The organism is Ancylothrix sp. D3o, assembly GCF_025370775.1.
GTDB lineage: Bacteria > Cyanobacteriota > Cyanobacteriia > Cyanobacteriales > Oscillatoriaceae > Ancylothrix.
The window spans coordinates 230,685-287,993 of record NZ_JAMXEX010000002.1 but is presented as its reverse complement, the minus strand read 5'-3'; the positions used below and the strand labels follow the sequence as shown (position 1 = coordinate 287,993).

Annotated in this window: 63 protein-coding genes and 1 pseudogene (2 of these 64 running past the window's edge); 16 read left to right on the top strand and 48 right to left on the bottom strand. The window is 44.8% G+C overall.

The window, feature by feature from the left end:
* Positions 1-529: the 3' portion of a response regulator transcription factor gene (locus tag NG798_RS05470; RefSeq protein WP_261220891.1), read on the top strand. The gene continues 182 nt to the left of window position 1, outside the view; 529 of the gene's 711 nt are visible here — the last part of the coding sequence; its start codon lies off the left edge, out of view; it ends in the stop codon at positions 527-529.
* A gap of 38 nt (positions 530-567) precedes the next feature.
* Here NG798_RS05470 and NG798_RS05465 read toward each other — a convergent pair whose 3' ends face one another.
* Both NG798_RS05465 and NG798_RS05460 read right to left on the bottom strand, forming a co-directional pair.
* Positions 568-1,050, bottom strand: coding sequence for a low molecular weight protein-tyrosine-phosphatase (locus NG798_RS05465; protein WP_261220889.1), 483 nt, complete (start codon positions 1,048-1,050; stop codon positions 568-570).
* A 178-nt stretch (positions 1,051-1,228) separates the two neighbouring features.
* Positions 1,229-1,573 carry a YbaB/EbfC family nucleoid-associated protein gene (locus NG798_RS05460; protein ID WP_261220887.1) on the bottom strand — a complete coding sequence of 115 codons (345 nt, stop codon included), beginning with the start codon at positions 1,571-1,573 and terminating at the stop codon, positions 1,229-1,231.
* Between the two features lie 101 nt (positions 1,574-1,674).
* On the opposite strand from NG798_RS05460, the gene NG798_RS05455 reads away from it, so the two are divergent.
* Complete coding sequence (locus NG798_RS05455) at positions 1,675-1,830, top strand: hypothetical protein (protein ID WP_261220885.1); 156 nt, start codon at positions 1,675-1,677, stop codon at positions 1,828-1,830.
* On the opposite strand, the gene murB is transcribed toward NG798_RS05455, so the two are convergent.
* From murB to arsM, 5 genes are all read right to left on the bottom strand, one after another.
* Positions 1,827-2,762: a UDP-N-acetylmuramate dehydrogenase gene (murB, locus tag NG798_RS05450; RefSeq protein ID WP_261221537.1), complete on the bottom strand. Its 936-nt coding sequence runs from the start codon at positions 2,760-2,762 to the stop codon at positions 1,827-1,829. The two genes, NG798_RS05455 and murB, sit on opposite strands and share 4 nt — an antisense overlap.
* Positions 2,763-2,984: 222 nt before the next feature.
* Positions 2,985-4,499, bottom strand: a complete 1,515-nt coding sequence (murC, locus tag NG798_RS05445; protein WP_261220883.1) for a UDP-N-acetylmuramate--L-alanine ligase — start codon at positions 4,497-4,499, stop codon at positions 2,985-2,987.
* Between the two features lie 922 nt (positions 4,500-5,421).
* On the bottom strand, positions 5,422-7,833 hold the full coding sequence (locus NG798_RS05440) for a GH116 family glycosyl hydrolase (protein WP_261220881.1): 2,412 nt from the start codon (positions 7,831-7,833) through the stop codon (positions 5,422-5,424).
* Between the two features lie 188 nt (positions 7,834-8,021).
* Positions 8,022-8,987, bottom strand: coding sequence for a transposase (locus NG798_RS05435; RefSeq protein WP_261220879.1), 966 nt, complete (start codon positions 8,985-8,987; stop codon positions 8,022-8,024).
* Between the two features lie 101 nt (positions 8,988-9,088).
* On the bottom strand, positions 9,089-10,057 hold the full coding sequence (gene arsM / locus NG798_RS05430; protein ID WP_261220877.1) for an arsenosugar biosynthesis arsenite methyltransferase ArsM: 969 nt from the start codon (positions 10,055-10,057) through the stop codon (positions 9,089-9,091).
* Between the two features lie 191 nt (positions 10,058-10,248).
* On the opposite strand from arsM, the gene NG798_RS05425 reads away from it, so the two are divergent.
* The 3 genes from NG798_RS05425 to NG798_RS05415 all read left to right on the top strand — a co-directional run bounded on the left by NG798_RS05425 (position 10,249) and on the right by NG798_RS05415 (position 12,363).
* On the top strand, positions 10,249-11,190 hold the full coding sequence (locus NG798_RS05425; RefSeq protein WP_261220876.1) for a glutathione S-transferase family protein: 942 nt from the start codon (positions 10,249-10,251) through the stop codon (positions 11,188-11,190).
* Positions 11,191-11,417: 227 nt separating this feature from the next.
* Complete coding sequence (locus NG798_RS05420; protein ID WP_261220875.1) at positions 11,418-11,636, top strand: hypothetical protein; 219 nt, start codon at positions 11,418-11,420, stop codon at positions 11,634-11,636.
* 187 nt (positions 11,637-11,823) lie between these two features.
* Positions 11,824-12,363, top strand: coding sequence for a GIY-YIG nuclease family protein (locus NG798_RS05415; RefSeq protein ID WP_261220873.1), 540 nt, complete (start codon positions 11,824-11,826; stop codon positions 12,361-12,363).
* A 344-nt stretch (positions 12,364-12,707) separates the two neighbouring features.
* Here NG798_RS05415 and prfA read toward each other — a convergent pair whose 3' ends face one another.
* From prfA to NG798_RS05250, 33 genes are all read right to left on the bottom strand, one after another.
* On the bottom strand, positions 12,708-13,814 hold the full coding sequence (gene prfA, locus NG798_RS05410; RefSeq protein WP_261221535.1) for a peptide chain release factor 1: 1,107 nt from the start codon (positions 13,812-13,814) through the stop codon (positions 12,708-12,710).
* Positions 13,815-14,035: 221 nt separating this feature from the next.
* On the bottom strand, positions 14,036-14,263 hold the full coding sequence (gene rpmE / locus NG798_RS05405; RefSeq protein WP_261220871.1) for a 50S ribosomal protein L31: 228 nt from the start codon (positions 14,261-14,263) through the stop codon (positions 14,036-14,038).
* Positions 14,264-14,368: 105 nt separating this feature from the next.
* Positions 14,369-14,782: a 30S ribosomal protein S9 gene (gene rpsI, locus NG798_RS05400; protein WP_261220869.1), complete on the bottom strand. Its 414-nt coding sequence runs from the start codon at positions 14,780-14,782 to the stop codon at positions 14,369-14,371.
* On the bottom strand, positions 14,782-15,243 hold the full coding sequence (gene rplM / locus NG798_RS05395; protein ID WP_261220868.1) for a 50S ribosomal protein L13: 462 nt from the start codon (positions 15,241-15,243) through the stop codon (positions 14,782-14,784). The genes rpsI and rplM overlap by 1 nt, the downstream gene beginning before the upstream one ends.
* A gap of 72 nt (positions 15,244-15,315) precedes the next feature.
* Positions 15,316-16,149 (bottom strand): tRNA pseudouridine(38-40) synthase TruA, encoded by an 834-nt coding sequence (gene truA, locus NG798_RS05390; RefSeq protein WP_261220866.1) that lies wholly within the window; start codon positions 16,147-16,149, stop codon positions 15,316-15,318.
* Between the two features lie 68 nt (positions 16,150-16,217).
* Positions 16,218-16,568, bottom strand: a complete 351-nt coding sequence (gene rplQ, locus NG798_RS05385) for a 50S ribosomal protein L17 (RefSeq protein WP_261220864.1) — start codon at positions 16,566-16,568, stop codon at positions 16,218-16,220.
* 99 nt (positions 16,569-16,667) lie between these two features.
* Positions 16,668-17,615, bottom strand: coding sequence for a DNA-directed RNA polymerase subunit alpha (locus NG798_RS05380; RefSeq protein ID WP_261220862.1), 948 nt, complete (start codon positions 17,613-17,615; stop codon positions 16,668-16,670).
* A gap of 119 nt (positions 17,616-17,734) precedes the next feature.
* On the bottom strand, positions 17,735-18,130 hold the full coding sequence (gene rpsK, locus NG798_RS05375; protein ID WP_261220860.1) for a 30S ribosomal protein S11: 396 nt from the start codon (positions 18,128-18,130) through the stop codon (positions 17,735-17,737).
* A 55-nt stretch (positions 18,131-18,185) separates the two neighbouring features.
* Complete coding sequence (gene rpsM, locus NG798_RS05370) at positions 18,186-18,569, bottom strand: 30S ribosomal protein S13 (protein WP_261220858.1); 384 nt, start codon at positions 18,567-18,569, stop codon at positions 18,186-18,188.
* A 96-nt stretch (positions 18,570-18,665) separates the two neighbouring features.
* Positions 18,666-18,779, bottom strand: coding sequence for a 50S ribosomal protein L36 (gene rpmJ / locus NG798_RS05365; protein WP_006618079.1), 114 nt, complete (start codon positions 18,777-18,779; stop codon positions 18,666-18,668).
* A gap of 110 nt (positions 18,780-18,889) precedes the next feature.
* The gene (gene infA, locus NG798_RS05360; protein WP_006276978.1) at positions 18,890-19,114 is read right to left on the bottom strand and encodes a translation initiation factor IF-1; all 225 of its coding nucleotides are present in this window, start codon (positions 19,112-19,114) and stop codon (positions 18,890-18,892) included.
* Positions 19,115-19,359: 245 nt separating this feature from the next.
* Complete coding sequence (locus tag NG798_RS05355; RefSeq protein WP_261220832.1) at positions 19,360-19,926, bottom strand: adenylate kinase; 567 nt, start codon at positions 19,924-19,926, stop codon at positions 19,360-19,362.
* A complete protein-coding gene (gene secY, locus NG798_RS05350) occupies positions 19,926-21,251 on the bottom strand; it encodes a preprotein translocase subunit SecY (protein ID WP_261220830.1) in 1,326 nt (441 codons plus the stop codon). Before secY ends, NG798_RS05355 begins: the two co-directional genes overlap by 1 nt.
* Positions 21,252-21,498: 247 nt before the next feature.
* Positions 21,499-21,957 carry a 50S ribosomal protein L15 gene (gene rplO, locus NG798_RS05345; protein ID WP_261220828.1) on the bottom strand — a complete coding sequence of 153 codons (459 nt, stop codon included), beginning with the start codon at positions 21,955-21,957 and terminating at the stop codon, positions 21,499-21,501.
* 65 nt (positions 21,958-22,022) lie between these two features.
* Entirely contained in the window at positions 22,023-22,571 is a 549-nt protein-coding gene (gene rpsE, locus NG798_RS05340) for a 30S ribosomal protein S5 (RefSeq protein ID WP_261220826.1), read from the bottom strand.
* A 174-nt stretch (positions 22,572-22,745) separates the two neighbouring features.
* Entirely contained in the window at positions 22,746-23,108 is a 363-nt protein-coding gene (gene rplR, locus NG798_RS05335) for a 50S ribosomal protein L18 (protein ID WP_261220824.1), read from the bottom strand.
* Entirely contained in the window at positions 23,105-23,653 is a 549-nt protein-coding gene (gene rplF / locus NG798_RS05330) for a 50S ribosomal protein L6 (protein WP_261220822.1), read from the bottom strand. Before rplF ends, rplR begins: the two co-directional genes overlap by 4 nt.
* 150 nt (positions 23,654-23,803) lie before the next feature.
* Entirely contained in the window at positions 23,804-24,205 is a 402-nt protein-coding gene (rpsH, locus tag NG798_RS05325; RefSeq protein WP_261220820.1) for a 30S ribosomal protein S8, read from the bottom strand.
* Positions 24,206-24,227: 22 nt separating this feature from the next.
* Complete coding sequence (gene rplE, locus NG798_RS05320) at positions 24,228-24,773, bottom strand: 50S ribosomal protein L5 (RefSeq protein WP_261220818.1); 546 nt, start codon at positions 24,771-24,773, stop codon at positions 24,228-24,230.
* Between the two features lie 159 nt (positions 24,774-24,932).
* Positions 24,933-25,286: a 50S ribosomal protein L24 gene (rplX, locus tag NG798_RS05315; RefSeq protein WP_261220816.1), complete on the bottom strand. Its 354-nt coding sequence runs from the start codon at positions 25,284-25,286 to the stop codon at positions 24,933-24,935.
* Entirely contained in the window at positions 25,286-25,651 is a 366-nt protein-coding gene (gene rplN, locus NG798_RS05310) for a 50S ribosomal protein L14 (protein WP_261220814.1), read from the bottom strand. Before rplN ends, rplX begins: the two co-directional genes overlap by 1 nt.
* Positions 25,652-25,696: 45 nt before the next feature.
* Positions 25,697-25,948, bottom strand: a complete 252-nt coding sequence (gene rpsQ, locus NG798_RS05305; protein ID WP_261220813.1) for a 30S ribosomal protein S17 — start codon at positions 25,946-25,948, stop codon at positions 25,697-25,699.
* Positions 25,949-25,968: 20 nt separating this feature from the next.
* Positions 25,969-26,184, bottom strand: a complete 216-nt coding sequence (gene rpmC / locus NG798_RS05300) for a 50S ribosomal protein L29 (protein ID WP_261220811.1) — start codon at positions 26,182-26,184, stop codon at positions 25,969-25,971.
* Positions 26,185-26,188: 4 nt separating this feature from the next.
* Positions 26,189-26,608 carry a 50S ribosomal protein L16 gene (gene rplP, locus NG798_RS05295; protein WP_261220809.1) on the bottom strand — a complete coding sequence of 140 codons (420 nt, stop codon included), beginning with the start codon at positions 26,606-26,608 and terminating at the stop codon, positions 26,189-26,191.
* A 113-nt stretch (positions 26,609-26,721) separates the two neighbouring features.
* A complete protein-coding gene (gene rpsC, locus NG798_RS05290; RefSeq protein WP_261220808.1) occupies positions 26,722-27,453 on the bottom strand; it encodes a 30S ribosomal protein S3 in 732 nt (243 codons plus the stop codon).
* 111 nt (positions 27,454-27,564) lie between these two features.
* Positions 27,565-27,924, bottom strand: a complete 360-nt coding sequence (gene rplV, locus NG798_RS05285) for a 50S ribosomal protein L22 (protein ID WP_261220806.1) — start codon at positions 27,922-27,924, stop codon at positions 27,565-27,567.
* A 112-nt stretch (positions 27,925-28,036) separates the two neighbouring features.
* Positions 28,037-28,318 (bottom strand): 30S ribosomal protein S19, encoded by a 282-nt coding sequence (rpsS, locus tag NG798_RS05280; RefSeq protein ID WP_261220805.1) that lies wholly within the window; start codon positions 28,316-28,318, stop codon positions 28,037-28,039.
* 229 nt (positions 28,319-28,547) lie between these two features.
* Positions 28,548-29,411 (bottom strand): 50S ribosomal protein L2, encoded by an 864-nt coding sequence (gene rplB / locus NG798_RS05275; RefSeq protein WP_261220804.1) that lies wholly within the window; start codon positions 29,409-29,411, stop codon positions 28,548-28,550.
* A 57-nt stretch (positions 29,412-29,468) separates the two neighbouring features.
* Positions 29,469-29,771 (bottom strand): 50S ribosomal protein L23, encoded by a 303-nt coding sequence (locus NG798_RS05270; protein WP_261220803.1) that lies wholly within the window; start codon positions 29,769-29,771, stop codon positions 29,469-29,471.
* On the bottom strand, positions 29,764-30,396 hold the full coding sequence (gene rplD, locus NG798_RS05265) for a 50S ribosomal protein L4 (RefSeq protein WP_261220801.1): 633 nt from the start codon (positions 30,394-30,396) through the stop codon (positions 29,764-29,766). Before rplD ends, NG798_RS05270 begins: the two co-directional genes overlap by 8 nt.
* A 93-nt stretch (positions 30,397-30,489) precedes the next feature.
* Positions 30,490-31,128 carry a 50S ribosomal protein L3 gene (gene rplC / locus NG798_RS05260; protein ID WP_261220800.1) on the bottom strand — a complete coding sequence of 213 codons (639 nt, stop codon included), beginning with the start codon at positions 31,126-31,128 and terminating at the stop codon, positions 30,490-30,492.
* A gap of 865 nt (positions 31,129-31,993) precedes the next feature.
* Entirely contained in the window at positions 31,994-32,917 is a 924-nt protein-coding gene (locus tag NG798_RS05255; RefSeq protein ID WP_261220798.1) for an XcyI family restriction endonuclease, read from the bottom strand.
* Positions 32,914-34,398: a site-specific DNA-methyltransferase gene (locus NG798_RS05250; protein WP_261220796.1), complete on the bottom strand. Its 1,485-nt coding sequence runs from the start codon at positions 34,396-34,398 to the stop codon at positions 32,914-32,916. The genes NG798_RS05255 and NG798_RS05250 overlap by 4 nt, the downstream gene beginning before the upstream one ends.
* A 494-nt stretch (positions 34,399-34,892) precedes the next feature.
* Between NG798_RS05250 and NG798_RS05245 the strand changes: the two genes are divergently transcribed.
* The 8 genes and pseudogenes from NG798_RS05245 to NG798_RS05210 all read left to right on the top strand — a co-directional run bounded on the left by NG798_RS05245 (position 34,893) and on the right by NG798_RS05210 (position 42,556).
* The gene (locus NG798_RS05245; protein WP_261220795.1) at positions 34,893-35,369 is read left to right on the top strand and encodes an NAD(P)H-quinone oxidoreductase subunit N; all 477 of its coding nucleotides are present in this window, start codon (positions 34,893-34,895) and stop codon (positions 35,367-35,369) included.
* A gap of 291 nt (positions 35,370-35,660) precedes the next feature.
* Complete coding sequence (locus NG798_RS05240; protein WP_261221533.1) at positions 35,661-36,266, top strand: VWA domain-containing protein; 606 nt, start codon at positions 35,661-35,663, stop codon at positions 36,264-36,266.
* Positions 36,267-36,398: 132 nt separating this feature from the next.
* Positions 36,399-36,884 (top strand): annotated as a pseudogene (locus tag NG798_RS05235) (VWA domain-containing protein); the annotation flags it as partial.
* Between the two features lie 123 nt (positions 36,885-37,007).
* Positions 37,008-37,637: a VWA domain-containing protein gene (locus NG798_RS05230; protein WP_261221531.1), complete on the top strand. Its 630-nt coding sequence runs from the start codon at positions 37,008-37,010 to the stop codon at positions 37,635-37,637.
* A gap of 139 nt (positions 37,638-37,776) precedes the next feature.
* Positions 37,777-38,196 (top strand): salt stress protein, Slr1339 family, encoded by a 420-nt coding sequence (locus NG798_RS05225; RefSeq protein WP_261220793.1) that lies wholly within the window; start codon positions 37,777-37,779, stop codon positions 38,194-38,196.
* 90 nt (positions 38,197-38,286) lie between these two features.
* On the top strand, positions 38,287-38,907 hold the full coding sequence (locus NG798_RS05220; protein ID WP_261220791.1) for a VWA domain-containing protein: 621 nt from the start codon (positions 38,287-38,289) through the stop codon (positions 38,905-38,907).
* A 396-nt stretch (positions 38,908-39,303) separates the two neighbouring features.
* Positions 39,304-40,503 (top strand): LdpA C-terminal domain-containing domain, encoded by a 1,200-nt coding sequence (locus NG798_RS05215; RefSeq protein WP_261220790.1) that lies wholly within the window; start codon positions 39,304-39,306, stop codon positions 40,501-40,503.
* A 316-nt stretch (positions 40,504-40,819) separates the two neighbouring features.
* Positions 40,820-42,556 (top strand): R3H domain-containing nucleic acid-binding protein, encoded by a 1,737-nt coding sequence (locus NG798_RS05210; protein ID WP_261221529.1) that lies wholly within the window; start codon positions 40,820-40,822, stop codon positions 42,554-42,556.
* Positions 42,557-42,763: 207 nt separating this feature from the next.
* On the opposite strand, the gene NG798_RS05205 is transcribed toward NG798_RS05210, so the two are convergent.
* Positions 42,764-43,168, bottom strand: a complete 405-nt coding sequence (locus tag NG798_RS05205; protein WP_261220788.1) for a PleD family two-component system response regulator — start codon at positions 43,166-43,168, stop codon at positions 42,764-42,766.
* A gap of 514 nt (positions 43,169-43,682) precedes the next feature.
* Between NG798_RS05205 and NG798_RS05200 the strand changes: the two genes are divergently transcribed.
* Genes NG798_RS05200 through NG798_RS05190 form a run of 3 tightly spaced genes read left to right on the top strand, consistent with a single transcriptional unit; the run spans position 43,683 to position 48,399 of the window.
* Positions 43,683-45,677 carry a GAF domain-containing protein gene (locus NG798_RS05200; protein ID WP_261220786.1) on the top strand — a complete coding sequence of 665 codons (1,995 nt, stop codon included), beginning with the start codon at positions 43,683-43,685 and terminating at the stop codon, positions 45,675-45,677.
* A 13-nt stretch (positions 45,678-45,690) separates the two neighbouring features.
* Positions 45,691-47,313 carry a CheR family methyltransferase gene (locus NG798_RS05195; protein ID WP_261220784.1) on the top strand — a complete coding sequence of 541 codons (1,623 nt, stop codon included), beginning with the start codon at positions 45,691-45,693 and terminating at the stop codon, positions 47,311-47,313.
* Positions 47,314-47,340: 27 nt separating this feature from the next.
* On the top strand, positions 47,341-48,399 hold the full coding sequence (locus NG798_RS05190) for a chemotaxis protein CheW (protein WP_261220783.1): 1,059 nt from the start codon (positions 47,341-47,343) through the stop codon (positions 48,397-48,399).
* Between the two features lie 89 nt (positions 48,400-48,488).
* On the opposite strand, the gene hpsN is transcribed toward NG798_RS05190, so the two are convergent.
* The 7 genes from hpsN to NG798_RS05155 form a co-directional block, all read right to left on the bottom strand.
* Positions 48,489-49,457, bottom strand: coding sequence for a hormogonium polysaccharide biosynthesis glycosyltransferase HpsN (gene hpsN / locus NG798_RS05185; RefSeq protein ID WP_261220781.1), 969 nt, complete (start codon positions 49,455-49,457; stop codon positions 48,489-48,491).
* Positions 49,454-51,130, bottom strand: a complete 1,677-nt coding sequence (gene hpsL, locus NG798_RS05180) for a hormogonium polysaccharide biosynthesis protein HpsL (RefSeq protein WP_261220780.1) — start codon at positions 51,128-51,130, stop codon at positions 49,454-49,456. The genes hpsN and hpsL overlap by 4 nt, the downstream gene beginning before the upstream one ends.
* A 73-nt stretch (positions 51,131-51,203) precedes the next feature.
* Positions 51,204-52,655: a phosphoglucosamine mutase gene (gene glmM, locus NG798_RS05175; protein ID WP_261220778.1), complete on the bottom strand. Its 1,452-nt coding sequence runs from the start codon at positions 52,653-52,655 to the stop codon at positions 51,204-51,206.
* 200 nt (positions 52,656-52,855) lie between these two features.
* Positions 52,856-53,929 carry a glycosyltransferase family 1 protein gene (locus NG798_RS05170; protein WP_261220777.1) on the bottom strand — a complete coding sequence of 358 codons (1,074 nt, stop codon included), beginning with the start codon at positions 53,927-53,929 and terminating at the stop codon, positions 52,856-52,858.
* Between the two features lie 2 nt (positions 53,930-53,931).
* Positions 53,932-56,052 (bottom strand): glycosyltransferase, encoded by a 2,121-nt coding sequence (locus tag NG798_RS05165; protein ID WP_261220775.1) that lies wholly within the window; start codon positions 56,050-56,052, stop codon positions 53,932-53,934.
* 145 nt (positions 56,053-56,197) lie between these two features.
* Positions 56,198-56,581 (bottom strand): hypothetical protein, encoded by a 384-nt coding sequence (locus NG798_RS05160; protein ID WP_261220773.1) that lies wholly within the window; start codon positions 56,579-56,581, stop codon positions 56,198-56,200.
* A 17-nt stretch (positions 56,582-56,598) separates the two neighbouring features.
* Positions 56,599-57,309 carry the 3' portion of a glucose-1-phosphate thymidylyltransferase gene (locus NG798_RS05155; protein WP_261220771.1) on the bottom strand. Its footprint extends 363 nt past the window's final position, so 711 of the gene's 1,074 nt are visible here — the last part of the coding sequence; its start codon lies off the right edge, out of view; its stop codon occupies positions 56,599-56,601.

The following is a 57,309-nucleotide window of genomic DNA, read 5'->3' as shown; positions in this document are numbered from 1 at the left end:
TTACGAATTAGTGCGGCAAATTCGTAAAAAACCGGCCTTTCGTTTATTGCCGGTAGTTTTTTTGAGCGCTCGTAACAAGACGGAAGAAAGAATTAAAGGTTATCAGTTAGGCTGTGATATATATTTGCCAAAACCCTTTGAGTTAGAAGAATTAGGAGCCGTAATTCGTAATCTGTTGGAAAGGATACAAATGTTGCAATCCGAGTTTATGTTTACGTTTCCAGAAAATTTGCGGGGGGGGGAAGATAAGCCGGTTATAAACACCACTGATAAACCCCATTACCCTGCACCAGAAGAAGCTAAAACTACCACACCCCCTCATTTTGATTTATCTTTTCCCCTTACAGAACGTGAAAGAGAAGTATTAGATTTACTAACAGTTGGGCTGTCTAACTCACAAATAGGAGATTGTTTACATTTAAGTCCGCGAACTGTCGAAAAATATGTCAGTAGTTTACTCCGCAAAACCGCTACAAACAATCGCGCTGAATTAGTGCGTTTTGCAATGGAACATCACTTAGTTGAATAAGGTTCGTCTGCGCTAAAGAATTTGTAATACTTATCGCTTTAACTCAAATTTTCCTTATTTTTAACATACTCCAATAAGCCGCCACAAGCATCTTTCAGCAACTCTATCACCTTATTAAAACCTTCGGGCCCGCCATAATAAGGATCAGGAACTTCTTTAAGAGTGTGGCGAGTGCAAAAATCGCACATCATCTTAACTTTATCGCCATAGATACCTTTGCGATCCAAAGAAAGAATATCGCGGTAATTTTCTCGATCCATCGCCAGAATCAAATCAAAATCCTCAAAATCTTTAGGTTGAAACTGACGCCCCTCACCGATAAAATTCATACCTTTTTTTGCCGCCGCCGCTACCATACGCCCATCAGGAGGACTACCAATATGGTAACTACTGGTGCCGGCAGAATCACAGATAACTTTATCTTGTAAATTTGCTTCTTCCAGTAAATAATTCATTATATTTTCGGCTGCCGGCGACCGGCAAATATTGCCCAAACAAACAAATAAAAGTTTATAAGACATCTTCAGATTTGAGATTTTAAAACAATTGGAATTTTAGATCTGGATGAGAATTTTGATTTAAAAAAACCTTCATCCCGACGCTGAAAATTGTAAATTCCGTCTGAACTGAAAAATTATTATCACAAAAAGCCGAAGATGTCAAGCCCCTCCCGTAAAATCAGGAGAGGCGAGAAAAAACTTACAAACCTGGGAGATTAAGACCGCCGGTGAGTTCTTCCATACGCTCACGCATGGTTGTAGTGGACTTGTAATAAGCATCCTGGGTAGCTTCCAAAACCAAAGCAGAAAGCACATCTGCCGGCTCACCCATAACATCCGGTGAAATCACCACCCGACGAGGTTCTTGGTTTCCGCTCATGTAAACCTTCACCAAACCGTTAGCAGCTTGACCTTCTAACTCCATTTGGTCGAGTTCTTCTTGCAGCCTTTTAGCACCTTCTTGGACTTGCTGCGCTTTTTTAAAAGCTTCGGTTAGCTCTTTCATTTTGCCAAGTCCGAAGCCAAACCCCTGTGATTTTGACATAATTTTCTAACTCTTTAAAGATGGCGTAAATTCAACAAACAGCCGCTAATTGGGTGTCATCAGCAGAGCGTGTACTGCTGAAAGACAGGTGAGGGCGTGATTTGACTCAACAGAAAACTCAAGAGCAAACATCCCTCGGTGGAGATAACCGGCCTCCTAAGAGCATAGATTCGCTGGCTATCAACCCAGCATCTATCTTAGGCCAAGAACTTGCTTTGCGGCGAACAAACTTCCTAAAACCTCATACTAAAATTTAAATCGGTTGAAACTCACCAATGATCTTAACTTCTGGTTCTAAACAAAGCGACCAGCGTTCCTCGACGCGGTGTTGAACATAGCGGATGAGGTGTAAAATTTCGCTGGCTTTGGCTCCGCCACAGTTGAGAATAAAATTCGCGTGACGTTGAGCAACTTGGGCACCGCCGATCTGGTATCCCTTGAGGCCGGTTTGTTCAATCAACCAAGCCGCTTTATGGGGATTAGGATTACGAAAAACACTGCCACAACTCGGTAGATTATAAGGCTGGGTAGAATGACGCTGTTTTAACATCGCCGCTGTGGTTGCCATCAACTGCTTTGGATCATGGCCTGGTTGAAGTTGGAAAGTTGCTTGCGTCACCCAACGCTGCCCATTTTGCAAATTGGATGTCCGATAGTTGTAACCCAAATCTTGGGGAGTCGCAACAGAAATGTCTCCAATTTTTGACAAAATTTGAGCATTGAGCAAAATATCTGCCGTGCAACCATTATGAGCACCGGCATTCATCACCACCGCACCGCCAACAGTCCCCGGTATCCCCACCGCCCATTCTAGCCCTGACCAACCACGCTCTGCCGCTTGCCAAGCCAAACGCACAATAGGTTCTCCCGCCGCCGCCGTTACTGTGGCGGTTTGGTCATCAAAAACAGCCGAGCGCAAGTGTCGGGTGCAAATTGTTAAACCAGGTAAACCCTCATCACTAATCAGTAAATTCGAGCCGGCGCCTAAAAGCGTCACCGGCAGACCTTCAGAATTTGCCCATAGTAAACCGGCCTGCAAATCTTCTATAGAACGAGGCGCAAGATACCATTCAGCCGGCCCGCCAACGCGGAACGACGTAAAAGGGGCCAAAGACACTTGGGATTTAACTACACAATTGGTTCCCGGTAAAGACAATACGGGGGCCGGTGGACTATCAAGTTGCAACATTTTGGCTGTTTCTGGCGTGCGTGAGGAGTGGTTAGGAGTTACGGCGCTGGCGATCTTGGCGCTGTCGTGCCACGCTGAACTATCGAAAGTCAGAGTCATAAGTTAGGAGTGGTTCGTCCAAAAGACTTACGCGATCTAAGAGTTGGTACAAATTTAAACAAGCACAACCCCGTTTTACCAGTGCGTAAAGATAGAAAACTTTTGATTTGTACTTTAACGCCTTTATGCGGGATGGCGCAGTTGGGCCGCTCCTTCAGAGGCCGGCTCGTAAAAGGCCATCACTTCTGGGATCGTCTGGTTTAAGTTTCCCGCGCCCAAAAATAAAGCAATGTCTCCGGGTAACAAACTTTCGGTTAAAAACCCGACAACAGACTTGAGGGCCGGTTGATAGTAAACTTGAGGGTGATAATTTTCGATAGCTGCCGCGACTTTTGCGCCGTTGATAGCGGGGGTTTCTGGTTCGCCGGCGCTATAAATATCTGCCAGCACTACTACATCGGCATCCTCAAAAGCCTGTGCAAAGTCTTCTAAAAAAGTTAGTGTCCGGCTGTAGCGATGCGGTTGAAAAATCGCTACCACTCGCCCGTTTGCTTTTGTTGACTGTAGTTTTGACTTGCCACTCGGTTCTTTGTCTTGGACTCGCAGTCGCGCCGCCGCCAAAGTAGCTCGTATTTCGCTGGGGTGGTGAGCGTAGTCATCCACAAACAAAATGCCTTTGTGCTCTCCGCGCACTTCAAAGCGCCGCCTTGCGCCTTCAAACGTGGCAAGAGCACCTGCAATTACTTCAAAGCTTATTCCCACCCTTCTGCCTACTGCTACTGCGGCTAGGGCGTTGCTGAGGTTATGCTGGCCTAATAGTTTTATGTTTAACTGACCGAGAATTTCGCCTTTTTCCCAAACTCGTGCTGTCGTCCCGTCACTGCGATAACTGATACAGTCGGCTGTATAGTCTGCGTTGCGGGAAATATCTAGGCTATAAGTGATGGCCGGTTTGAGTTGTTCTCGGACAATCTCGCAGTCAATGCAGCCTATGATGGTTTTGCAATTGCCTTTAAAGGTTTGGAATATCTCGGTGACTTGCTCAACACTTGCGTAATGATCTGGATGATCAAGTTCGATATTCGTCACAATGCCTAGTTCGGCAGAAAGTTTAACTAGCGATCCGTCGGATTCGTCAGCCTCAGCTACGAGATAGGGCCCAGAACCTTGACGAGCGTTTCCTTCCCAGGCGTTGACTTCTCCGCCGACGACGATTGTGGGGTCTAAACCGGCCTTCAACAGCATATATCCAATTAAGCTGCTGGTGGTGGTTTTGCCGTGTGTACCTGCCACCGCAATGCTTTGGTAATCGTCGATCAAGGCTGCCAATAAGTCTGAGCGGTGAAAAATCGGACAGCCCAACTCTAGCGCTGCTTTATACTCTGCGTTGGCCGTTTGAATGGCTGTTGAGCAAATTACTTGCGGCAATTCGCTATTTTTCTGGTAGCCTAAATCCGCCGTCTGGTTGTACTCACCAACAGAGTTTGTTGAGAAAAATTCAATATTGCTTGCATCTTGACGCCAAAAAATATGAGCGCCGTTTTCTTGCAAGCGTTTTGTAATGTGGCTGGCTTTAATATCCGAACCATATACCGGCAACTGCCGCTTCGCTAAAATGTAGGCCAGGGCTGACATTCCAATGCCGCCTATTCCGATGAAATGGAATGGCCTGCCGCTAAAATTTACTTTACTCACCATAGAGATTGCTCCTTTCACACCACACCACGCCAATAACACGCGATATCATATCAGGTATTGCTTTTTCCTGATACAACTTCCGATAGATTTACACAATTGCGCCGAACTGCAAGAGGCTGTTCTATATTGGTTACTATGTAAATTATTTTATTCATAGCCCCTGATTTGTATTCTGGCAACTTGTTTATCTTTACTCCGTAAATACGTCTGTTGTCCAGATGTTTCCTGAAATTTTTTTACAGTTGTACTCCTTAAACTTCTGTTCGCTCTCCTGCTTAAATTTAGTCGCCTCTATCCCTTTATTGCAAGCTTAAAAGCCTTGGGGCTGGCCGAGTTAAACATCCAAAGTAGCAAATGTTACACTCAAAAGTGAGCTTTCGATCAATGCAGCCACAACTACTTGCTACAAATTTTGCCTTCACAGACACATTAATTAATCTGGTGGCTAATAAAAAATTTATTCTTCTATCTTTGTTGGAAGATCGGCAGGATTTTCGCTTATTTTTGCAGATAATTTTTTTGAGGTTGGTGATTATATATAATATATATGCCAAATTTGGGGCGCTAAAAAAGTGTATTTAATGCTAAGCCAGTGATTGCGGGGCGAAGCTGTTGAGGCAGTTCGGAAAAAATGCGAGTTTGGCAAAAGGAAGTGATGCCGGTGTCGCTGGTTTCTCCTACTTCGGGATGGGTGGGTGATGGGTGAGTTACAACCCCAACCCGTCAACTCAATACCGATTTCTTATCCGGCTTGTAATGCTTTGTGTTTATCTGTATTGTTAACTTGGTTTATTTGTCTGTTTCTCAGTTGTGCGATTTATCTTCAAAAAAAAATAATTGATTTTAAATTTGGGGGCTTTTCATACTTGATACGCTAAAAACCTAGCTTCTTTGAGAAACCAGGTTTTTAGCCTAAGAAAAACTACTTATCCATTCCTACTAACACCCCATAAATTCCCCAAATTGCCATAGCCCGCAAATAATGAGAAGCACGAAAAGTACCGGCAGCCGTAATAGCTTCAGGAGTGCGGAATTGCAAACCATTTTCATACACTTGTTTTACCACCGCCTCAGTCATTTTAAACGCCTCATCTTTCATCCCCATTTGCACCATAAAAGCTGCAATACCAAAGTTAATCCCCGTCCAAATTTCCAGAGGATGAGTAGCATCAGGATTCACCGGCCGGCCATCAATTTTTACACCATTAGCCGCCCCAAGTTTGCCATCATTAAACTTTAAAAAACAAGCCTCATAAATTGTCTGCAAAGCACTGACAGCACACTCAGGCGGCACTACATCTTCAAGCCCCAATAATTGGGCGTAAAATTGCCCGCAAAGTTGGTCTGCCATTACAACTTCTGAATTACTTTCTGTATCCAGATTGTAATATTTCCCATTCCACAGTTTTTCTTGATAAAGCGGTTTTGCTTGTTCTAACCAAGACTGATAAAGTGCCATTGTTTCGGCAATATTCTGCTCAGAAAAATCTGCCTGTTTTGGCAACAAAAGCTTACCAATTTCTATCGCCGCCTGCAAAGCAGCAATCCACAATCCACCACAATAAGCACTAATACCACTAAGTCGCCAATCATCAAACGTTTGATCCGGTGCCCCGCCATTTTCAGGAATACCGTCATTATCAATATCAAAGGTTTTCAGATAAGCGAGAGTTTGGGTAATAGCCGGCCAACATTCAGATAAAAACTCAATATCATTGCTGCCGGTAAAAAGGTAATCACGATAAACCTGCAACACAAAATCACAAGGTAAATCTTTCCAGAGATTGCAATCTTGATAGCTTGTATAATTGGTTTCCTCAAACGGATGCTCATTTGGTGCGCCTAAATCGTGGGGAGTGGCGCCTTTGATTTTCCGCAAAGCCGAAGATTTGTTATAGCCGATTGTGCGTTCTGTTGCATCATTAGAGGGAATAGCGCGAGCAAAAGCTGAGATCACAGATTTTTCTAATTCTGGCCACAGCATCAGCAACGCAAAGGAACCGTAAAGCCGGACATCCAGGCTTTCATACCAACGATAATCGATACATTCAAGCACAGCAAATTGGCCTTTAGGGTCGCGTTCGTCTGCTGATGTCCACAGCGTACCGCCGCCGGTGAGGGCGTAGAGTTCGTTAAACAAAGCCATTTTAAACCAGTCGGACAAGTCGGGCCGGTTGATGATGGCGTTTTGCCAAGCTTCGATATTTTCTTTCCAGACATCGGAGTGTTTGAGGGCTGTGCGAACCATTGACCAAGTGTTTTTGCCGTCGCGCCCGAAAAAGTCTGTATAGCGCCGGTAGCGCCAGTTACCAAGCGCAAATTCGGTTACGGGGAAGTCCCAAGCCAGAATAAAGGGAATTTTGCGGGTTTTCCCCGGACGGATGGTGAAGCGGACTGTCACCGCACAGGCGATCTGTTCGTTGGGGTCGGCGCGGGTTTCGTCTTGTTTATCTGGCAGAGTTCCGTCGCTTGCAAAGTTATTCCAAATATCTGAACCATCGCCGGCGGGGTTCCAGCGGGTGTGATAATACACTTCGACACCGGGGTTTGTGACGGTGGCAATGCAAAACTGTCCATCGCCTTCTTGAATATCGTCGTGGATGCTAACGCGGTTCATCAGACAACCGACTCGGTGGAAGTCTTCGCGCCATTCGTTGAAGTTGCCGGTACTTTGTCCCCAGCTTGGTTGATATTCGTAAACGGGGCTACCATCATCGCGGACGCAGACTTGGGGGGTTTTGACCAGGTTTGTCCACCATCCGACGGTATTTTGCCACGTCAACATAATGCTGAGGGTGATCGGTTGGTCGGTGGGGTTGTGGGCTGTCCATTCAAAGACGGCGATGGGATAGCTGGTTTCTTGGTATTTGTCGGGCCAAATAGGGGAAAATTGTTCGCAGGTTAATTGAGTTTTAAAGATATTTTCGTAAACAAACCAACTGCGGGGATAGAGGGCGTGATAGGTGCCGGTGGTTTGGCCGTCTTTTGTGGTGCCGGGGTACCAGTTCCAGGTTTCGAGGGTACCGTCTTCTGGGGGTTGAGTGCAGAGGGCGTAGGCTTGTTTTTGGGTGCCGGTTTCTTCAAAAATGCTAAATTGACAGGCCGGCAGGGTTTTGAAGGTATGTTCGCCGCCGTCGATGTGCCATAGGTTAAAGTCGCCTCTGGATGACCGGCCTATACAACCGGCACCAAACCCCCCCAAGGGCATCCCATGCCAGGGGCCATCGTCTAGGTTACTGGAATAGCGGACTGTGTAGGGTTTTTCCCAGCCTTTGCCGAGGGGCCGGTTCCAGGTACAGGAGGGGATTTCAGGACGTGCAGGTTGTTGAATCATGGCCTAAATTTTATCAGGATTGGCGGAGATATTTTAGAGTTTAGAGTTTAGAGTTTAGATTTTAGATTGGCAATTTTGAATTTTCTGTTTTGCTGAAGTTCTGCTAGGAGGGATTTTAGGCCGATGTTCTGATTTTTGAAGAATTAGGGATACGAATTTTGCCCGTATCCCTAGCACAAAAATATCAGTTAATTAGCGGGGCGGTTAGATTCCATAATTTGCTGAAAATCAGCGAGGGAATCAATAGAAATCGCGCTTATAAGAAGTTGTTTCAGTCTGGAAATATCTTCAATTTGATTGATGAGAGTACGGAGGGCCGGTGGAACTTCATTAAACCGTACTTCCAAAACTTCTAGCACTGATTCCCTTGCAGTGCGTAAGGTTCCTTCTTGACGACCGGCCTCCATTGCGCGGAGTTCAATATTACTTAGAATTGGCATTTTTCGTTCCTCCTGATAACTTTTGAATTTGCTTTCAAAACTTTGCTGGATCGATGCCGGTAAAGTCATCATCCAGTCAATTAACCGAAATAGCCTGATGATCTTCTCCTGATTATAGCCCCGTTCGTAGAGGCTTTGCACGAGATTCCATTTCCACCTTTCTCGTTCTTCTGCATTCTGTGTCGTGGCTTTTGTTTTGAGATGCGCCACCACCAATGCAGCAAAAACATTGAAATTTTCAGGGTCGTTTTCCCACAGTCCCTCATAATCTAAAAGTTTAGCAGTCGGAAATTCAAAACGAACAGAACAGCCTCCCAGTTCGTAACTGTAAGAATTGGGTCGCCAGTTTTGCCGTTCATCCCCCAAGATCGCCAAACTAATGACTTGTTTGTGAATATCAAAAGAACGGTAATGGTAAATATACATCCGTTCCATAAATTGCGAGTCTTCTTGGCTTTGCACTTCGATATGAATTAAGATGTAAGTTGCTTCGCCATCGCGTCGCCAAACTTGGAAAAGTTTATCTGCAACTCGCTCACCGGCCTCTGCATTCGGCGTAATTTGTTGCAGTTCTTTATCCAACGATTGATATTCTCTCGTCCAGTCAATTAAATCATAGACCTGCGGAAAAAAGAAAGCTAAAAACTCCGCCAGATCATCTTCTATGGCTTCTTTCCAAGCTTGATCATAATTGGCATTTGGTGCAGCAGTCACCCTGGTTTCTCCTGAAAAATTTAAACGCTCTTTTTCTTTTGCTCAACATCTATTTTAGATCGTAATCCTCCAGAAAAATCTTAAAAAGTTCCCAAATTTTGTTAACAACACCCCCCACCAACATAATGCCAAGTCGAATCAGTAATTAAAATTTGATCAGGGTTACTTCCGCTTAAGTTTTTGGCAGTTTTATCACAAACAGCAGCCGGAATACCACGCTGGAGAATATGACCATTATTGTCATCAAAATAATCTTGAGTGCCGGTGTAGATAGCCGTTTTGCCGGTGAAAACACAAGCGCCATCGGGGGGAACTGCTACCTTAAAAGAAACACTATCCAAACTTTCTAAAAGCAAGTCATTTTCAAGCTGATAAGTTTGCTTATCCAGCAGCCGATAAGGACGCTTTGCCCGAATTTCTACTTGTCCAAAACCCACCCCAATAATACGCTCAATATACTCATCATAAGTCAACGCCCCTGACAAACACATAGCCCGCAAACGCTGATCTTTTTGCAAATGTTCTGGAATAGAACGAGTAGCAATAGGATCACTCATTAAAAGCCGGCCCCCTGGCTTCAAAACTCGATAAACTTCTTGTAAAGCCTTTGTTAAATCCTCTGGTTCAAAAATATTAAATAAACAATTTTGAGCCACCACATCCACAGAAGCATCCGCCACCGGCAAATTAAAAGCATCACCCTCTCTAATTTCCACAAAACTAACATCAAACCAGGCGTTTTCTTGGGCTGCAATTTTTAAGTTTCGCATTGCAGCTTCCCGCATAGAGGCGACCGGTTCTATCGCCATAGTTCCCCCAGGCCGTCGGGTAAAATAAGCAAATTGAAGCGCTTCTAAACCCCCACCGACACCCACATATAAAACAGTAGGGTTGCCGGTGAGTTCAGCGGGGTGAACAGTAGTACCACAACCATAATTCATATCCTGCATTTCTTTAGGAACTTTTAACCCCGGAAGCTGCATAGGACTACTTTGCACACAACACAAACCAACCTGCGGAGTTTCCGCAACTTCAGCATAAAATTTAGCAGTCGTTTCCAGATAACTCATAAGAAAAACTATCCTCATAAAACACAGAGTTTCTTTATACCATAAAAACCCCCCATCATGTTTTTTGCGTTAAACTATAAACACACAACCTCTTACCACTAACCAGTTAACCATCTGCGGTTCAATAAACACCCCCTTTTTTTAACCGCAGATGCACGCAGATAAACGCAGATAATTTTAAGGAGAAAATTATGGGTTTAGGGATGTTAGTTGATGGCAAATGGCGAACAAAACGCGAACAAGAAGATGAAAAAGGCAGTTTTGTCCGACCGGCCACCACTTTTCGCAATCAAGCAATACCAGAAACAGGACGTTATCATTTATATGTTTCTTTGGCTTGTCCTTGGGCGCAACGCACCCTAATTATGCGAAAATTGAAAGGGTTAGATGATGCAATTTCCCTCTCAATTGTTGACCCCCACATGGGCGATGACGGGTGGAGTTTTTCAGAGTTTCCGGGGTGTATTCCCGATAGCATAAATAACGCCCAATTTTTGCGAGATATTTATGTTAAAGCTGATCCAAATTTTACGGGACGAGTAACTGTGCCGGTGCTTTGGGACAAAAAAGAAGGCACAATTGTTAATAACGAATCCCGCGAAATTTTGCGGATGTTTGACACCGGCTTTCAGGAAATAGCCAAAAATTCAATTAGTTTTTATCCTGAAAAACTACGGGATAAAATTGACCAGACAATTGACCAAATTTATCAGCCGATTAATAATGGCGTGTATCGGGCCGGTTTTGCCACCACTCAAGAAGCTTATGAGGAAGCTGTAACTGATTTATTTGATGCCTTGAATTCTTGGGAAGAGGTGTTAGGAAATCAGCGTTATTTATGCGGCAATGTGATAACCGAGGCGGACTGGTGTATGTTTACTACATTGTTGCGGTTTGATGCCGTTTATTATGTTCATTTTAAGTGCAATATTCGCCATCTTTGGGATTATCCTAATTTGGTTAATTATCTTAAAGACTTGTCTCAACAACCAGGCGTAAAAGAAACTTGTAATATGGATCATATCAAGATTCATTATTACACAAGTCATCCGAATGTAAATCCTTCTGGTATTGTTCCAAAAGGGCCGGTTATTGATTTGGGTTCACCCCATGACAGGGGCAGGTTTTTCTAGTTTTGTTGAATAAATGCCGGCAGAAAAACCGGCTTTAGTATTTGTTTAAATAAGCCTTGGCCGGTGTAAGCCAAAGTATGCTAAAATAAATACACGCCAACTTAAGCAAAAAGCAAAAACGTCATTATTAAAGCAAAGCTGGTGGAATCATTCGCGCAAGTCACCGACTCTCTTACCCCAGAAAAAAAACTCCTCATTTAATTGAGTTTTGGAATGTTTACACCCGTATGCTTCAGAGAAATAAGTTAGGATATACACCGGCAGAAGCAGCAGCAGAAATCAATCGTTTAAAAACGCTTTTTTTGCTATTACCCGATAGCCCAAACATTTCTAATAGATGGGAAAAATTAGTTTCCAAATATCAGGGAAAAGGTGTTAATGTGCATGATTCGCGGTTAGTCGCTTCCATTGATCGTACACCCTTTAACCGATATTCTCACCTTTAACATTAGCGACTTTCGCCAGTATGCAGAAATTACCGTGATTGCACCGGCAACTGTTGCATAATAACTGCAAGAATAACTACCTAAAAATAAATTAAAAATTCTTAATCAAACAACCGGCCCAAAAACCCATAGGATAAAACAAGACATCAACACAACTCTTAATTTTTTATAAAAAGTGAGATAAAAAATGCCTTCCGTAACAAGCACTTTAGCCGAATTAGAATTTACTTTATATATAGATAGCAACGGCCAACTCCCCGAAGAATACCAAGGAAAAGCAGGCATTTACGCAATCTTTGACCAAACCCAAACCCTGCAATATATAGGATATTCCCGCGACATATACCTCAGCCTTAAACAACACCTGGTGAGACAACCTGAAAAATGTCACTGGGTAAAAATCCAAACCACCGACCGGCCCAGCCGCACCGAACTCGAAAACACCCGCAGCGCATGGATAGCAGAAACCAGCATCACCCCCCCAGGAAACGGCCCAGACGAACCCAACTGGACACAACCGATCAACATTAAAACCCAACTCACCAGCGAAGAAAAACAAGCCCTAGAAAAAGCAGCCGGTCAAGAACTAGAACAAACAAAAATCCTTAAAAAAGCAGCCCGTCGCGTTGAAAACGACATCCTCACCATCCTACAAACAAGAGGGCTACAAACAGAAATACGCTTTAACCCAAAACTCAAAGAAAACGGTTTACTAGACTTAAAATAATTTCAATTTTTCTTACCCTTCTCAAAAAATCAGACTAGCCTTAGTCTTAGAATTTCAGAAACCGGCTTTCTTTAATAAACCCGGTTTCTACCCTTAAAATTATCAAGCCCCAATGATCCGCCAACACTAGCTTGATTTTAAAAAAAGCGGATAAAGAAGAGAAGACATCTTGACAAAAGCCCCGTCTGTGTGATATAGTAAAATCGATAAGGAAGAACTATCACAAATTTAAAAAAAGAAATTAAAAGACCGGCTTCAGAAAATAAGAGGCCGGTTTACAGTTTTATAGAGAATCAGACAAAGAACCAAAAAACCGACCTCAAAACAGGCATACCGGCCCAGAATTACACAGTAGCCCCAGAAGTAGAAGCAGCCAAAGCCTCCAACTGCTCCTGTTGATCCTGAGTAATACAAGACTGGATAATATGGTCAATATCACCCTCAAGAGCCGGAGTCAGAGTAAAATTCTCACCAAGCCGGTGATCCGTTACCCGATTATCCTTGTAATTATAAGTACGAATTTTCTCCGACCGAGAACCCGTACCCACCTGAGAACGGCGCATAGAAGTAATCGCCTCCTGCTGCTCGCGCAACTTCATTTCATAAAGTTTTGCTCGCAAAATCTGCATGGCTCGCTCCTTGTTTTGAAGTTGAGAGCGTTCCTCTGTACAGAAAATCCGAATACCCGTAGGCTTGTGGAATAAATCCGCAGCAGTCTCAACCTTGTTGACATTTTGACCACCGGCCCCACCACTTCGAGCCGTAGACATCTCAATATCCTTCGGGTCAATATGAATCTCCACATCATCAACCTCCGGCATCACCGCCACAGTTGCCGTAGAAGTATGAACCCGTCCTCCAGCCTCCGTAGCCGGTACCCGCTGAACTCGATGCACACCGGCCTCAAACTTCAGCTTGCTGTACACACTATCCCCTTGAATTTCCAGCACAGCCTCTTTAAAACCGCCCATTTCCGCCGGCGACTCACTCACCAACTTAACGCGCCAATTTTGGCTCTCAGCGTAACGCGAATACATCCGCACCAGATCCCCAGCCCAAATACTCGCCTCATCGCCGCCCGTACCGGCGCGAATTTCCAGCATAATATTCTTATCATCATTAGGATCGCGCGGCAGCAAAAGCACCTTCAACCGGCGCTCCAACTCCTCAATTTGCTCCTCTAACTCTTGCACTTCCAAAGCAGCCATTTCTTGGAACTCAGGATCACTCGCCGACTCCTTCAAAACCTGCTTAGCCCCGACCAACTGCTCAGTCGCACTCTTCCACTCATCATAAGCATTCACAACAGCCTCAAGAGAAGAACGAGCCTTAGCCACCCGCTGAAACTCACCAGGATCAGTAGCAATATCCGGGTCAGCCATCCGTCTCGTCAACTCATTAAAAGTCTGCTCAACCGAGCGTAACTTATCCAACAAATAAGCCTCAGCCATTTCTCTCAGCCCTCGTTTATTCAAAAACTTTACTTCTTCAAATTCTCAAAAAACCGCATCCCACCAACAGAAAACCCATCCTATTTATCTGCGTTTATCTGTGGAGCAGGCATCCTGCCTGCTTTATATCTGCGGTAAAAAAACACACCAATAATAAAAAGCCAAAATGGCCGCGTGGCTAAAAAACCCCTTGCGGCCAAAGCGACGAGCTGAGAGAAACGCTACTTTTTCTTAGCGCCGGCCCCACCCATACCATACTTGCGGCGGAAACGCTCCACCCGTCCTTCAGTATCAATAATCTTCTGAGTGCCGGTGTAAAAAGGATGATTCCCAGACCAAACATCAACACTAATCTCAGGTTTGGTAGAGCCAACCGTCATTACTAGCTCACCATTGCAATAAACTTTAGCTTCGGGGTACCACTTCGGGTGAATGTCAGCTTTAGGCATTGTTTTTTACTCTGTTGTCCTGCAAATCTTACTGTTATTTTATCGCCCCAGACTTATAGGGTCATCCATTTGGGGCAAAAAACCAAAACTTCCCAATAAAACGCCTTAACGTTTCGAGTATTGAGGAGCTTTACGAGCTTTCCGTAAACCGTATTTTCTCCGCTCTTTAGCGCGAGGATCACGGGTTAAATAGCCTTCGGTTTTCAGAGGCGATCTGTTATCCGGGTCAAGCTGGCACAAAGCACGAGCCACACCCAAACGAATTGATTCAGCTTGGCCGGTCAAGCCGCCACCTTGAGCTTTCACCAAAATGTCATATTCAGCTTCCAGACCCAAAGTTTCCAAAGGAGCCTTAGCAGTAGAAATGTAACCTGCATTAAATTGCAAGTACAAATCGCCATCACGGCCATTGATAGTCAGCTTGCCGGTGCCCGGAACCAGACGGACAGAAGCTATTGAAGACTTCCGCCGGCCCGTTCCCCAGTAAACAGCGCGTCCGCTTTGATCTGCTGCTTGCATTAGTCTTGACCTCCAGGGATAGTATTAATCGTCAAAGTTTCAGGTTTTTGGGCAGTGTGGGGGTGATTGGGCCCTTTATAGACTTTCAATTTCGTGAACAATTGCCGGCCCAAGCTATTTTTCGGCAACATCCCCTTAACAGCAACTTCGATAATGCGTTCGGGTAAACGCCCTTGCAGTTGAGAGAAAGTTTCAGTTTTCATCCCACCGGGTCTACCAGAGTTACGGCGGTAGAGTTTTTGAGAGCGTTTTTTGCCGGTGATATCGATTTTCTCAGCATTAACAACAATCACAAAATCACCGACATCCATGTGGGGGGTAAAGGTAGCTTTATTTTTGCCCCGCAAAATCATGGCAATTTCCGAAGCCAGCCGGCCTAAACGCTGGCCAGCAGCATCGACAATGTACCACTTTTGTTCAAGGGTACTTTGAGAAGGTAGGAAAGTTTTATTTGAGGTCATTTGTCAGGTTCTCCTTGTGGAGCAGCCAACATAAGCTGCTTTTGTAATCGGTAATGGATAATAGCTAGACAATTACCCTTTACCAATAGTAAATTTAGGCATCGAGTCGTACCAGATTTCAGGCGAGAAAGGAAAGTCTGGATAAGTGACTCGTAGCAAACACAAACCGCAGGCAGGAGCAGCGTATTTTACTTCTTCTCGCCGTTCAGCCATCCACAAATCACGAAAATTTTCTAAACTTCGCTCTTTGCGGCCTACTTGCACTAACATTCCCACCAGCAAGCGCATCATTCCATACAGAAAACCATTTGCTTGTACTTCAATATGAACAAACGGCCCGTCTCTGTACGATATCGCTTCTTGAACTTCAACCCACGAATGTTTGCGTTTACTGCCGGCCCGATGAAAAGCCGCCAAGTGGTGATTCCCCAAAAGTTCGTTTAACGCCCTTTGGATGAGAGTTTCATCCAGAGGAGCGTGATAATAGTGCCAAGTCCAGGGCTTCACAAACAAATTAGGTTGAGGGTCTGTGTAGAGGCTGTAACGGTAGCGGCGGGAAATTGCCGAGAAACGAGCGTGCCATTCTGAGTTAACCTCAGCGGAGGCCCGCACTAAAATATCTTTTGGCAGACGGTTATTGAGAACGGCTGCCCAGCGGTGGCCGGGGATCGGGCCGGTGGCATCAAAATGAGCCACTTGTGCGGCTGCGTGAACCCCCGTATCCGTGCGACCGGCAGCGTGGAGAGTCACCGGTCGGTTCTCAATGACTTGCAAGACTTTTTCAATTTCTTCTTGCACTGTCCGCTGATTATTGGCTTGGCGCTGCCAGCCATAAAAATCAGTGCCTTGATATTGAAGTACCAGAGCAATGCGCCTGGAGTTCGCTGTTTCTTGTCCGCTGTCCATGTTATGTTGCCGGCTTTGCTGGTAACAGCTTCAGAAAAAATCAGTTACCGCAAAAATACGACTTTCCTTTAGAGCAGTTCAATAATTGCCATTTCGGCATTATCGCCCCGTCTAGGCATCGTCCGTAAAATACGGGTATAACCGCCGTTCCGATTGCCGTAGCGTTCGCCAACTTGCTCAAAAAGGGCATGAACAAGTTGTTTATCGTAGATAAAACCAATCGCTCTACGACGAGCAGCCAGAGTACCTAGTTTGGCCAAGGTGATGATCCGGTCAGCTTCTTCGCGGACTGCGCGAGCGCGAGCCTTGGTAGTGGTGATCCGGCCATGACGAATCAATTCAGTGGTCAGCGCTCGCACCAAAGCTTTGCGCTGATCTGCGGGTTTACCTAGTTGGTGAATTCTACAACCGTGACGCATAATTGAGCCAAAAAAAATGAACAACGAACAAACTTAAAAGAAAGAGGAAGTCTAAATTTTTTAACGGCAGAGCTGCGAGAAATTTACACTTCACATTTTTTAGCCTTGTTTAGCGGATTTTTCTTTGGGAAGCGTAATCCCCAAACGCTTTTGCAAAGCTTCGATCACTTCTTCAGCGGACTTGAGACCAAAGTTTTTGATCTCCAGCAAATCTTCTTGAGTGTAGTCAAGCAAATCTGCAACAGAGTTAATTTGCGCTCGTTTGAGGCAGTTATAAGCTCGTACAGATAGCTGTAATTCTTCAATTGGTATTTGACTGGTGGGATCTTCGCTGTAGTCGTCTGATTTATCGAGAGTTTCGAGGTTGATATCTTTGAGCGGGCTGAACAAATCTACCAAGATATTAGCGGCTTGCGAAATCGCTTCTTGGGGTGAAATGCTGCCATTTGTCCAGATGTCCATGATTAAGCGGTCTTTTTCAATGGAACCGCCTATACGGGCATCTTCTACACTGTAATTGACTTTGCGAACCGGCATAAAAATTGCATCAATTTGCAAAAAGTCAATAGATCCGCTGTCATCACGGCTGCGATCAACCGCCCGGTATCCTCGTCCTTTTTCGATGCGAAATTCCATTTCCAGTCTGCTGTTTTCGGCGAGGGTGGCAACATACTGGCTCGGATCGACCACCTGGACTTCAGGCGGCAAGTCAAACTGAGCGGCTGCAACGGTTGTGGGCCCATCTGCTACAAACCGGCCAATTTGGGGCTGCGAAGAACTGCTCCTTAAAACGATCTCCTTCATATTCAGGATAATCTCAAGCACATCTTCGCGTACCCCCGAAATGGTGGCAAACTCATGAGTAACACCGGCAATGCGAACCGCCGTCACCGCTGCCCCTTCCAAGTTAGACAGCAGAACGCGCCGCAAGGCGTTGCCTACTGTGGTTCCTTGGCCCCGATCCAGAGGCTCGATAACAAATTTTCCGTATTGCCCCTGGTTTCTTTCGGTAATGGATTCTACACACTCAATCTGAAACTGCGCCACGGCGTGACCTCCCTTATCCTTGATGCATATTGGCTTTTGATAGCCTCCCATGCGCTAACATACTGACTCGATACAAGCGCAACTCATGTAGAGCCGCCTAAAAGCTTCGCGTCTGTTGTCTAAACGCGTCGGCGCTTGGGCGGACGGCAACCGTTATGAGGAATAGGGGTAATGTCCCGAATCAGCGTAATTTCCAAACCGGCCCCTTGTAACGCCCGAATTGCTGTTTCCCGGCCCGCTCCTGGCCCGGTGACCATCACTTCTACTTGGCGCATTCCTTGGTCGTTAGCACGGCGACCGGCGCTTTCGGCTGCTGTTTGGGCTGCAAAAGGAGTACCTTTTTTCGCTCCTTTAAACCCCGAAGAACCCGCACTTGCCCAGGAAATTACCTCGCCGTTTTGGTCGGTAATCGTGACAATCGTGTTGTTAAAGGTAGACTGAATGTACGCCATGCCGTTTGGTACATTCCGTTTTTGTTTCTTACTCGTCGATTTTTTGGGTGTTTGTCGCGCCATATTGCGTTTATGAGACTTTGAGAGAGGTTAATTTTGGCCTTGAAGATCCGCTTATTTATTTCTTGGCTGCGGCTTTTTTCTTACCCGCAACGGTTCTTCTCACACCACGACGGGTGCGCGCGTTTGTCCGAGTTCTTTGGCCACGCACGGGCAGTCCCAAACGATGCCGCCGTCCCCGATAGGTGCCAATATCCATCAGGCGTTTAATGTTCATCGACTCCCAGCGGCGCAAGTCGCCCTCTACCTGGTAGTCGCTTTCCACTGCTTCCCGTAAGGCAGCCACATCAGCATCACTAAGATCCTTAACGCGGGTATCTGGATTTACCCCTGTGGTTGCTAAAATTCTTTGGGACAAAGACAGTCCAATTCCATAGATGTAGGTCAGACCAATTTCGACGCGCTTATCGCGTGGTAGGTCTACCCCGGCAATCCGTGCCACTATTGTTTCCCCCTCGTTTTTTCTTGTGTTGGCTTTTCTTGACTTAAAGCAGATGCCAGAAGGTGGCATCTGGCGACCGAGCCGTTAAAGTTGTAACTAACCTTGACGTTGTTTGTGTTTCGGGTTAGAACAAATTACCATCACCCGACCTCGCCGACGGATGACACGGCATTTTTCACAGATTTTCTTGACAGATGCTCTAACTTTCATGCCTTTTTTGGCCGCACTACAAACGTAATATTATAACAATTTTTGCAGAAGTTGCAAAAAAACTCAGTTGGATTTTTTCGGTTACTGAGTTTTAAACGTTTTATGTAAACCTATTTCTTGCGAAGCCGGTAAGTAATTCTACCTTTGGTCAAGTCATAGGGAGTTAGCTCGACTTTTACACGGTCTCCGGGCAAAATTTTGATGTAATTACGCCGGATTTTCCCTGAAATGTGAGCCAAAACGTTAAAACCGTTGTCTAGGTCTACCCGAAACATCGCATTTGGCAATGATTCTGTGACCGTTCCTTCCATTTCAATCAAATCTTGTTTAGACAAGTGATGCTTTCCTCAACTCAACAGAACTCCATAAAAGCACAGACGCTCAGCCACCACATAGGATAACTCTTAAAAGCTGTCCTGCTTTACATATCTTAGCAAAGGGTTGGCCCCGCACAGATTGGGACAACCGCCTGGGGCCGCCCCAACTAGGCTAAAACAATCTAATTTTTAACCAAAGCCGCGAGACGGGTCATTGCAAGCAAAGAGCCAACCAGAACGCCAAGCCCTCAAAAACTGCGAGATTAATCTTCAATCACTTTTTGCAGTTGAGCAGTCACTTCCTGCATAGGTTGGTCGCCATCGACAACCACCAACTGTTGACGCTGAGTGTAATAATCAATCAGCGGCGCGGTTTGGTCTCGGTAAACTTGCAAACGCCGGCGGATTGTCTCTTCGTTATCATCACTGCGCCCTTGTTGTTGTCCTCGCAAAACCAGACGAGCAATCAAGACATCATCAGGCACATCCAAATTCACAACACGGTCACAACCTTGTTTGATTTCTGCAAGCAGTTGATCAAGAAAGCCAGCTTGATTAACGTTGCGCGGAAACCCATCTAAAATCCAACCGCTTTTGGTATCTGGCTGAGAAAGACGTTCCCGTACCATATCCAAAATCAACGCATCAGGAACTAACTCGCCGCGATCCATATAGCCTTTTGCCTTTTCGCCAAGGGGCGTATTTTGGGCAACCGAAGCGCGTAACATATCGCCGGTAGAAATATGAGCAAGCCCACAAGCTTGAGCCAGCTTTATAGCTTGGGTGCCTTTACCGGCACCAGGTGGGCCTAAAAAAATCAATCGCGTCACTACTGCTTCACCATTCCTTCGTAGCGCTGAGAAATCACATAAGTCTGAATTTGTTTTGCCGTATCAATTGCCACGCCGACCAAGATCAACAGTGAAGTTGCGCCGAGTCCTTGAAAGGTTGGAACGCGAGTAGCGCTTTCTACAGCGGTTGGCACAATTGCCACCAAACCTAAGAAAATCGCACCCAAAAACGTAAGCCGGTTCAAAACTCTTTCCACATATTCACTGGTTGCCCGTCCAGGGCGAATACCGGGGATACTAGCGCCCATTTTCTTTAAGTTTTGAGACATATCAACCGGATTCACAATCAGCGAAGCATAGAAATAGCTGAAAAACAAAATCAGCGTCAAATAAAAAGCTACATAAAGCCAAGGTGTCGGGCCACTGGGGCTTAGGTAACTTGCAACTTGAATTAAAATTGGATTGCGAGTGAACTGAGCCAGAGAGTAGGGTAAAACTAAAACGGCGGAAGCAAAAATAATTGGCATAACGCCGCCTTGATTGAGGCGCAGCGGTAGATAGCTTTTTGTTTCTCGTAACAGTTTGCGGCCTACTTGTCGGCGGGCTGAAATGATTGGAATGCGGCGAGTGCCTTCTTGTACAAAGACAATACCGACAATCATAATCAAGAAAACTATCAACAGGATAATTACGCCGCCAACGACTTCCCTGTTTCCACGCTGAGCGTTTTCTTGGGCAAGTTCAAAAGTTTGTCCTAAAGACCGGGGTAAGACGGCCACAATGTTGAGGAAGATTAACAAAGATGCACCGTTGCCAATGCCGCGTTCGGTAATCAATTCCGACACCCACATCACAAACATTGAGCCGGCGGTGAGGGCAAGGACGGTTTCAACAATAAAAACAGGCCCTGGTGTGACGGCGGCTTGGGAATTAGCAATCCACAGGGCGATGCCGGTGCTTTGAATAATTGCCCAGACTAGAGCGATATAACGAGTGTATTGAGATAGTTTCCGGCGACCGGCTTCGCCTTCATTTTTCTGCAAATCTTCTAACTGGGGAATCGCAGCGGTCATCAATTGAATGATAATCGAGGCGTTAATGTAGGGTAAAATTCCCAAGGCAAAAATGCCCAGGGTGCGAATTCCCCCCCCAGAGAAAAAGTCCAAAAAGCCGATTAAGGGGCTGTTTTGGATATTGGCTTGAAATGCGGCGCGGTCTACCCCTGGTACTGGTAAAAAGATTCCTAAGCGCACTAAAAGTAGCAGACCAATTGTGACAAGCAGCCGGCCTCGGAGGCCAGCCGCTTGAGCCATCTGCATGAAGGTTTCTTGAGCGGTTGGAGCTTTATCTCGACTGACGACCATGCAGGCGTACCTCTATGAATTTTAGATTTTAGATTTTAGATTTTAGATTTGAAAACAAATGCGCGATTCTAAAATCTAATATGAGATATTTTAGATTTTAGATTTGAAAACAAATGCGCGAATCTAAAATCTAAAATCTAACTTTTGTTATTCAGGGTGGGTTTTTGGTAGATAAGAAGACTTCCGAAAATGATAAATTGCGGTTCTCTTCTCTACCAGACGCTACGCCAACCAGGCGGCAGGGTGCTTATTGTCTGCCGGTGATCACAACGCAACTTCCACCAGCAGCTTCTATTTTAGTGCGGGCCGAAGCGGTAAAGGCGGCTGCTTTAACGTTGATGGCGACGTTGATATCGCCGGTTCCTAAGATTTTTAGGGGGTTTTTGTTGTTGCCGGTGACAATGCCTGCTTCTTTGAGGGAAGCTAGGGTAACTTCGGTATTGGCCGGCAAGGAGGCCAACTTAGCAACGTTAATGATCGTGTATTCTTTCCGATTGATTACGGTAAAGTGTTTGAGTTTCGGTAAGCGGCGGTAAAGGGGCATTTGGCCACCTTCAAAACCAGGGCGGGTACTGCCGCCGGATCTAGATTTCTGACCGCGCATCCCTTTGCCGGCGCTGGCACCTTGGCCGGCTGCAACACCCCGGCCCAGGCGGCGCTTGCGTTTTTTGGAGCCCGGTTTGGGGGCAATTGAGTGCAATCTCATAGTGTGCTATCCTTGGCGTTTTTTTTCTTGTCAATGCTGTTTAAAGTATTGACAAATGACATATCCTATGATAGAAGCCGCTCGACGGGGATTCCGCGTTCTTCGGCCACATCGGAGAAGGTGCGGAGGGTAGAGAGGGCGTCAACGGCTGCTCTAGCGTTGTTCAAGGGGTTGTTAGAGCCGAGTTGTTTGGCAAGAATGTTACGGACACCGGCGAGTTCTAAGACGGTTCGCACGGCACCACCGGCGATTACACCCGTACCCGGAGCAGCGGGACGCATCATTACTTTGGCGCCGGTGGCGGCTCCGTTGATGGGGTGGGGGATAGAGTTTGATTTGGTGAGGGGGACTTCAACGAGGTGTTTTTTCCCGTCTACAACGCCTTTTTTAACGGCGCTGATCACGTCAGCGGCTTTGCCGACACCCACCCCAACTTGACCGCGCTCGTTGCCCACAACCACGATGGCACGGAAACTGAGCTTTTTACCGCCTTTGACCACTTTGGTAACGCGGCGGATTTGGACAACCCGCTCTTGCCATTCGGTTTCTTTTTCGCGGGTGCGGTTGGTTTTTTTGCTGCTGCTGCGGCGTGAGGGTTGCTGTTGTTCTGCCATAGTTTTTTTTCAGTTGTTAGTTGTCATTTGTCATTTGTCATTAGTCATTAGTCAATGGTCATTAAAAGCAATGACGGAGGTTAAGACAATGGGCTTTTGACAAAAATCAAAAGCTATGAACGAAAAAGAGGACAATGGACAATGGACAAGGGACAATAGACAAACCCAAGGGTTTTAGAAGTCTAAACCGGCTTCGCGGGCTGCTTCTGCAAGGGCTTGGATACGACCGTGATAGAGGTTGCCACCCCGGTCAAAGACGACTTTTTCAATACCGGCAGCTTTGGCTCGTTCGGCGATCAGCTTGCCAACCTGTGTAGAGGCTTCCCGGTTGCCACCAGAGCTAAGGGACGAGCGCAGGTCTGGCTCAAGCGTCGAAGCGGCAGCGAGGGTGTGATGTTTGGTGTCGTCAATAACTTGAGCATAGATGTGTTCGTTGGAGCGAAACACAGCCAAACGGGGACGTTCCGAGGTGCCGAATACCTTACGCCGCACGCGCTGATGGCGACGTTGAACAGATGCTTTGCGTGTTGCCTTCATTTCTTACCTTTGCCTCCTGCCTTACCAACTTTCCGTCTGACGACTTCACCGGCATAGCGAATGCCTTTGCCTTTATAGACTTCTGGGGGACGAACGGCGCGAATGCGTGCGGCGGTGTTGCCGACGATTTCTTTATCAATGCCGCTGACGATGACGTTGGTGTTGTTTTCGACGGCGACTGTGATCCCGTCGGGGGGTTCAATTTCAACTGGCTTGCTGTATCCGACGTTAAGGATTAGGTTTTTTCCTTGGACGGCGGCGCGGTAGCCAACGCCTTGAATTTCTAAACGTTTTTGAAAGCCGGTGGAGACTCCTTCGACCATGTTAGAAACCAGGGTACGGCAGAGGCCGTGACGCTGGCGGGCGGGCCGAGAGTCGTTCACTCTGTTAACCAATATGGTTTCGCCTTCCTGTTCGACGGCTACTTCGGAGGGCAGAACCCGGCTTAAAGTACCTTTTGGCCCCTTTACTGCAACCTGCTGCCCGTTGATAGTTACTTCTACCTTTGATGGGATGCTTATGGGGCGCTTTCCGATCCGAGACATGAGTTTATGTTTCCTTTCGTCGTTGGTAATGAATTTATGTTAATTGGCAAGGGGTAATGGGTAAAAAGGTAATTTTTGGGTTTAGAAAGAGGAAATATAAGTTTTTTTTCCTTTCTTTATAAATGCCTTTTCCCGATTACCGATTACCGATTACCACACATAACAAAGCACTTCGCCACCCACGCCGGCTGATCTTGCTTGTCGGTCTGTCATAATTCCACTGGAGGTGGAAATAATTGCAATACCGATGCCACCCAAAACTTTAGGCAAGTCTTTGCTGTTAGAATAAACGCGCAATCCTGGCTTACTAACTCGTTTGAGGGCGTTGATAATTGGTTGACGATTTTTTCCTTTGTATTTCAAGGAAAGCACCAATTCTTTTTTAACTCCTTCGCCGGCTTCTTCATATTCGGCAATAAAACCTTCGTCTTTGAGGACTTGGGCAATACTGCGAGTAATTTTTGTTGCTGGTACTTTCGTTGTTTCATGCCGCGCCATGCAAGAATTTCGGATGCGCGTGAGCATATCTGCAATTGTGTCGTTTGCCGCCATCTTTCCTCCTTATATATGTGGCTCAGCTAGCCCGAAAGGGCATACCCATTTCCTTTAACAAGGCGCGGCCCTCTTCGTCAGTGTTTGCTGTCGTAATGATCGAGATGTCCATGCCACGAATTTGATCTACTCTGTCGTATTCAACTTCGGGAAAAATTAATTGCTCTCGGATGCCGAGGGTGTAGTTTCCGCGACCATCAAAGCTTTTGGGGCTGATGCCGCGAAAGTCACGAATGCGAGGCAAGGAGAGGTTAATGAGACGGTCTAAAAAGTCATACATCCGGTCTCCACGAAGTGTGACCATAATGCCGACCGGCATTCCTTGACGAATTTTGAAACCGGCAATTGCTTTTTTGGCGCGAGTCACGACCGGTTTTTGGCCGGTGATGATGCCAATTTCTTGTAAGGATGCTTCCATCGCTTTAGCGTTTTGGGCTGCATCTCCCATCCCCCGGTTAACGGTGACTTTAATCACTTTGGGGACTTGATGGATGTTGCCGTAATTAAACTGCTCCATCAATTTCGGGACAATCGTTTCTTGGTAGCGTGTTTTGAGTCTATCTGGCATAAGTTGAGTTCCCTTTATTTCCCTGGTCTTGGTCAGGGTGAGTTGTGTCAATTATCAGGGCAGGCATGGGGGCGCTGCCCGTACTGTCAAAAGTCGTTTCTCAAAACAAAAAAGAAACAAGGAACAATTGACGAGAGACAAGGGACAATTGACGATTAACTAATCAATAATTTCGCCGGTTTTTTTGAGCATTCTTACTTTCCGTCCGTCTTCGGTAACGGTGTAAGAGATGCGGCTGGCGACTTTTTGCGATTGTGAATAGAGCATCACATTGGAGCTATGGATGGGGGCTTCAAAGTTGATGATTTTCCCTGATTCACCTTCGCCTTGGGGTTTAACGTGCTTGGTTTTGACGTTAACGCCTTCGACAACGACGGCAGATTTTTTCGGTAAAACTTTAGTAATTTGTCCGACTTTACCTTTGTCTTTGCCGGTGATTATTTGCACGGTGTCGCCTTTTTTGACGTGCATTTTGTAGCGAACGACGCTAGCACTTGTATTTTGTTTGGCCATTACAGCACCTCTGGTGCAAGGGAGACAATTTTGGTGAAGTTTTTATCGCGAAGTTCGCGGGCAACTGGCCCAAATACGCGGGTTCCCTTGGGGTTGCCATCGTTGTTGATAATCACGGCGGCGTTGTCATCAAAGCGAATGCTCATGCCGCTTTCACGACGTAATCCTTTGCGGGTACGGACGATAACAGCTTTGACGACATCGGATTTTTTGACACCCATATTGGGAATGGCATCTTTGACAACAGCGACGATAATATCGCCGACGTTGGCATAAGTGCGGTTGCCTCCCAAGACGCGGATGCACATCAGTTTTCTGGCTCCGCTATTGTCGGCTACGTTGAGATAAGTTTCTTGTTGAATCACGGCGATTGTTCCAGTTCGGTTTTTTGTCTCCAATTGGAGACATTTTTATTTTTGGGAGGCGCTGCTGAGAATTTCGACCACTTGCCAGCGTTTGGTTTTGCTTAGAGGGCGGGTTTCTTGGATGCGAACCCGGTCGCCTTCTTTGCACTGATTTTCTTCATCGTGGGCTTTGTAGCGTTTGGTGCGAACCATGATTTTGCCGTATTTTGTGTGGGGCGCACGGTTTTCGATAGTCACCACTACGGTTTTGTTCATTTTGTCGCTGACGACAAAGCCGACTCTTTCTTTTACTGCCATTCTCACCTACTCCTTTCTGATTAGGATTCTTGGGCGGCTTTTTGTTTTCTTTGAGCTTCAAGGGTATGAAGTTGAGCCAGCCGATGTTTTGTATGTTTAAACAAGTGGGGTTTCTCTAATTGTTTGGTTGCTTTTTGCATCCGTAATTGGAAGAGTTCCCGCTTTGCTGCCAAAATTTGCTGTTCGACTTCCGAATCGCTGAGGTTTTGGAAATCTGAGATTTTTGAGAAAGCCATTTTCTTAGCTCTGCTCCTCTTGACGAGTGATGAATTTTGTTTTGATTGGCAGTTTATAAGCCGCTAGACGCATTGCTTCACGAGCAATTTCTTCGCTGACTCCGCCAATTTCAAACAGTACACGACCGGGTTTGACAACTGCTACCCAAAATTCGGGAGAACCTTTACCGGAACCCATCCGGGTTTCTGCGGCTCTCATGGTGACGGGTTTATCTGGGAAGATCCGAATCCAGATTTTTCCACCCCGGCGGATGTAGCGGGTCATGGCACGACGGGAGGCTTCGATTTGACGGGAAGTAATCCAGCAAGGTTCGAGGGCTTGGAGGGCGAATTCCCCGAAGTTGATGTTACTGCCTCGCGTTGCAATCCCCGTCATGCGTCCGCGCTGTTGCTTACGGAATTTTGTTCTTTTAGGACTTAGCATGATTTGGTGATGGGTGGGATGGAATTTTAGATTTTAGATTTTAGATTTGAAAATTTTTTTTAAAATTTAAAATCCAAAATCGAAAATGATTTCGCCAACTATGACGCTATGAATTAACCTTCGTTGGAACGGTCTTCAAAGGTCGGACGCCGACGTTGTTGTTTGCGGCGAGTGGGTTGGGCTGCGGCTTGGGGCTGTTCTTGTTGTCCTGGGATAATTTCGCCTTTAAATACCCAAACTTTGATGCCCAAAATACCGTAAACGGTTTTAGCGGTGCAGTACGAGTAGTCGATGTCGGCCCGCAGTGTGTGCAGGGGAACTCGGCCTTCGCGTGTCCATTCGGTACGAGCAATTTCTGCACCGTTGAGACGTCCGCTGACTTGGACTTTGATGCCTTCGGCACCGGCTTTTTGAGCGCGTTGCATGGCTTGGCGTACAACCCGCCGGAAGGATACCCGCCGTTCGAGTTGTTGGGCGATGTATTCGGCGATCAGGGTGGCGTCTGCATCGGGTCGCGTGACTTCTACGACGTTGATGCGGATTTGCCGGTTGGCTGCTCCGAGCATTTCTGAGAGGCCGGTACGCAGGTTTTCTATGCCTTGTCCGCCGCGTCCTACGACTACACCGGGTCTGGCGGTGCGTACTTCGAGGTCTATTTGGTCGGCTTTGCGTTCGATGCGTACTTCAGAAATGCCAGCGTTGCTGAGGTTTTTCTGAACGTATTTACGAATTTTGTAGTCTTCTTGTAAGACTTCTGGATATCGGTTGGGGTCTGCGAACCAGCGTGAGCGGTGTTCTTGTGTTACCCCTAAGCGAAAACCAACTGGATTTATTTTTTGTCCCATAGTGTACCTTTGAGGGTGGCGCGATTGGACGATGCCCGAATTTGGGATTGAGTTATGGATTTAGAGATCCAGAACCCAAGATTCACCGTTTGCCGCGTAAAAATTGCTTGTTTATTCTTCTGCAACGGTCGCTACTACGACTGTAATGTGGCAGGTTGGTTTGCGAATTTGATAGGCGCGACCTTGAGCACGGGGGCGAAAGCGTTTTAAGCTCGGCCCTTGATCTGCGTAGGCTTGACTGACAATTAGGTTGGCTGGGTCAAGTCCTAAGTTGTGCTCGGCGTTGGCTACGGCGCTACGCAGGGCTGCGAGGATGGGGTCACAGGCGCGGTAGGGCATGAATTCGAGCATGATTAATGCGTCGCGATAGGAACGCCCGCGAATTTGGTCGAGTACCCGCCGCACTTTGGATGGAGACATCCGGATGTATCTGGCGATGGCTTTTGCTTCTTCTTTGGTATTAACTGCCATAGTTTTTTCCTTGTTTGTCATTTGCCATTTGTCAAAAATCGTTTGTCATTGGTGAGGTATTTCTGACTAATGACTCTTGACTAATGACTCTTGACTTATCCCGATTGACAAGTTATCGTTTACCGGCTTTTTTGTCGCTTTTTGCGTGGCCGCGAAAGGTGCGGGTGGGGGCAAATTCGCCTAGTTTATGTCCTACCATTTGGTCGGTGACGTAGACGGGAACGTGCTGGCGTCCGTTGTGTACGGCGATGGTGTGTCCTACCATGTCGGGGACGATGGTGGATGCTCTGGACCAAGTTTTAATAACTTGTTTTTCGCCTCTTTCATTGAGGGCTTCTACTTTGCTGAGCAGGTGATCTGCCACAAAGGGGCCTTTTTTAAGTGAACGGCTCATAGTGAAGTTTGGGATGACTGGATTTTCAATGTCCGGATTTCAGATTTTGGAGGATTCTAAAATCTAAAATTATTGAAGCTTTATGACCAATTGGCCACATTTTTCCTTTTGAGTTGAGAGTTTAGATTTTAAATTTTTTGCGATCTAAAACCTAAACTTTGTATGAGCGAGAAAATCTGTAACTTGGATAAGCCAAGATGTTGAAGAAACCGCTCCTACGATTAAACTCTTAGGAATCACGACCGCCACGACCGCGTTTCGATGATTTCCGACGCCGACGGACGATGAGGGAGTCACTTTGTTTGTTGCGTTTGCGGGTTTTCTTGCCGAGGGCGGGTTTACCCCAAGGTGTGACCGGCCCTGGTTTACCGATGGGTGCGCGGCCTTCACCACCACCGTGTGGGTGGTCTACGGGGTTCATTACGCTACCGCGTACTTGGGGCCGGCGTCCTTTCCAGCGGGTGCGACCGGCTTTGCCGACGCTGATGTTGCGGGCGTCGAGGTTGCCGACTTGTCCGATGGTTGCGTAGCATTCGCGGCGGATGAGGCGGACTTCACCAGAAGGGAGTTTTAGGGTGACAAAGCTGCCTTCTTTGGCGACTACTTGGGCTGTGGCACCGGCGGCGCGTACCATTTGGCCGCCTTTTCCGGGGACGAGTTCGACGTTGTGAACGTTGGTACCCAGAGGGATGTTGCCCAAGGGGAGAGCATTACCGTTTTCAATGGGTGAGTCGGGCCCGGAGATGATGGTGGCGCCGACTTTGAGGCCGACGGGATGGAGGATGTAACGTTTTTCGCCGTCTTGGTAGTTGACTAGGGCGATGCGGGCGTTACGGTTGGGGTCGTATTCGATGGTGGCGACTTTGGCGGGGATGTTGAGTTTCTCGCGGCGAAAGTCGATGATGCGGTAGAGGCGTTTGTGTCCGCCACCCCGGTGCCGGCAGGTGATGACGCCTCGGTTGTTGCGTCCTTTTAGCCGGTGGACGGAGATGGTTAGAGATTTTTCTGGCTCGTCGCGGGTGATCTCGTTAAAGTCTGAGACGCTGCGTTGACGGGTGCTTGGTGTGTATGGTCTGTAGGAACGGATGCCCATAGTTTTTGTTTTTTGGTTTTTCGGGTATCTGTTGTATCTCTCTTATTCTTTGTCTTTTTAGACTTCGGGGAATAAGGTTATGGAGTCGCCTTCTGCGAGGGTTACGACTGCTCGTTTGTATTGAGGTTTGAAGCCTACAAATTTGCCGACGCGGCGTTTTTTGCGTGGGGGTTTGTGGGTGTTTACTTTGATGACTTTGACTTCAAAGAGGTATTCGATAGCTGCTTTGATTTCTGTTTTAGTGGCTTTGGGAGCTACTTCAAAGGTGTATTTGTTTTGCTCTAGGGCGACTGTGGCTTTTTCGGTGACGATGGGCCGGCGCACTAGGTCTGCTAACTTGCGTTCGTCTAGTTTAAGCACTGTACACCTCCTGTATTTTGGCGAGGGCGGCTTGGGTGGTGAGGATTTTGTCTGCGTTCAGGATCTCAAAGATGTTCAAGCCGTCTGCTCGAATCATTTTGATGGTGGGGACGTTGCGTGCTGAGCGATAGATGTTTTCGTCTTTTTCTGCCAAAATCATTAAAACTTTGGCTTCTTTGGCGATTCCCCACCGGCCCAAGGCTGCGACGAGTTCTTTTGTTTTGGGTTGGCTGAGGTTGGGTGCAAAGTCTTCGACTACGATTAGGTCTTCGCTACGGCTGACTAGGGCTGTGCGAAGGGCGAGTCGCCGTTCTTTGCGGTTCATGTCGATGTTGAAGTCTCTGGGTTTGGGGCCAAAGATGACACCGCCGCCTCTCCAGAGGGGTGAGCGGATGGAGCCGGCGCGGGCGCGTCCTGTTCCTTTTTGCCGCCAGGGTTTGCGTCCGCCGCCGCGTACTTCGGAGCGGGTTTTTGTGGAGACTGTGCCTTGTCGCTGGTTGGTTGTTTGGCGAACTAGGGCGCGGTGGACGATGTGTGAGGCGTTTTCTTCTTTTGCAACTTTTAGTTCTAGGGTCGCCTCGGCGATTTGCTCTCCCTGCCAGTTGCGTACTGTACAGTTAACCATTTTGTTTGTCCTTTGTCATTTGTCCTTTGTCAGAGTGTCAATTGTTTTTCGGTTTTTGCTTTTGGACAATTGACGTATAACTCTTTATCCTTCCTATTTCCCTACTTTTTTGGCGGGTTTGATGCTGAGGAGGGCACCGGGTTTTCCGGGGACGGAACCTTTGAGCAAAATTAGGTTGCGTTCTGCATCAACGCGAACGATGGTGAGTTTGCGGATGGTGGCTTGTTTGCCGCCGAGGCGACCGGCCATGCGTTTGCCGGGGAAGACGCGGCCAGGGGTTGTACCGGCGCCGGTGGAACCGGGGAGGCGGTGGTTCTTGGAACCGTGTGCCATTGGCCCGCGTTTGAAGTTGTGCCGTTTTTGGTAGCCGGCGAAGCCGCGTCCGATGCTTGTGCCGGTGACGTCTACGAGTTGCCCTGGGGTAAAGATGTCTGCTTTGATTTGTTGTCCCAGTTGATATTCGCTGGGGTTTTCAAGCCGGTATTCTTTGAGGTGGCGCACCGGCTGCTCGACTCCTGCTTTTTTCAGGTGGCCGAGGAGGGGTTTGTTGAGGGCTTTGGGTTTTACTTCTTTGAAGCCAACTTGAACGGATGTGTATCCGTCTGTTTCTTCTGTTTTGATTTGGGTTACGGGACAGGGGCCGGCTTGTACGACTGTTACGGGTACTGCTTTTCCTTGTTCGTCGAATACTTGGGTCATGCCAAGTTTGGTGCCAATTATACCTAGAGTCACGGGTTCTGTGGTCTCCCTTTTTGTATGCACTACTATATTTCGGTTTACAGTTTGCTGCTTTTTTTATGACGCGCAGCTTGTGTGAACCTTTGTCATGCCAAGCGGCAGCATACCCCTCATATTTCGGAGTTTCGCTGCATTGGCTGCTTGCCAACTTTTCAACCGGCCTGGTTTTAAACTGTCTCTTGCCAGAAGCGTCACTCTGGCTTGATTGAGGTTTTCCCGGTGGACTTAAACGGCAAGCCGCTTAGTATCCGTTTTTATATGGGGATGATGGCTTTGCTTGTCTGCCTGCGCTATACAGGGGTTTTAGCCGCTACTCATCTGGTTTCCTCCACTGTTTAGATCATTGACAAGGCTGGTTTGCCTTTGTTAGCGGATCTAGGTGGGGTAAACCTTGGGTTATCCTCGGTTTTTTTTGTCTGCGGTTTGGGGTGTGGCGGTCTCTATGAGATTGGCCATGCCGTTTTTAGCCGACAATCTAAGATACTAAACTATCTGGGTGAGTTTGTCTAGGGGGTTTGTAAATTTTTTTTTCGCGGGGGCCGGTGGGCAATAACAGCTAAATTAGTCAGTGTAGGGGCTTAACTGCTGTATGCGGAGATTTTTGTGTACAGGGAGATTTCCGTGTCCCGACGCGAGAACAGTCAGATAGGCCCATATTTGTCAGCCCGTTTATTTGCCTTTTTTACCTGCTTATGCAAGTTTTCTGTAAGGTTGGGGGTGCTATTGCGATGTGTTGGTATTTTTGCTAAACGGCTTTTATGCACCCAATAAGGAAAAAACTTTTTGGACAAACTGCTGATAAGCTGTTGAATTTTCAGATAAAATTTCGGTTAAATTGAAATAAATCGAAATCGTTGAGTCATTTTCCACTCGAACGAACCTCAGAAGTAATACAACTCGCCACTAAAATAGTGATGAGTGATGGATTTTCCTGCAAGCTTTTTTCAAAAGATTTTTTAGCTGCACCATAACGCTCCAGTGCTCCCGCTGGGTCTGCGCCTCCTTTGACTTCAATTACACCAACTGTTGCACCTGGAGGGCTAAGAAGGGATACGTCAGGCTCACTGGAAAAAAGTATTGATGTTTGATTATTTAATATGAACCCACGATATCGCTGAATATTTCCTAATTGTTCTTCTAAGTGAACAGGATTAAACACTTCAATGGCTGTGCCGGTGCGAGGAATAAAGGCTGCTAAAAGATTGCGTTCTTTTGCTTCTTTTATAAGAAGACGCTGAATGACTTTTTCTGCTTCTTCCCCGATAGCATTACGCCAAGATCCATCTATTTGAGCGCCGGTGGATGCAAGTAATAATCCATAAAGTTCCTCTTTGCTAAAACTTTCTATGGAGCTTGCTATAATCAGGGAAATGTGTTCATTAAAAAGTAGAGAAAGTTGGTGTGCTTGGGAGTCAGTTAGGGGATAACGGTTTTCTTGGTCATTTTCTATGGGTTTAACGTCAACTTTTACTAAATACTTAACAGCTTTTTGAGAAAGAGCGGAAATATTGCGATAATATGCAATGAGGGGAGGGTGTTCTCGGATTAATCGCGGATGACAGAAAACTTCGATGAGTTGCAAGTTATCCTGGGTATTAATGTAAGCAAAGGCATCTTCTACAATGCCCCAATTTTGCCTTTCTTCCCAATTATATAAACAGGCTACTGATGCCAGTTCAGTAAGTTTAATAGGAAAGGATAGAGTTTGATATTCTTTTAATTTGCGATAAAAGAATGTGGATCGGAGACGATAATTGATGCGGTGGGTTTCTGCTGAGTTCATTTTTCCCAAATATAGACAGATTTACGAATTTCTGAGCGGCCATGATTTCCCATTTGCTGACTACTATTTCCTTTGCCTCTTTCTAATGTCCAAATGTGGCGCACACTTAAACCAAAACTTTCTGCAATGTCGCATAAAATTAAATCCACCGGCACTTCTTCCCCGGCATACTGCACATTATCATTTACCATTGCAATTATACCACCTGGTTTGATAAGTCGGGCTAACTCATAGATGACGAAACTCATTTCATAAAAGTAATTCCGCAGCATTCTAGTAATATTGCTGTTGTTTAGCTTTCCTTGCTGGCGATAAAGTTCTAATACCTCTAATACTTCTTGCAAGGCTTCCTGTTTTTCAAAGGTGGATTCTATCTTTAAAAAATCTTGTAACCGTGCTTGATTGGTATAAATTTGCTTTAAATAATCCTGCTTGTCTTTATTTTCGACTGTGCAGGAAAGCATGGCTTGACGAAGCTGTTTTACTTTCTCTTCTTTGCATCCTAAAAACACTAATTCAAGGGCGTAGGTGCGGGTGTAATCATAGCGGTTTGCATAGGGTGGGGAAGTTAAGACAAAATCGATACTTTGCGCCGGCATTGTTGGTAGTATTTCGAGACAAGAACCTTGATATAAAACCGGCTCTTTTGTTTTTATATGATTAGATTCTATTTCAAAAAGAGGGGTAAATAAGCTGAGTTGTTGAAAGTTATCTGGCTGCAAATCTTGGGTAATTTGGGTTAATTTTCGCTGAATAGCTATTTTAAAAGGATAAATTTCTGGTTTCGTAAATTGTTTTTTTGCTTGAGAACGACCGGCGCGATAATCCCAGCGTAAATATTGACCGTCTTTGCGGGTGTAGCTGATGTCTTCGAGAATACAAAAAGCGGCATAAAGTAGAAGGGTGCGGATGTCTGAATTTTCTACATATTTTTGGCAATAGGCAAGATACCCGGTGAGTTGTTTTTCTTCTGCCGGTGCAAAGGCACCTTGGGTAATTGGGATATGTTGGAGGCTGTATTTTTCATCGTAATAGTCGGTAAAATTAAGAGGGATAATTTCAGCAACGGCTGTTTTGAAAGCTGCAATATTAATGTTTTGGGCTATCTGACGTGCTTGGATAGAATAAACTCCGACGGGCAATAATTCTATGCCTTGAGTTTGCCATCCTAACGCATTGGCTGCAAATAAGGCTGTGCCGGTGCCGGCAAACGGATCTAGTAAAATTCCGGGTTGGGGTTTTAATTTTTCAAGGAGGTAATTAACCAGTTGTTCGGAAAAGCCTTCTTTATATTTAAACCAACCAGAGAAGCGCCTTTGTTTATTAGCTTGGAAACTGACTAAACTCCTGGTTAAATGAGAATTAGCGCTAATTTTGGCCTGAAACTTGTCATAAAGCGCGTGTCTTTTTTGGGAAGGGGGAAAAGTCTGTTCTTCTTTCACAATCATGTATTTATTTTTGAGTAAATCGTAATACATCAAACATAAAGCTTTTGACTTACCCGAAAAGATTTTACCACTCCTGCGGATACTTAAGGGAGGAGCCTCTAGCCTCTTGGATGCCTCCTTATGAGCCTGACGGAATGTCTCTACTCACGCTTGAATTTGCGAGTCTTTAAACACATCCGAATAAGAAGTAACCAGGTTTTCCACCGCCTGGCCGAGTTACCGTAGCCGGTTGCAAATTTCACTGATAATTGATTTAGCATATCTAGCCATCTTTGTGTTTCTTAAGCACTATTGCTAAAAACTGTAAAACGAAAAAATTTTTGCCGAATTTTATATTTATATTCTTTATTCTTCTCTAGCCATGATGCCAGCCCTATCACTTCTTGTCAATGGCGGTTAAAAATCTTTTTACAAAGAAAAAAAACTCTATGTCAACTACTTTTTTTTCACAAAACCACACCGGCCCCCATTCAGGGTAAAATATTAATATCCCTTAACAAATCTATAGATAGGCAAATAAAACGCTTATGGCACTCATCACCACCGGCGGCGGATTAATTCGGGATCTCGAAAATAACGGCGCAGTCGCCGTCTACGCACCGCTTGAAGGCGGCTCCGAAGGACGCTATCAACGCCGCATCCGCGCCAGAGGTTATACTACCTATAACCTGTCATCTCGTGGTTTAGGCGACTTATCCGCCTATCTCACCGGCGTTCACGGTATCCGTCCCCCACACCTCGGCAAAAAAAGCTCCAGCACCGGCGCCGCCGTCGGCTATGTATATTTTGTACCCCCTCTCATCGATACCCAACTGCAAAACCTACCCCCCAAATCAAAAGGTTTGGTATTGTGGATTTTGGAAGGCGCTATGCTCTCACGTCAAGAAATCGAATACTTGATTAACTTACCCAAAATTCAACCCAAAGTAAAAATTATCATTGAAATGGGTGGCGACCGGGTATTTAGTTGGAAACCTCTTAAAGAGGCTTTAGCAGCAGCTTAATTAGGACAAACCCATCAATTAAGCCACCGGTTAAAATCGGCGTCTACACAACTAAAAAACCCCCTCCGGGGGTTGAGGTTATCGTTGAGGATTGTGTTTAATTAAGCCACCGGTTTTAACCGGCCTCTACACAACTAAAAAACCTCCTCCGGGGGTTGAGGTTAGGTGAAGATTGCGTTTTGTTTTCAACCCCCAAAGGGGGTTTTCTTCCTGTAGCCACGGATTTCAATCGGTGGAATTGGTGGCTACACAACCGAATAATAAATCTTGGAGAAAAAAGGAAAAATGGATATGCTACAAAACAGAGATTATACTTTAATTATCGACAAAAGCGGCAGCATGGCAACCAAAGACCAAGCCGGCAACAAAAGCCGCTGGACAGTCATGCAAGAATCAACCCTTGCTTTAGCCAGCAAATGTGAAGAATTAGACCCGGATGGATTAACAGTTTATCTGTTTTCTGGTCGGTTTAAACGCTATGAAAATGTTACAGCAAATCGCGTCACTCAACTATTCCAAGAAAATGAACCCTCCGGCACCACAAATTTAGCCGGTGTACTCGAAGACGCCCTTAATGATTATTTTAAACGCAAACGTAGCGGTCAAACAAAACAAAACGGCGAAACAATTTTAGTCGTAACTGATGGCGAACCAGATGATCGTAAAGCCGTTATGCGCGTAATTATTGAAGCCTCTCGCCAAATGGATAGAGATGAAGAATTAGCCATATCTTTTGTGCAGGTAGGAACCGATGCAACTGCTAAACAATTTTTAAAAGCCTTGGATGACGACTTACAAAGTGCCGGTGCTAAATTTGATATCGTTGATACCGTAACAATGGATGATATGGAAGACATGACACTTTCAGAAGTATTACTTAATGCCATTACAGACTAAATAGCTAAGGAAATTTTGGCTGGGGTATAACTACGAGGCTGTCATTCTATCATCTCCATCAAAATTTATGATTGGGCTTCCCGCCATGAAACTGTACAATCGTGTAAACCTCAATAAGCACAGGGCATCGCCATGCTACAAGATCGTGATTACACGCTGATTATTGACAAAAGTGGCAGTATGAATGCTACCGATATACTTGATGGGAAAAGCCGGTGGGTGGCGGCACAGGAAGCAGCCTTAGCCCTAGCCAGTCAATGTGAAACCTTCGATCCAGATGGCATTACTATTTACCTGTTTTCAGATAAGTGGGAATGCTATGATAACATCCAATCTGCAACCGTAGCGGAAATTTTTACAAGTAATAAACCAGGTGGCGGTACTAATACAGCAGGGGTTTTAAAAAATGCAACTGATAGCTATTTTACAAGAAAAGCCAGGGGTCAGACCAAGTTAAATGGAGAAGCTATCTTTGTAATTACAGATGGGGAAAGCGATCCAAATGCAATTACTAAAGTCGTGGTAGAAGCTACTAACCGAATGGAGAAAGCTAAGGAATTAGAGATTTTCTTTATTCAGATAGGTAGGGATAGGGAAGCGACGGAATTCTTAAAACACCTCACTCAGGAAATTGAGAAAACCGGCCCTAAGTTTAAAATTTCTCAAACAGTCACCGCTGAAGAAATTGGAAATAAAACTGTCAGTCAGGTAGTCGTCAACGTAGCAAGTGAGGAAAAACAAATGACCGGTAAAAAAACAGGAGTTTCTATAACAGAACGCGATTATACACTGATTATTGATAAAAGCGGCAGTATGTCTACGCGAGATCAAACAGGGGGAAAAACGCGATGGGAGGTTATGCAAGAATCTACCCTAGCTTTAGCAAGAAAATGCGAAGATTTAGACCCTGATGGAATTACTGTTTATATGTTTTCTGGCAAGTTTAAACGCTACGAAAATGTCACATCTAGTAAAGTAGAGCAGATTTTTATAGAAAATGAGCCGGTAGGCAGAACCGATTTAGCTTCTGTGCTTCAAGATGCTTTGAATAATTATTTTACCAACAAAGCAGCCGGGAAAACAAAATTAAATGGTGAAACAATTTTAGTTGTAACAGATGGGGAACCAGACGACCGCAAAGCAGTAATGCGGGTGATTATTGAAGCTTCTGGTAAAATAGATAAAGATGAAGAGTTAGCTATTTCTTTAATTCAGGTGGGCACGGATGCAACCGCCACTCAATTTCTCAAAGCGCTAGATGATGATTTGCAAAAAATTGGCGCTAAATTTGACATCATTGATACTCTGACGATTGAGGATATGGAAGACATGACACTTTCCGAAGTTTTACTCAAAGCTATTTCCGACTAAGGGCATTATTTCTAGCTGAAAACTGCCTGATCAATGATGCGAGTGTCGGAATTATTCAGTAGGGCAAGCCTCAAGCATCCTAACAGCTTAGAGGCTTTCTCTAAATTAGAAGAAATTAATAATTTCTCAGGTTAAGATTATGGAATCCATCGATGACTTGTTAGCAGAATTAAAAGCCGAATATCAGCCGGAAAAACCCCCAGCGCTTCCCAAACAAGCACAAAAGCCGGTTATCCCCCAAATTCCAACAGTGCCGGTGAAAACTTCTGCCGGCAAACCAAGCCAAACAGATTTTTTATTGCAACAAATTAAAGCTGAATATGAAGAACAAGAAAAAGCAGAGGAACTGAAAAAACAAGAAGAAATTAAACAAGAACAAATCAAACAACAGCAATTAATTGCTCAGCAAAAAAAAGGCTTGAAAAAACCAGCCGAAGAATGGCTCAAAAAATTAGATCCGCTTTCTGAGGAGGGACTATGGTTTGAGGAATTTGCTTATAAATATCCATCTAAACTTGAAGCAGCTATCGACTATTTACAAGCATTACAAGGCAGCTAACATAATCTTTTTGGGAAAAATTTTGCCAAAAATAACAATTTTAGCTACCCTAGAAACAGAACCCGTATAAATAAAAAAGGATTTCCTATCATGGAAGGAGGATCTCTCGTGCAAGACCGCGATTATACCTTAATTATTGACAAAAGTGGCAGTATGTCTACCCCCGATCAACCAGGGGGGAGAAATCGTTGGCAAACAGCAGAAGAGTCTACCCTGGCGGTGGCGAGAAAATGCGAACAATTTGACCCGGATGGCATTACGCTATATGTTTTTAGTGGCCGGTTTCGCCGGTTTGAAAACGTAACATCTAGCAAAGTTGCCCAAATTTTTCAAGAAAATGATCCGTCAGGAACAACAAATTTAGCCGCTGTTTTGGAAGATGCCACCAATGATTATTTTAAACGCAAAGCTGCCGGTCAAACAAAACCCAACGGTGAAACAATTTTAGTCATTACCGATGGCGAACCAGATGATCGCCGCGCCGTTATGAAAGTAATTATTGAAGCCTCTCGAAAAATGGATCGGGATGAAGAATTGGCTATTTCGATGATTCAAGTAGGAAACGATGCAACCGCCACCCGCTTTTTAAAAGCACTTGATGATGAATTACAGGGTGCCGGTGCTAAATTTGATATTGTCGATACCGTCACGCTTGATGATATGGAAGGCATGACGCTTACAGAAGTTTTGATGAGTGCGATTGCTGATTAACCATTACAAAACCCGGTTTGACAGAAAAACCGGGTTTTAGAAATTCGTTGTTATTTCAACCTGCATTCTTTTAAAAAAATCAACGCCGCCTGTATAAAATGTTTTTTTAAACTTAAATTTATTGCTAAAGTAAGGATGACCAAAAAATAAGAGCTTTGCTTGAAGACAAATTCTCTCGAAGGGAAAAACAAAGCAGAAATTTGCCACCGCTACACAGCAGCCCTAAATGTAGAGAGTGATTGGGTGAATATTCCTGAGATGGACAACAAAAAGCACCCAACTAAAAAATAACCGACATTCTTAACTAGCCAACAATCCCAGCCTAGTCCAAGCTTAGCGGAGAAAAAATCTCGTTAGCTTGTACCAATTTATGAAACCGCAGATTAGCATATAAGGGTGAACGATTTTTACTCGCCGTTAAATTCACTTCAACAAGGCCACTGGTTCAAGCTCATTTGTGGGGCTAGCTTCCAGCACCTTCCCGCTGTAAGAAATCTGACTTTAGCTTACGCACTCGCAGGAGCAGACTGCATCGACGTGGCAGCAGATCCAGCGGTGATAGCCTCTGCAAAAGAAGCACTACAAACGGCTAATCAGTTAGCCCCAAAAGCCCAAAGTAGGGGGTTTAAACCAAACCCCTCACCGCTGTTGATGGTGAGTTTAAACGATGGGGAAGATCCCCATTTCCGCAAAGCAGAATTTAACCCTAACCTTTGCCCGGCTGACTGTCCGCGCCCTTGTGAAAGTATTTGTCCAGCAAACGCCATAGTATTTAACCAACAGCAGAGCAAAGTAGGCTCACGCCGAAGTCCGGGCGGTTCATCGACATTTAAGCCACCAACTTTCCAACTCGATAAACCAGCCCCTACAGATAAGCTGCCGGCATACTCAGGCGTTTTAGACGAACGCTGTTACGGCTGCGGACGCTGTGTGCCTTTGTGCCCCATTGGACACATTTCCACCCGTTCCTATGTTTTCACCCCCAGCGCCCTTGTGCCGGTGGTGTTTTCAGCGCTTCCAGATGCCATTGAAATACACACTCAGATCGGACGAACAGAAGACTTCCAGCGACTCTGGAATTCTATTGCGCCTTGGGTGGGGCAATTAAAACTAATCGCCATAAGCTGTCCCGATGGCGAAGGAATGCTGGAATATCTGCGGTTATTACTAGACATTATTGAGCCTTTGCCTTGTCCGCTGATTTGGCAAACCGACGGACGCCCGATGAGTGGCGATATCGGCACCGGCGCCACCCGCGCCGCCGTCAAACTCGGTCAAAAAGTCCTCAATGCCGGCTTACCGGGATATGTCCAACTGGCAGGCGGTACCAACGCTCATACAGTCGAAAAACTCAAAAGCACCGGCCTACTCAAACCAACCAGCGACGGAAAGCGTTATATTGCCGGTGTCGCCTATGGTAGTTATGCCAGAGTCTTACTCGCGCCGGTACTCGAACAACTCGACCAAACTAACCCGCAAAATGCAACACCCCGCCTGGAAAACCGGCCAGACTTGCTCTGGCAAGCAGTACGGGATGCAGATTCATTAGTTTCGCAGCTTAAAAGCCCGCATCTCGCACAATTAGGCACCGGCTGACCAAACGAGACAAAGCCACAGCTTAAAACCTGTAGCCAAACAAAAACCGAAGCTTGAGCTTAAAATACCCCTAAAATTGCAGCAAACCCCAGAGGAAAAAACCGCCATGATTCCGCCAAATTTCTTATAACCCGCACTGAATGGTTCGAGACTAAACTTTGAAATTCTGTACTGCTCTATTTTAGAAATACCTCCATCTATGGTAAATCCCAATCGGTTAGCAGCCCCCTCTCAGCAGATTGAATCCGATAACATGAGCGAAATGTCGCCACCTACCGTCGCCTTGGGTGTGATGGAAGACGCCGATCATGGAAGAATGCAAATAACAGACGATCTCAACAAACTGTTAGATATTTTGCCAGAAACGATCCGCGCGGCACTGCAACAACACCCGCAAATCAGCAGCCTCATTGAAGTGGTAATGGATCTCGGACGTCTGCCAGAGGCTCGCTTTCCTGGGGGGGCAGAATATCTTTCAGACAAGCCGGTGTGTTTGGAAAATCTCAACTACACGATTAAGCACCTGGGAGAATTTGGGGGCGATAATCGTGCAGGTATTGAGCAAACCCTACACCGCATCAGCGCCATTCGCAATCGCAAAAATGAAGTGATTGGCTTAACTTGCCGCGTCGGACGGGCTGTATTTGGCACGATCAATATGATCCGCGACTTGGTGGAAACCGGCAAATCAATTTTAATGCTGGGCCGGCCAGGGGTAGGCAAAACCACCGCTTTGCGCGAAATTGCCCGAATTTTGGCAGATGATTTGCAAAAACGGGTGGTGATTATTGACACCTCTAATGAAATTGCCGGTGATGGCGATATCCCCCACCCAGCCATCGGACGCGCTCGACGGATGCAAGTGGCTCGCCCGGAATTGCAACACCAGGTAATGATTGAGGCGGTGGAAAACCATATGCCAGAAGTCATTGTCATTGATGAAATTGGCACCGAGTTGGAAGCATTGGCGGCTCGGACGATTGCAGAGCGAGGAGTTCAGCTTGTGGGAACGGCGCACGGCAATCAAATTGAAAACTTAATTAAAAACCCGACACTGGCTGATTTAATCGGCGGTATCCAAGCGGTGACGCTGGGAGATGATGAGGCCCGCCGCCGGGGTTCACAAAAAACTGTGCTGGAACGTAAGGCACCACCGACGTTTGAAATTGCGGTGGAAATGCAAGAACGTCAACGCTGGGTGGTACATGAACAAGTGGCCGAAACAGTGGATATTTTGCTGCGAAATCGCTTGCCTTCTCCGCAAATTCGCACAGTGTCGAGTTCCGGTAAGGTGACGGTGACGCGGGAATTGCCACCGGCCCCGGCTTTGAGTGCAAATACTCCGCGTTTGGCAGAGGCTCCTCAAGGATGGCGAGCTTCTGGTCAAATGATGCCGTTGAAAAACGGGCTACAAACGCGCCGCGAAACTCCTCAATCTCAGTATTTTGAGCAGTTGCTTGATGCGGAGATGGAGGCAAACGCTGAGTCGGCCCCTGTGCCGGTGAGTGATGGTCGGGTGGAGCGTTATTTTGGCCCGAATGGCGAAGAGTTGCCGATTCATATTTATCCATACGCGGTGAGCCGGCACCAGTTGGAGCAGGTGATCCAGGTGATGAATTTGCCGGTGGTTTTGACGAAGGATATGGATAGTGCAGATGCGGTTTTGGCACTGCGCTCTCATGTTAAAAATCACTCGAAATTACGGCATATTTCTAAGGCGCGTCAGTTGCCGATTTATACGATTAAATCGAGCAGTATTCCTCAAATTACGCGGGCTCTACGTCGGCTTTTGGAGATGGATGATCCGCAAATGCCCGAAGAAGCTGAACTCGGTTTGTTTACCGGCAGTGGTAGTGAGGATGAGATTGAGGCGCTGGAGGAGGCAAGATTGGCGGTTGAGCAAATTGTGATTCCCAAGGGGCAGCCGGTGGAGTTGTTGCCGCGTTCGGCAAAAGTCCGCAAGATGCAGCATGAATTGGTGGAGCATTATCGGCTCAAATCTTCTAGTTTTGGCGAAGAACCTAACCGACGTTTGAGGATTTATCCGGCTTAGGGTAGAAATTGGAAATTGGTCATTAGTCATTTGTCATTAGTCTTTGGAATTGGCGATTTGGATCTAGCACACTCGTACCAATGACCAATGAAAAATGACTAATGATCGGCGAAATGACCCTCTTAGAAATGAGAAATGACAAATAAAAAATGAGCGGCGATTAGGAGAGCAAAATCTACTTCCTTAATGCTAATTCCTGATTCCCAATCACTCTTTTATTTCTGGGGTTGAGTAATTCAAAAATTTGAAAAGTACAGCCCGTAATTGTGACTCATCAAAGGGTTTAGTTAGGTATTCGGTGGCACCGGCCAGCCTTCCTTGAACTTTGTCAAACACTCTATCTTTGGCAGTTAACATGAGGATGGGTAATTCTTGAAACTGTGGTAAAGTTCGGACGGTGCGGCACAGTTCTAAACCGTCAATTCCGGGCATGGTAACATCAAGTAATAAGATTTTAATGGGTTCGTGGTAAATTATGGACAGCGCATCAATGGCATTATCGGCAACCAAAACCCGGTAATCCGATTCTAGGGTTCGTTTAATGAGTTCTAGCATTACAGGGCTGTCATCTACTGCTAAAATTGTCGGGAGAGAAGTGAAAGTTGCAGACATAGTTTATGAGGGGGGTGACTATTTTTCCAAATCTATTAAACAAGAAGGAAAAAGTTTTTGAGTGGCGAAGGAACGCCGCAGCGGTCGGGAGCTAAGCCTATGAGGTGCTTGCAAATAGGAGTTATATTATCCTGACATGAAAAATGATGGAAGTTGTGGGAAGATAAAATGGGGGAATAAAATATGTTAATCCTTCCTGACTTGGTTGCTTTTGATGGGGGTGATCCCTCCCCGTTTGAACAAAAAACCAAAATTCTGAAAAATGCGTTTAGGCAAGTATCGCCGATAGAATCTGGAGGGGCGGGTTTATCAATATCTGGCTGCTTTAACAAACAATCCGAGGAAGGAACAAAGCAATCAACCCATCCCTACTAAAAAGCTGCGAAGCTCTAGGGGGGAATAGATAGGGGAAATAACCTGTCTTGAGACTTAACCGTTAAGGTTGGTGTTGAAAGGCCGGTTGTAGCGAAAAGCCTATCGCAATTAGGAAAGGTTTTATGTTTATTTTTGCGAAGTGACGGATAACCAACAACCGGCCATGAGTGAGGAAAAAAAGCATCTGTGGGCTTTAGGCGGGGCTGTGGGCATCGCTCTGGCGCAAGGTGGGCCTTTGCCAGAAGTTCTTAAACGCTGCACAAACGCAGTGATTGAGCATTTGGGAGCCAGCGCCACCTGCATTTGGACATCTCACAGCCCAACCCAGGTACTAACGCTATCTGCTATTTCTGGGCGGCCAACTGCTCCCGAAGACGAAGCCGGAGAAAATTCAATAGTGAATTTTATTGCCGAAACCCGACAACCGCTCAGTGGGCAGTTGCGCTTGGTGAGTGGCCGCCTCAAAAGTGTGAGCGGCAAGCAAGCAGAGGGATTTGCAAAGGCTGAGGCTGAGAAGAAAGGGCGGGGGAATCGGACGATGGGATATTTTAGTGGCTACCCCTTGGTGGTGGAGGATCGCTTGGTGGGGGTGCTGGGGCTTTATCACCCGATTCCTTTAACAAATGATGCCCGCAATATGCTGGAGTGGGTGGCCAATAGTATTACGATTGCCATAGATCGGGCTTGGGCGCACGAAGCTTTACTGAAACGCCGGGAGGGTTTGTTGTTTCGGTTGGCGAATCAAATCCGCAATTCTTTGGATCTCAATACGATTTTGGAAACGGCTGTTCACGAAATTCGCAATTTATTAGTGATTGACAGATGTCATTTTTTGTGGTACTTGCCCCACCCGGAAACACCGAGTTTAATGGTGACTCACGAAGCCCGAAATGCGGATCTGCCGAGTTTGTTGAGCGACTGCCCGCCGCAGCACATTGATTTTTTGGCGATGAAAATCCAAAATTTGGAGGTGGTGCGGGTGGATGATGTGGAACGGGAGACTACTTTGGATGAAAACACTCACTCACTGCTAACAAGTATGGGGATGACTTCTCAGTTGTTGTTGCCTCTGGAAACTCGCTCAGGTCAGTTGGGTGCGGTGGTTTGTAGTCATTGCAGTGGGCCCCGGCCTTGGCGTGATAGTGAGGTGGAACTGCTAGAAGCGGTGGTGAATCAGTTGGCAATTGCTATTGACCAAGCTGAGCTTTATGCCCAAACTCATGCGGCTGCGCTGGCGGCACAAACGCAGGCACAACAATTAAGTGAGGCGTTGCATAATCTCAAGCAAACGCAAGCACAATTAGTGCAAAGTGAAAAAATGTCGTCTTTGGGGCAGATGGTGGCGGGGGTGGCGCATGAAATTAATAATCCAATCAATTTTATTTATGGAAATATTACTTATGCTAAGAGCTATATCGGCGATATTTTAAGTGTTTTGAATTTATATCAAAAATTTTATCCAGAGCCGTTGAACGAACTTAAAGAGCAACTTGAAGAGGTAGATATTGAGTTTATTCACGAAGATTTGCCGAGAATTTTATCTTCGATGGAAATGGGGGCTGAAAGAATTCACCAAATTGTTTTATCTCTTCGTAATTTTTCCCGCTTAGATGAAGCTGATAAAAAGTTTGTGGATATTCACGAAGGACTGGAGAATACGCTGTTAATTTTGCATTCGCGCTTGAAGTCTAAGGGGACTAATTCGGGAATTGAGATAATAAAAAAATATGGTGAGGTTCCCAAAATAGAGTGTTATGCTGGCCAGATGAATCAGGTGTTTATGAATATTCTTTCTAATGCCATTGATACGCTGGAAAATCGGCCTGAACCTCGGATTATTATGATTTGCACTGAATTGGTGGATGGGCAGGGTCAACCGCTGCTGGCTTTGTCGAAGTCTTTCCCACGTCCGGCGAATTTGTGGGTGCGAATTAAGGATAATGGCCCTGGGATGACGGAGGAGGTAAAGCGGCGTTTGTTTGACCCGTTTTTTACGACGAAGCCGGTGGGGAAAGGCACCGGGTTGGGTTTATCGATTAGCTATCAAATTGTGGTGGAAAAACATGGGGGTAAGTTGGAATGTTTTTCGGAAATTGGTAAAGGTTCTGAGTTTTTAATTTCTATTCCTGTTTAACGGGTTAGGCGGAATGCAGCAGACTTTAGTTCAAAAATTTATCGATCTGATTGGTATAAACACCGGCCTGCAAATTAGAGCGCAAGATACGGAAGGGTTGCGCTCAAAAATTTATATGCGAATGAGGGCGTTAAATTTGAGTGACGCTCAAAGCTATTACGAATTGCTCAGCAGGGTTCCCGATTGGCAGACCTGGAATATTTTGGAAACTGAAAATGAGTGGAAAGAGTTAACGTTGTTGTTGACGACGGGGGAGAGTTATTTTTTTCGAGACAGGGGGCAAATGAATTTGCTGGAAACGCAGATTTTGCCAGAATTGATTGAAAAGCAAAAAAATAGCCGGTCGCTGCGGATTTGGAGTGCCGGTTGCTCCACCGGCGAGGAACCTTACTCGCTGGCAATTTTGCTCCAAAAGCTGATTCCGAATTGGGCAGACTGGAAAATTTTTATTTTAGGAACAGATATTAACAAATCTAACTTAGAAAAAGCTAAACGAGGAATTTATAGTGATTGGTCTTTTCGACTGGTAGATCCTGAAGTTAAAAATTTCTATTTTGTATCGCATCGTAACGGCTGGAAACTCAATGAAAATATCCGCCAGATGGTGACATTTAGCTATGGCAATTTGGTTAAAGATGAGTTTCCAAATCCCGCTTCTGATTTCCATGATTTTGATTTGATTATCTGCCGAAATGTGTTTGTATATTTTTCTAAACCAGCAGTAAAAGCCGTGTTAGACAAGTTTGATAACAGCCTCCAGATAGGAGGTTATTTGTTAACTGCTCATGCTGAATTGCACGGACAAGTTTTAGGAAATTTGCAAACAAGAGTGTTTCCTGAATCGGTGATTTACCAGCGGGTAAAAACTAATTTGCCACAGGCTTTAGAGCAAAAAAAATCAACAGAAATTAAAACAGGAAACGAGAGTTTATCAAGTCAGCCAATGCTGGATCAATTAAGAGAGGGGCTGTTGAATATCAGTCAACCGCAGGTTTCGGCTCCTTTGCCAAGATTGAAAACAATTGAGGGGCTAGGCACACCTCTGGAAATTATTACTACTCCGGCGCCTAAAAGCGATTTTTTCTCTCCTTTATTAACCCCAGAGAATCAAGCAAATCAAGCAAACAATGCGGAAAACCTGTTAAAAGAAGCAATAGATTTTTTCCAAGGGAAAGCTTATTTTCAAACAATTGACAAAGTTAAAGAAGTGCTTTCTTTAGAACCCCAAAATTTTAAGGCTTATTATTTGATGGCACAATCCCATGCAAATTTGGGACAATATCGGCAAGCGAAAGAAGCAACTGAGCAAGCCCTTTTGATAGACGATCTTTCCAGCGAACCTTATTATTTATTGGCCCAATTAGCAGAAGAGCAAGGCGATATTCAGCAAGCTAAAATTTTTTGGAAACGGATTATTTATTTATCGCCCTATTCAATTTTAGCTTATTTAGAATTAGCGGCTTTATACGAAAAAGAAAAAGATTGGTTAAGAGCAAAAAAAATGCGTAAAACGGCTCTGGATTTGCTGAAAAACTTACCCGCCGAAACCATATTAGAAGAATCCAAGCAAATCAAAGTGAGTGAATTGCGGCAATATGTAGAGCAACTGTTAGAAAAGCAGAAAAAGGGTAATTGACAACCAAAATAAAATAAGCAAAATCCTATGTTAAAACACGAACCGTATTTGATTTTTAGTTTAAACGATTCCAGCTATGGAGTCGAGGCGGTGTATGTGCGAGAAGTTTTCTTTTTACCGGAGTTGATACCGATTCCAGAAGCAATCCGCGACGTGGTGGGGGTGGTGAATGTACGGGGCGAAATTTTGCCGATGATCGATTTAGAAATGCGCTTTGGACAACGGGCGGGAGAATATAAAATAACAGATAGCGTGGTTGTTATGGAGTGGGGGGGATATAAAGCCGGCATTATTGTTAACCAAGTTTATGAAGTGGTAGAACTTGAAGCAGAACAAGTAACAAATGAAGTATTTAAGGGACGGAAACTCTCGATTAATACTCACAATTTTATTGACAGAATTGCTAAAATTGACGATAGAATTGTGATGTTGATAAACCACAAAAACATCATTGATTTTTATGAGAAAGTTGATTTACCAACTGCTGACCAAATAGCAACCTCACCCAATTATGAGGAAATAGAAAAATTTGTTCCACATTTTCGGAAATTTTGCCCAAACGCTACTCCAGAAGAACGAACAATTTTTAAAGAACGCGCTGCAAGCTTAATGCAGCAGACAGATCGGCAAGATTTCACAGGTTTGATAGCTGTGGCGGTGATTAGTTTAAATGAAGAATTTTTTGCCGTTGATTTAGAATTAGTCCGCGAGTTTACTGATCTGCGAAAAATTACTCCGGTTCCTTGCACTCCTCCGCATATTATCGGCAATATGAATTTGCGAGGAGAAATTGTTACAATTGTCGATATTCGCGGTTTACTAAACTTGCCGCGTGGGCGAATAAACAAAACATCGAAAGCGATGATTGTACATCAAGATGATGTAGTTGCTGCCATTCCAGTTGAAAATGTTTTTGATGTAATTTATTTGCATCCCTCGCAATTAATGCAGATTCCTGTTGCTATTCATTCTAATAATGATGAATATCTGCGCGGAACTGCACCCTACCGAGATAAAATAATGATGTTTTTAGACTTAGGTAAAATTCTCAGTAAAGGAGAATTAGTGGTTAATGAAGAAGTTTAATTTTTCATGTATCATGGGGCAAGAAGTATTTTTAATAATCAGGTTTTGCAGATTTTGTCAATTCAAAAATGACCAATGACCAATGACCTTTAAAAATCTTGGCGACTATAAATTTGCCCATCATCCCAAAGCGAACGAAATAGGGTTCCCACAGCGCTGATAAATCCCAGAAAATAGAAACTTAAGCGAACAATGGTTTTAAAAATCGAGCCGCTTTTATTACAAGGAGGATGTCCCAAAACTTGACAGTCAAATAAACGATAAAAGAATCGCAAAGCTTGGAAAAAAGTTAAATTTTTAAAGCCCATTAAAAAGTGGTTGTGATAGAGAAAAATCTGATATTCAGCCGAACGAGTGCTGATATCGTGACAGCCGCCGGCTTCTTCACCTAAATGAATTAAATAAGCATCGGGGTCATACCAAATTTGATAGCCGGTTTGCCGAAACCGTAAACAAAAATCTGATTCTTCCCGAACTGCACTGCCTTTAAATCGCTCATCAAATGTTAATTTATATTGGCGAAAAACTTCACCTCTAAAAGACATATTACAACCTCTTGCCGAGATAACTTGTTGCGGTTTTATTGTATGAACCAAATCAATATAATACCAAGCAATCCCAGCATCCATTGCTTCCGGCGGTAAATAATCTATTGTTAAATCTCCCCCAGAATCAGATAATTTCATGCGGTCAAAAACTCGCCCCGCAACGGCGCCAACCTTGGGATTTTGATAATGACATTCGTGGGCTGCTAAAAAATCGGCAGTCAATCGCACATCATCATCAATAAACACAATTATTTCCCCCAAAGATCGCCGCACAGCATAATTTCTTGCCCCTGGTAAAGAAGCCCATTTAAGGCGAAACCATTGGATTTTTTTGCTATCGGCAAGTTGCTGTAGAAAAATATCGGTTTCTGGTTCATGTTCTGGCGTTTGATCAACTACCAAAACCTCAAAATTAGGATAATTTTGCGCCAATACATCAGTTAGCGTATCCCGTAAAACTTCCTCCCGCCGATAAGTGGGAACAATGACAGAAATTAAAGGCTTATTCATCGTTTCCTTTTACCTGATAAAAATTTGGTGTCTGATACCGGCTGTAATTCTTCTTCTTGGCGTTCAAGTTCTGGTAACTTCAAAATCACCCCAGCAAAAAACCAATAATAAACCGCCACCGGGTCAGTATCCAAAGGGTACCAATAAGGGTTATAACTTATAAACAAAACAAATACCCAAAAACACGCCCCAAAACTCCTTAAGTGTCGTTCTTTCAAAGACCGATAAGCCTTAAAACAAGCCCAAGTTAAAGCGGTAACAAAAATCAAAAACCCAATCAACCCCACCGGCCCAATTTCAAAAAGCAACTTAGGAAACCAAGTTTCTATTAACTTCGTTTGTCCCAACTGTCGGGCCGAATTTGTAGCCCTTCCTAAACCTTTCCCCAATAAACCGGCCTGTCCTTCCACCGTAAACTGAACTTGACTAGCAATAAATTGATCCGGCGGTGAAGCATTCCAACGATCAACCAAACTTTTAACTCTTCCTTCCACAAATTCAGGAAACATCGCTAAACCGGCGGTTCCCAAAGTACCAATACCGCCAACAATGGGTAAAAAACGCTTCAAATTTGCAATCTGGCCGGTGAGAATCAGCAAAACCACGATAATAGTTGGGACAGCAATTAAAGCAATACGTTGCCCAGAAACCACCGCGTTAACCATCACCAATGCCAAGGAAGCAAAACTAGCAACTTGCCAAAGAAATGACGGATCACTAAAAGCGGAAGCAAAGGTAAAAAAGGTATTAGAAATTAAAAACCAGCCCCAATGCCAAGGCGAAACAAACGTCCCTGGTAAACGAATCATATAAGAACTATAAGCCACAGAACCACCCACCAAACAACGCGCCGAAAGACTGGGTTTATATAAATCTTCGCCTTCCATCATCCGAGTACCGGCACAAGTTCCTTTGGCCAAAAGTAAATACTGAAGCAACCCTAAACCACAGGCAACAATGGCTAAAACAACGTGCAACCGAGTCAGAAACAAAAACTCTTTTTTACTGCGAATTAGATAGTAACCACAAGTAATCAGAGGAATATAACCAAGAAAAATTTTTAGCCCTAAAATTGCCATTAAAATAGGTCTTTCGATTGGTCTGGAAGTAGCGTAGGGATCAAAAATAGGAATTGATTCGGGAAAAATTTGCTGATATCCATTAACAAAAATCATAGTTAATAGACAAACGCCGAGGAGAATGGCGAGGGGATTGATTAATCTTTTAGAAATAATCAAGGGTAATTTTTTGCTGCGCCACTGTGGCACCAAAGAAAAAAGCGCAGGAAAATAAAAAGCATCTTTGGCAAATTGAAATGCCGCATTGCCGCCGCCAATGGCATAAGTAACGGTGCCACTTATGGGCAAATACATTAAAAACATCCATAAAGCTTGTCGGGGATATTTAAAAGAAAGCACCAACAACAATAAACCCCCACCGGCAGCAATGCCAATTTTAGGATTTTTCAAAGAAAGACCGGCCCCAATAGCAAAGGCAGCAATTAGGGTAGGAATAAGAACAGAAATCAGTTCTTTACGTTCTTTGGTTTGCTGTCGTTTGAGGGTTTGTTTTTCTTTTTTTGTTAGGGTTGTTGCTTGGCTTTTAGTTTTTTGTTTAGATTTTTTTGACTTACTTTTAGATACCGGCTTACTTTTGCGTTTTATCTTGGGCATAATTTTCAAAAAATAACCCTCTGCTACCAGCTTACTGATAGCAGAGGGCTATTGGCGACGATTTCCGTTTTTGTTAGGCGAAATTTTGCTGAACCACACGCACGAGATGGTCTGTCCAGTAGTGGGCCAGATCGTTGCTGGCGGCCTCTACCATGACGCGGATCAGCGGTTCGGTACCTGAAGCACGGACGAGAACTCGGCCACCATCGCCCATTGCTTTTTCGGCGTTTTCAATGGCGGTTTGGAGTTCTTGGCAATTTTGCCAGCCAAGCCGACGCTGCCGGTCTTCAACGCGGACATTTCGCAACAGTTGCGGATAAGTTTGGAAACTGGCATCAACCATTTCGCCAAGACTTTGACCGGCCTGTTTTACCAAGGCTGCAATATGCAAAGCAGTCAGCAACCCGTCGCCGGTGATGCCATAATGCCAGCATAAAATATGTCCAGACTGCTCGCCTCCTAACATTGCGCCGCTGCGCTGCATTTCTGCTTGCACATATTGATCACCTACGGCAGTTCGCACCATTTGACCACCGAGTTTTTGCCAAGCTCGCTCGAACCCTAAATTGGCCATCACAGTTGCGACAATTAAATCTTGGGGGAGTTGTTGTTTTTGGCGGAGATTTTGGCCCCATAAATACAAAATGTAATCGCCATCCACCGGCCTGCCTTGGTTATCCACCGCTAAAACGCGGTCGGCATCGCCATCAAAGCCAAATCCCATATCCGCTTGATGTGCTTTGACGGCCTCAGCGAGGGCGTCGAGATGAGTTGAACCGCAATTTACGTTAATGCGGTTGCCGTCTGGCTGGTCATGCAGGCAAATAACCTCAGCACCCATTGCTTGAAAGCTGGCCGGTGCAACTTTAACTGCGGCCCCCCAGGCGAGGTCTAGCACAATCCGCATTCCTTGGAGGTTAACGCGGGTTAGTAAGGGTTCTTGGAGGGCGGTCGTATAGTTGCTCACCAGTTCAGGCCGGTGGTAATGTTGGCCCCAATTTGTTTGGGGGAACGAGAGAATATCACCTCTCAAACCGGCTTCGATTTCTTTTTGCAAGTTTTGGGAAAGTTTGGTGCCGGTGGGGCCAAAAAATTTAATGCCGTTATCTTCGGGAGGGTTATGAGAGGCGGAGATCATCACGCCGCCAAGGGCTTTTGATAAGACTGTCAGGTTGGCGACGCAGGGGGTGGGACATAAACCCAGGTTCCAGACTTCGACACCGGCAGCCGTGAGGCCGGCAGAAAGGGCCATTGCCAGCATATCGCTTGAGTTGCGCGAGTCTTGGCCTAAAATGATGGGGCCGTTATCGCTGGCGTTTTCTTTGAGAACTTGGCCGGCCCAAAAACCAATTTGCATGGCCAAGGTGGCATTGAGGAGGTCGCCAACTTTGCCGCGTATGCCATCGGTACCAAAGAGGGGGTTATCCGGTAAGCCGGTGGCATTCCAAGGGGAATGATGAAAAACCGCTTTATCTAATGCGTTCAGGGGGCCGCTGCCATTTGTTCGAGAAGGAATTGCTACCATTTTGATTCACTCCACACACACACAATAATAGTATTTTAGATTTCGGATTTTGGATTGAGATTTGCGATTAAACTTTGGGATTGAGATTGCCTAAAGCTTGATACCTAGGGCTGTTGGGGGTTTTGATCAGTATCCTTCTTTGAGGAAATGGGAAAACCGGATCGATCTGTTTTTTGATGCCGGTTGGGGTACAAGTGATTTTATAGATATTTGTGTAAAATTTTGGCGGTTTCTAAACCGGTTTTTTCCCAGCTAAATTGACTTGCTTGAATTAAGCCCTGTTCCCGCAAGGATGACCGCTGTTGAGTATCGGTTGCCACAGTGTGCATGGCTGCTGTTATTTCTGCCGTATTGTAAGGATTAACCATCAAAGCGCTATTGCCGGCAACTTCTGGCAGTGAGGAAACATTAGAAGTAATAACTGGCGTTCCACAGGCCATTGCTTCAAGCACAGGTAAACCAAAACCTTCCCACAGCGAGGGAAAGACTAAGGCAATGGCTTGATTAATTAAAATTGGCAGCTTTTCGTAACTTGCATAGCCGATGAATTTAATTGATTCTGTTAAGTTTAATTCGGCAATTTTTGCTTGCAATTCTGGTGTATAACTGCTGTCGGTGGGGCCAGATATCCACAGTTGATAATCGGGCCGGTTTGGAAGGTTGGCAAAGGCTTCTATAAGCCGGTGTAGGTTTTTGTAAGGATCATGTCGGCCTATGTACAAAAAATAGTTACTTGTCGGTAAGTTCAAATCGCGGAAGTTATTTTTGTCGTAAGCTAAGGGTATAACGGTTGTTTTGTCAAGGTTGATTTTATAAAATTTATTAATATCTTCAGCAGTGGATTTTGAGTCACAGATAATATGTTCGGCTTGGCTTAAAATTTGAGGAATATAATAACGAAAATAGGCATTAAGGCGAGAAAAAGGTTTAGAAAATCGTAGTGGTATCAAATCATGGACTGTGACAATATAGCGGCTTTTTGTATAAATTGGGGCTTCTGGAAGCGGTGAAAATATCAGATTAGATTGAAGATTTTTATAGAGTTTGGGTAGTTGCAATTGTGTCCATAAAATACGCCTCAGATGACCTTTGCTTCCCTGATCAGGTGTCATATTTGCGGGAACGGGATAATTTTTGTAGGGAGGGAAATTTTCAGGAGTGAGGAGAGTGGGATTAAGTTTTTGGAGATGGGGGATAATGTTTTTAGCGTAGGTGGAGATGCCGGTGGCTTGAGGAATAAGAAAAGAGAGGTTAATTAAGAGGTTGCTGTTCACGTTTAGGGATTGTAGGATATTTGGCTGGGGTTGGGAAGGGGTGGGTTTTTGTATTCTTGCTGGATTATATCAAAAAACTGTTTAACTTTTCGCTGAAATTGAGTTTTTGTAAAATTTTGGCTGCTTTGGAAAGCAGCAGTTTGGAGAATTTGAAAAAGTTGGGGGTTGGTGATGAGTTGATGGGTGTATTGGCAGAGTTCATCGAGGTTATTAATTAAAAATCCTGATGTTTTGTTTTCGATTGTTTCTTGATGTCCACCGGCATTAGCAACAACAGGAACACAATAATTTTGCATAGCTTCCACTGTCGCCATGCCAAAATGTTCGCATCGCTGGGGGTTGATTTCTTCTAAACCGCAAAGATGCCAAAAAATGCTGGCTTTGCTGTAAATAATTTTCAGTTTTTCTCTGGAACAGTTTAATTTAATTTCGATGGAGTTGTTATCTTGTTTGATTTGATTTTGGACATTTTTTAAATAAGAGTTATTGGGGAGACTTCCACCGGCTAAAACTAATTTCCAGTTTTGCATAATTTCGGGATATTGTTTTTTGAGATGGCGGAAAGCTTGGATCATTTCCAGTTGTTTTTTTGTCCCACCGGCCTCAAATTGGGCAACGGATAGAATAATGTTTTCTTTTTCGGTTTTTTCGCTTTCCATTTCGACGGGAGGATAAAGCAAAAAAGCCGGTTCAAGTTCCCAGCGTTTTTGCAGCCATTTAGCAGAAAAGCGGCTATTACTGAGAATAAAAGTGTAGTCATCCACCGCAAAATAACGACCGCGAAAGGCATTCGGGAAGTGACATATAAAGATGGAAATGGGAGAAAAAGGTTTAACTTTTTCTAATTGGTTAGCGTTGATAAAAACATCATAATTTTGGCTTTCTTTGGAAACTCTATCAAAAGGGTTTTCGCTTTCTTCGTTAACAAGACTGCTATCTATAGACTGCATCCCTCGTTTTTCGTAGTAAGGAAGGGGGATTATTTTGATTTTACAAGCCGAAAGGTCTAAGCCATACCAATTTTGTAGATCGGCTAAACTAACCTGCTTATTGGCAATAAAAGTAATATCAAATTGATCTTGCAAAATTTCTGCAAGAGTCGCTATATATTTTTGTCCGCCGCCAATAAAATGTAAACCATGATCATAAATTCCAATCGAGAGTTTACGTTTTTTTGAGATTACATCTAGGCGAGAGAAAAGCCGGTCAACTGTCTGCTTTTCGTAGAGAACGGTCATTTTTTCATACAAATTTGGTAAGACTTGATCAACAACTTGCTGGGAGTGATGTTCCCGCAATTTCTTGATCGCAAAAAACAAAGCTTCCAGCAACAAATGATACTGCTTGGAGATAAAAAACACAGAGGTATTAATCGCTTGGCCTAAAAAATAAGGTTCATGTTTGGCTAGATATAAAAAGCGATTGCGGTTACAAAAATACTCGGTTAATTTATTGCCCCGACTTGATGCGCCAAATTCGTGATCAACAATTGCTTGCGGGAAATAAAGCAACTTCCACCCTTTTTTTAGGCAGCGTTTACAATATTCTACATCTTCAAAATACATCACAAATTCTTCATCCACCGGCCCAACATCTTGCAAACATTCACGGCGGAATAAAACTGCGGCCCAACATAAACCTTTCGCTTCCCTTTCTTCTTCATATTGGCCGGTGTCTTTTTCGCCAAAGCCTAAATCTTGCCAATAAAAATCAGGTAATTCTTGAACACCTACGCTGTTAATTTTGCCATCTTTTAATAAAATCTTACCACCAGCAGCCCCAAATTCTGGGCTTGCGTCTAAACGTTTTACAAGCAAATCTAACCACTCTGTATCTACCACCACATCGTTATTTAAAAAGCCAATATAATCGCCTTTAGCCAAACTTATGCCTAAATTTAAAGCCTTAGCAAAATTATTTTCTGTATTAACGACAGTATGAACTTCGGGGAAAAATTCCCGCATAAACTCCACAGAATTATCTGTTGAAACGTTATCAATTAAGATGATTTCTAGGTTTGAATAGTTGAGTTTTTCCAAGGAAGTAAGGCAAGTTTTAAGACGATTTATGCCGTTATAATGAACAATAATCAATGAACATAGAGGTAAAACCTTCAAACCCATAACTCCTCCCAAATAACTTAAAAACAAAATTATCAAACCATCTATGCCAAAGCAAACTTTAAATCTGCGTTAATCCATCTGCGTTTATCTGCGTTTATCTGCGGTTAAAAACTCTTCCTATCAACCTAAAAATAAACACCCAAACCTACCTTTTCAATTTTTCCAATTCAGTTTGCAGTTGTTGTATTTGAGTCTCTAATTTTATTTGATTTTCCTTTAAAACCTTAACTTCTTTCCTTAAAGATTGAAGAATTTGTGTATTAGTAAAGTTGTAAATAACTTGTCTTTCCAAAACCGGCTTCAACAACTTTCTAACAAACTTTCGCAGACCAATGATAACCGGTTGCATGAATTTTTGATAAGAAGTGATGGGGATATTGTAAATATCAAAGCCAGTTTTTAAAATTACAATATCCTCATCTTCATCTGCTGCCGGCGGGTGTTGATTGGAAACCCCAAAAATATCCGCTGCTAAAGTCTGGCGCAGTTTCTCTTTAATTTTTTCAGTGGGGATTTCTTGCGGTTCCAATTTTCACCCTTACCTATTTATGAAAGTTCTACTTGACAGTCATCGCCAATCATAAATCTTAAAGCTTTCGGGCGCATATTCGCAACCCCTAACTGTGCACGTTGTCCGATGACGCTATCAACGATCCGCTGATGGATACCGGAAATTTTAGCGCCTTTTAAAACAACGCTGTGTTCTAAATCTCCTTCAATTAAAGTTACTTCATCAGCGATGCTAGTATAGGGGCCAATAAAGCAATTTTCTAAGTAACAATTCTCCCCAATAATCACCGGCCCGCGAATGGAACTATTAACAACTTTTGTGCCGGTGCCAATTTGAACTCGTCCGATAATTTGGCTTTTTTCGTCCACTTCTCCCTTGACAGATGGCGAAAGTTGTGTGTCTAAAATAATCCGGTTGGCTTCGAGGAGGTCGTCTTTTTTGCCGGTATCCAACCACCATCCTTCCAGAGTGCAAGCTTTAACAGGTTTTTCCCAATCTAGCAGTTTTTGAATCGCATCCGTAATTTCCAATTCTCCCCGCGCCGAGGGTTGAATGTTATCGATGGCTTCGTGTATCGTTTTAGAAAAGAAATAAATACCCACCAAAGCTAAGTTAGAAGGCGGATTTTTGGGTTTTTCTATTAGTTGTAAAACTTGCCCATTTTCATCTACTTTCGCAACCCCAAAAGCACTGGGGTTAGAAACCTTCCGCAACATAATCAAGGCATCTAAATCTTGCTTTTTAAA

Coding starts and splice junctions, on each gene's coding strand:
- NG798_RS05190 (WP_261220783.1), top strand. CDS start 47,341: ATGTTAAAACACGAACCGTATTTGATTTTTAGTTTAAACGATTCCAGC.
- NG798_RS05425 (WP_261220876.1), top strand. CDS start 10,249: ATGGGTTTAGGGATGTTAGTTGATGGCAAATGGCGAACAAAACGCGAA.
- NG798_RS05255 (WP_261220798.1), bottom strand. CDS start 32,917: ATGAACTCAGCAGAAACCCACCGCATCAATTATCGTCTCCGATCCACA.
- rpmC (WP_261220811.1), bottom strand. CDS start 26,184: ATGGCTTTCTCAAAAATCTCAGATTTCCAAAACCTCAGCGATTCGGAA.
- NG798_RS05440 (WP_261220881.1), bottom strand. CDS start 7,833: ATGATTCAACAACCTGCACGTCCTGAAATCCCCTCCTGTACCTGGAAC.
- murB (WP_261221537.1), bottom strand. CDS start 2,762: ATGTTGCAACTTGATAGTCCACCGGCCCCCGTATTGTCTTTACCGGGA.
- rplE (WP_261220818.1), bottom strand. CDS start 24,773: ATGCCAGATAGACTCAAAACACGCTACCAAGAAACGATTGTCCCGAAA.
- rplX (WP_261220816.1), bottom strand. CDS start 25,286: ATGGCCAAACAAAATACAAGTGCTAGCGTCGTTCGCTACAAAATGCAC.
- prfA (WP_261221535.1), bottom strand. CDS start 13,814: ATGGCTGAGGCTTATTTGTTGGATAAGTTACGCTCGGTTGAGCAGACT.
- NG798_RS05210 (WP_261221529.1), top strand. CDS start 40,820: ATGCAAATAACAGACGATCTCAACAAACTGTTAGATATTTTGCCAGAA.
- rplD (WP_261220801.1), bottom strand. CDS start 30,396: ATGGTTAACTGTACAGTACGCAACTGGCAGGGAGAGCAAATCGCCGAG.
- arsM (WP_261220877.1), bottom strand. CDS start 10,057: ATGAGTTATCTGGAAACGACTGCTAAATTTTATGCTGAAGTTGCGGAA.
- rplP (WP_261220809.1), bottom strand. CDS start 26,608: ATGCTAAGTCCTAAAAGAACAAAATTCCGTAAGCAACAGCGCGGACGC.
- rpsE (WP_261220826.1), bottom strand. CDS start 22,571: ATGGCAGAACAACAGCAACCCTCACGCCGCAGCAGCAGCAAAAAAACC.
- NG798_RS05465 (WP_261220889.1), bottom strand. CDS start 1,050: ATGTCTTATAAACTTTTATTTGTTTGTTTGGGCAATATTTGCCGGTCG.
- NG798_RS05415 (WP_261220873.1), top strand. CDS start 11,824: ATGCCTTCCGTAACAAGCACTTTAGCCGAATTAGAATTTACTTTATAT.
- NG798_RS05240 (WP_261221533.1), top strand. CDS start 35,661: ATGCTACAAAACAGAGATTATACTTTAATTATCGACAAAAGCGGCAGC.
- hpsL (WP_261220780.1), bottom strand. CDS start 51,130: ATGCCCAAGATAAAACGCAAAAGTAAGCCGGTATCTAAAAGTAAGTCA.
- glmM (WP_261220778.1), bottom strand. CDS start 52,655: ATGGTAGCAATTCCTTCTCGAACAAATGGCAGCGGCCCCCTGAACGCA.
- secY (WP_261220830.1), bottom strand. CDS start 21,251: ATGGTCGTCAGTCGAGATAAAGCTCCAACCGCTCAAGAAACCTTCATG.
- NG798_RS05225 (WP_261220793.1), top strand. CDS start 37,777: ATGGAATCCATCGATGACTTGTTAGCAGAATTAAAAGCCGAATATCAG.
- rplR (WP_261220824.1), bottom strand. CDS start 23,108: ATGAAGGCAACACGCAAAGCATCTGTTCAACGTCGCCATCAGCGCGTG.
- murC (WP_261220883.1), bottom strand. CDS start 4,499: ATGGTGAGTAAAGTAAATTTTAGCGGCAGGCCATTCCATTTCATCGGA.
- rplQ (WP_261220864.1), bottom strand. CDS start 16,568: ATGCGTCACGGTTGTAGAATTCACCAACTAGGTAAACCCGCAGATCAG.
- rplB (WP_261220804.1), bottom strand. CDS start 29,411: ATGGGCATCCGTTCCTACAGACCATACACACCAAGCACCCGTCAACGC.
- truA (WP_261220866.1), bottom strand. CDS start 16,149: ATGGACAGCGGACAAGAAACAGCGAACTCCAGGCGCATTGCTCTGGTA.
- rpmJ (WP_006618079.1), bottom strand. CDS start 18,779: ATGAAAGTTAGAGCATCTGTCAAGAAAATCTGTGAAAAATGCCGTGTC.
- rpsS (WP_261220805.1), bottom strand. CDS start 28,318: ATGAGCCGTTCACTTAAAAAAGGCCCCTTTGTGGCAGATCACCTGCTC.
- NG798_RS05165 (WP_261220775.1), bottom strand. CDS start 56,052: ATGGGTTTGAAGGTTTTACCTCTATGTTCATTGATTATTGTTCATTAT.
- NG798_RS05245 (WP_261220795.1), top strand. CDS start 34,893: ATGGCACTCATCACCACCGGCGGCGGATTAATTCGGGATCTCGAAAAT.
- rpsI (WP_261220869.1), bottom strand. CDS start 14,782: ATGCAAGCAGCAGATCAAAGCGGACGCGCTGTTTACTGGGGAACGGGC.
- NG798_RS05230 (WP_261221531.1), top strand. CDS start 37,008: ATGACCGGTAAAAAAACAGGAGTTTCTATAACAGAACGCGATTATACA.
- rpmE (WP_261220871.1), bottom strand. CDS start 14,263: ATGCCTAAAGCTGACATTCACCCGAAGTGGTACCCCGAAGCTAAAGTT.
- rpsQ (WP_261220813.1), bottom strand. CDS start 25,948: ATGGCAGTAAAAGAAAGAGTCGGCTTTGTCGTCAGCGACAAAATGAAC.
- rpsK (WP_261220860.1), bottom strand. CDS start 18,130: ATGGCGCGACAAACACCCAAAAAATCGACGAGTAAGAAACAAAAACGG.
- hpsN (WP_261220781.1), bottom strand. CDS start 49,457: ATGAATAAGCCTTTAATTTCTGTCATTGTTCCCACTTATCGGCGGGAG.
- NG798_RS05220 (WP_261220791.1), top strand. CDS start 38,287: ATGGAAGGAGGATCTCTCGTGCAAGACCGCGATTATACCTTAATTATT.
- NG798_RS05205 (WP_261220788.1), bottom strand. CDS start 43,168: ATGTCTGCAACTTTCACTTCTCTCCCGACAATTTTAGCAGTAGATGAC.
- NG798_RS05460 (WP_261220887.1), bottom strand. CDS start 1,573: ATGTCAAAATCACAGGGGTTTGGCTTCGGACTTGGCAAAATGAAAGAG.
- rplF (WP_261220822.1), bottom strand. CDS start 23,653: ATGTCTCGGATCGGAAAGCGCCCCATAAGCATCCCATCAAAGGTAGAA.
- rplM (WP_261220868.1), bottom strand. CDS start 15,243: ATGACCTCAAATAAAACTTTCCTACCTTCTCAAAGTACCCTTGAACAA.
- rplV (WP_261220806.1), bottom strand. CDS start 27,924: ATGGCAGTTAATACCAAAGAAGAAGCAAAAGCCATCGCCAGATACATC.
- NG798_RS05420 (WP_261220875.1), top strand. CDS start 11,418: ATGCTTCAGAGAAATAAGTTAGGATATACACCGGCAGAAGCAGCAGCA.
- rplO (WP_261220828.1), bottom strand. CDS start 21,957: ATGAGATTGCACTCAATTGCCCCCAAACCGGGCTCCAAAAAACGCAAG.
- rpsH (WP_261220820.1), bottom strand. CDS start 24,205: ATGGCGGCAAACGACACAATTGCAGATATGCTCACGCGCATCCGAAAT.
- rpsC (WP_261220808.1), bottom strand. CDS start 27,453: ATGGGACAAAAAATAAATCCAGTTGGTTTTCGCTTAGGGGTAACACAA.
- NG798_RS05195 (WP_261220784.1), top strand. CDS start 45,691: ATGCAGCAGACTTTAGTTCAAAAATTTATCGATCTGATTGGTATAAAC.